Source organism: Streptomyces sp. NPDC048637 (assembly GCF_040650675.1).
Classification (GTDB): domain Bacteria; phylum Actinomycetota; class Actinomycetes; order Streptomycetales; family Streptomycetaceae; genus Streptomyces.
The window spans coordinates 1-57,122 of the sequence record NZ_JBEZHQ010000027.1 but is presented as its reverse complement, the minus strand read 5'-3'; the positions used below and the strand labels follow the sequence as shown (position 1 = coordinate 57,122).

General features: G+C 71.8%; 48 protein-coding genes, 4 pseudogenes and 1 riboswitch (1 of these 53 running past the window's edge). Of the genes and pseudogenes, 29 read left to right on the top strand and 23 right to left on the bottom strand.

What is annotated here, in order from left to right:
* Window positions 1-246, top strand: partial view of a hypothetical protein gene (locus AB0C46_RS28320; RefSeq protein WP_362831211.1) — the 3' end only. The gene continues 507 nt to the left of window position 1, outside the view; 246 of the gene's 753 nt are visible here — the last part of the coding sequence; its start codon lies beyond the left edge, outside the window; it ends in the stop codon at window positions 244-246.
* 189 nt (window positions 247-435) lie between these two features.
* Window positions 436-1,611 (top strand): sialidase family protein, encoded by a 1,176-nt coding sequence (locus tag AB0C46_RS28315; protein WP_362831210.1) that lies wholly within the window; start codon window positions 436-438, stop codon window positions 1,609-1,611.
* A gap of 37 nt (window positions 1,612-1,648) precedes the next feature.
* Here the strand turns inward: AB0C46_RS28315 and AB0C46_RS28310 are convergent, their stop codons facing one another.
* A complete protein-coding gene (locus AB0C46_RS28310; protein ID WP_362831208.1) occupies window positions 1,649-2,107 on the bottom strand; it encodes an STAS domain-containing protein in 459 nt (152 codons plus the stop codon).
* 308 nt (window positions 2,108-2,415) lie between these two features.
* Here AB0C46_RS28310 and AB0C46_RS28305 point away from each other — a divergent pair, with 308 nt between their 5' ends.
* From AB0C46_RS28305 to AB0C46_RS28285, 5 genes and pseudogenes are all read left to right on the top strand, one after another.
* Window positions 2,416-3,177, top strand: coding sequence for a DeoR/GlpR family DNA-binding transcription regulator (locus AB0C46_RS28305; RefSeq protein ID WP_362831207.1), 762 nt, complete (start codon window positions 2,416-2,418; stop codon window positions 3,175-3,177).
* A gap of 251 nt (window positions 3,178-3,428) precedes the next feature.
* Window positions 3,429-4,760: pseudogene (locus tag AB0C46_RS28300) on the top strand (sugar ABC transporter substrate-binding protein).
* Entirely contained in the window at window positions 4,741-5,724 is a 984-nt protein-coding gene (locus AB0C46_RS28295; protein WP_362831206.1) for a sugar ABC transporter permease, read from the top strand. Before AB0C46_RS28300 ends, AB0C46_RS28295 begins: the two are co-directional and overlap by 20 nt.
* Window positions 5,721-6,596, top strand: a complete 876-nt coding sequence (locus AB0C46_RS28290; RefSeq protein ID WP_362831205.1) for a carbohydrate ABC transporter permease — start codon at window positions 5,721-5,723, stop codon at window positions 6,594-6,596. The genes AB0C46_RS28295 and AB0C46_RS28290 overlap by 4 nt, the downstream gene beginning before the upstream one ends.
* Window positions 6,593-7,585 carry a zinc-dependent alcohol dehydrogenase family protein gene (locus tag AB0C46_RS28285; protein WP_362831204.1) on the top strand — a complete coding sequence of 331 codons (993 nt, stop codon included), beginning with the start codon at window positions 6,593-6,595 and terminating at the stop codon, window positions 7,583-7,585. The genes AB0C46_RS28290 and AB0C46_RS28285 overlap by 4 nt, the downstream gene beginning before the upstream one ends.
* 70 nt (window positions 7,586-7,655) lie before the next feature.
* On the opposite strand, the gene AB0C46_RS28280 is transcribed toward AB0C46_RS28285, so the two are convergent.
* The 5 genes from AB0C46_RS28280 to AB0C46_RS28260 all read right to left on the bottom strand — a co-directional run bounded on the left by AB0C46_RS28280 (window position 7,656) and on the right by AB0C46_RS28260 (window position 13,332).
* Window positions 7,656-8,669 (bottom strand): winged helix-turn-helix domain-containing protein, encoded by a 1,014-nt coding sequence (locus tag AB0C46_RS28280; RefSeq protein ID WP_362831203.1) that lies wholly within the window; start codon window positions 8,667-8,669, stop codon window positions 7,656-7,658.
* Window positions 8,670-8,834: 165 nt separating this feature from the next.
* Window positions 8,835-9,308, bottom strand: coding sequence for an NUDIX domain-containing protein (locus AB0C46_RS28275; RefSeq protein ID WP_362831202.1), 474 nt, complete (start codon window positions 9,306-9,308; stop codon window positions 8,835-8,837).
* 5 nt (window positions 9,309-9,313) lie between these two features.
* A complete protein-coding gene (locus AB0C46_RS28270; RefSeq protein WP_362831201.1) occupies window positions 9,314-10,861 on the bottom strand; it encodes an ATP-dependent DNA ligase in 1,548 nt (515 codons plus the stop codon).
* 76 nt (window positions 10,862-10,937) lie between these two features.
* Entirely contained in the window at window positions 10,938-12,335 is a 1,398-nt protein-coding gene (locus AB0C46_RS28265) for an FAD-binding oxidoreductase (RefSeq protein WP_362831200.1), read from the bottom strand.
* A gap of 10 nt (window positions 12,336-12,345) precedes the next feature.
* Window positions 12,346-13,332: an antibiotic biosynthesis monooxygenase gene (locus AB0C46_RS28260; protein ID WP_362831199.1), complete on the bottom strand. Its 987-nt coding sequence runs from the start codon at window positions 13,330-13,332 to the stop codon at window positions 12,346-12,348.
* Between the two features lie 75 nt (window positions 13,333-13,407).
* On the opposite strand from AB0C46_RS28260, the gene AB0C46_RS28255 reads away from it, so the two are divergent.
* Entirely contained in the window at window positions 13,408-13,995 is a 588-nt protein-coding gene (locus tag AB0C46_RS28255; RefSeq protein ID WP_362831198.1) for a nucleoside deaminase, read from the top strand.
* 124 nt (window positions 13,996-14,119) lie between these two features.
* On the opposite strand, the gene AB0C46_RS28250 is transcribed toward AB0C46_RS28255, so the two are convergent.
* The gene (locus AB0C46_RS28250; protein ID WP_362831197.1) at window positions 14,120-15,217 is read right to left on the bottom strand and encodes a hypothetical protein; all 1,098 of its coding nucleotides are present in this window, start codon (window positions 15,215-15,217) and stop codon (window positions 14,120-14,122) included.
* 235 nt (window positions 15,218-15,452) lie between these two features.
* Between AB0C46_RS28250 and AB0C46_RS28245 the strand changes: the two genes are divergently transcribed.
* Complete coding sequence (locus AB0C46_RS28245; RefSeq protein ID WP_362831196.1) at window positions 15,453-16,172, top strand: histone deacetylase; 720 nt, start codon at window positions 15,453-15,455, stop codon at window positions 16,170-16,172.
* A 195-nt stretch (window positions 16,173-16,367) separates the two neighbouring features.
* Here the strand turns inward: AB0C46_RS28245 and AB0C46_RS28240 are convergent, their stop codons facing one another.
* Window positions 16,368-17,192: an HAD-IIA family hydrolase gene (locus tag AB0C46_RS28240; protein ID WP_362831194.1), complete on the bottom strand. Its 825-nt coding sequence runs from the start codon at window positions 17,190-17,192 to the stop codon at window positions 16,368-16,370.
* Between the two features lie 146 nt (window positions 17,193-17,338).
* Between AB0C46_RS28240 and AB0C46_RS28235 the strand changes: the two genes are divergently transcribed.
* Window positions 17,339-18,655: a phosphoribosyltransferase family protein gene (locus tag AB0C46_RS28235; protein WP_362831192.1), complete on the top strand. Its 1,317-nt coding sequence runs from the start codon at window positions 17,339-17,341 to the stop codon at window positions 18,653-18,655.
* 117 nt (window positions 18,656-18,772) lie between these two features.
* Here the strand turns inward: AB0C46_RS28235 and AB0C46_RS28230 are convergent, their stop codons facing one another.
* Window positions 18,773-19,096, bottom strand: coding sequence for a putative quinol monooxygenase (locus AB0C46_RS28230; protein ID WP_362831191.1), 324 nt, complete (start codon window positions 19,094-19,096; stop codon window positions 18,773-18,775).
* Between the two features lie 42 nt (window positions 19,097-19,138).
* Window positions 19,139-19,963 (bottom strand): hypothetical protein, encoded by an 825-nt coding sequence (locus AB0C46_RS28225; RefSeq protein WP_362831190.1) that lies wholly within the window; start codon window positions 19,961-19,963, stop codon window positions 19,139-19,141.
* Window positions 19,964-20,157: 194 nt separating this feature from the next.
* On the opposite strand from AB0C46_RS28225, the gene AB0C46_RS28220 reads away from it, so the two are divergent.
* On the top strand, window positions 20,158-21,366 hold the full coding sequence (locus tag AB0C46_RS28220) for a serine hydrolase domain-containing protein (protein ID WP_362831189.1): 1,209 nt from the start codon (window positions 20,158-20,160) through the stop codon (window positions 21,364-21,366).
* A 351-nt stretch (window positions 21,367-21,717) separates the two neighbouring features.
* Here AB0C46_RS28220 and AB0C46_RS28215 read toward each other — a convergent pair whose 3' ends face one another.
* The 4 genes and pseudogenes from AB0C46_RS28215 to AB0C46_RS28200 form a co-directional block, all read right to left on the bottom strand.
* Window positions 21,718-22,926: a 4-hydroxybenzoate 3-monooxygenase gene (locus AB0C46_RS28215; protein WP_362831188.1), complete on the bottom strand. Its 1,209-nt coding sequence runs from the start codon at window positions 22,924-22,926 to the stop codon at window positions 21,718-21,720.
* A 268-nt stretch (window positions 22,927-23,194) separates the two neighbouring features.
* Entirely contained in the window at window positions 23,195-23,878 is a 684-nt protein-coding gene (locus tag AB0C46_RS28210; protein ID WP_362831187.1) for a class F sortase, read from the bottom strand.
* Window positions 23,875-24,699 (bottom strand): hypothetical protein, encoded by an 825-nt coding sequence (locus tag AB0C46_RS28205; RefSeq protein ID WP_362831185.1) that lies wholly within the window; start codon window positions 24,697-24,699, stop codon window positions 23,875-23,877. Before AB0C46_RS28205 ends, AB0C46_RS28210 begins: the two co-directional genes overlap by 4 nt.
* 739 nt (window positions 24,700-25,438) lie before the next feature.
* A pseudogene (locus tag AB0C46_RS28200) lies at window positions 25,439-25,699 on the bottom strand (helix-turn-helix transcriptional regulator); the annotation flags it as partial.
* 127 nt (window positions 25,700-25,826) lie between these two features.
* Here AB0C46_RS28200 and AB0C46_RS28195 point away from each other — a divergent pair.
* The 3 genes from AB0C46_RS28195 to AB0C46_RS28185 all read left to right on the top strand — a co-directional run bounded on the left by AB0C46_RS28195 (window position 25,827) and on the right by AB0C46_RS28185 (window position 30,398).
* Complete coding sequence (locus tag AB0C46_RS28195) at window positions 25,827-25,949, top strand: hypothetical protein (protein WP_362831184.1); 123 nt, start codon at window positions 25,827-25,829, stop codon at window positions 25,947-25,949.
* A 29-nt stretch (window positions 25,950-25,978) separates the two neighbouring features.
* Window positions 25,979-26,680, top strand: coding sequence for a DUF4232 domain-containing protein (locus AB0C46_RS28190; protein ID WP_362831183.1), 702 nt, complete (start codon window positions 25,979-25,981; stop codon window positions 26,678-26,680).
* Between the two features lie 652 nt (window positions 26,681-27,332).
* Window positions 27,333-30,398 carry a BTAD domain-containing putative transcriptional regulator gene (locus tag AB0C46_RS28185; RefSeq protein ID WP_362831307.1) on the top strand — a complete coding sequence of 1,022 codons (3,066 nt, stop codon included), beginning with the start codon at window positions 27,333-27,335 and terminating at the stop codon, window positions 30,396-30,398.
* A gap of 112 nt (window positions 30,399-30,510) precedes the next feature.
* On the opposite strand, the gene AB0C46_RS28180 is transcribed toward AB0C46_RS28185, so the two are convergent.
* From AB0C46_RS28180 to AB0C46_RS28165, 4 genes are all read right to left on the bottom strand, one after another.
* Window positions 30,511-31,092 (bottom strand): flavin reductase family protein, encoded by a 582-nt coding sequence (locus AB0C46_RS28180; protein ID WP_362831182.1) that lies wholly within the window; start codon window positions 31,090-31,092, stop codon window positions 30,511-30,513.
* A gap of 76 nt (window positions 31,093-31,168) precedes the next feature.
* Entirely contained in the window at window positions 31,169-32,356 is a 1,188-nt protein-coding gene (locus AB0C46_RS28175) for a serine hydroxymethyltransferase (protein WP_362831180.1), read from the bottom strand.
* 46 nt (window positions 32,357-32,402) lie between these two features.
* Window positions 32,403-32,858 carry a nuclear transport factor 2 family protein gene (locus AB0C46_RS28170; protein WP_362831179.1) on the bottom strand — a complete coding sequence of 152 codons (456 nt, stop codon included), beginning with the start codon at window positions 32,856-32,858 and terminating at the stop codon, window positions 32,403-32,405.
* A gap of 152 nt (window positions 32,859-33,010) precedes the next feature.
* Window positions 33,011-34,006, bottom strand: a complete 996-nt coding sequence (locus AB0C46_RS28165) for an aldo/keto reductase (RefSeq protein WP_362831177.1) — start codon at window positions 34,004-34,006, stop codon at window positions 33,011-33,013.
* 413 nt (window positions 34,007-34,419) lie between these two features.
* On the opposite strand from AB0C46_RS28165, the gene AB0C46_RS28160 reads away from it, so the two are divergent.
* From AB0C46_RS28160 to argJ, 5 genes are all read left to right on the top strand, one after another.
* A complete protein-coding gene (locus AB0C46_RS28160) occupies window positions 34,420-36,135 on the top strand; it encodes a thiamine pyrophosphate-binding protein (protein WP_362831175.1) in 1,716 nt (571 codons plus the stop codon).
* Between the two features lies 1 nt (window position 36,136).
* Entirely contained in the window at window positions 36,137-37,663 is a 1,527-nt protein-coding gene (locus AB0C46_RS28155) for an asparagine synthase-related protein (RefSeq protein WP_362831174.1), read from the top strand.
* Between the two features lie 41 nt (window positions 37,664-37,704).
* On the top strand, window positions 37,705-38,649 hold the full coding sequence (gene speB / locus AB0C46_RS28150) for an agmatinase (RefSeq protein ID WP_362831172.1): 945 nt from the start codon (window positions 37,705-37,707) through the stop codon (window positions 38,647-38,649).
* Window positions 38,650-38,663: 14 nt separating this feature from the next.
* Complete coding sequence (gene cs1 / locus AB0C46_RS28145) at window positions 38,664-39,638, top strand: clavaminate synthase Cs1 (protein ID WP_362831171.1); 975 nt, start codon at window positions 38,664-38,666, stop codon at window positions 39,636-39,638.
* A gap of 150 nt (window positions 39,639-39,788) precedes the next feature.
* Window positions 39,789-40,970, top strand: coding sequence for a bifunctional glutamate N-acetyltransferase/amino-acid acetyltransferase ArgJ (gene argJ, locus AB0C46_RS28140; protein WP_362831169.1), 1,182 nt, complete (start codon window positions 39,789-39,791; stop codon window positions 40,968-40,970).
* Between the two features lie 70 nt (window positions 40,971-41,040).
* Here the strand turns inward: argJ and AB0C46_RS28135 are convergent, their stop codons facing one another.
* Window positions 41,041-42,045, bottom strand: a complete 1,005-nt coding sequence (locus AB0C46_RS28135) for an alpha/beta fold hydrolase (RefSeq protein ID WP_362831168.1) — start codon at window positions 42,043-42,045, stop codon at window positions 41,041-41,043.
* A gap of 106 nt (window positions 42,046-42,151) precedes the next feature.
* Complete coding sequence (locus AB0C46_RS28130) at window positions 42,152-43,336, bottom strand: LLM class flavin-dependent oxidoreductase (RefSeq protein ID WP_362831166.1); 1,185 nt, start codon at window positions 43,334-43,336, stop codon at window positions 42,152-42,154.
* A 226-nt stretch (window positions 43,337-43,562) separates the two neighbouring features.
* On the opposite strand from AB0C46_RS28130, the gene AB0C46_RS28125 reads away from it, so the two are divergent.
* The 3 genes from AB0C46_RS28125 (at window position 43,563) to AB0C46_RS28115 (ending at window position 47,642) form a co-directional block, all read left to right on the top strand.
* On the top strand, window positions 43,563-44,927 hold the full coding sequence (locus AB0C46_RS28125) for an aspartate aminotransferase family protein (RefSeq protein ID WP_362831164.1): 1,365 nt from the start codon (window positions 43,563-43,565) through the stop codon (window positions 44,925-44,927).
* Between the two features lie 208 nt (window positions 44,928-45,135).
* On the top strand, window positions 45,136-46,404 hold the full coding sequence (locus AB0C46_RS28120; protein WP_362831162.1) for an ATP-grasp domain-containing protein: 1,269 nt from the start codon (window positions 45,136-45,138) through the stop codon (window positions 46,402-46,404).
* A gap of 32 nt (window positions 46,405-46,436) precedes the next feature.
* A complete protein-coding gene (locus AB0C46_RS28115; protein WP_362831160.1) occupies window positions 46,437-47,642 on the top strand; it encodes an MFS transporter in 1,206 nt (401 codons plus the stop codon).
* Window positions 47,643-47,729: 87 nt separating this feature from the next.
* Here AB0C46_RS28115 and AB0C46_RS28110 read toward each other — a convergent pair whose 3' ends face one another.
* Window positions 47,730-48,536 carry a serine protease gene (locus tag AB0C46_RS28110; RefSeq protein WP_362831158.1) on the bottom strand — a complete coding sequence of 269 codons (807 nt, stop codon included), beginning with the start codon at window positions 48,534-48,536 and terminating at the stop codon, window positions 47,730-47,732.
* 21 nt (window positions 48,537-48,557) lie between these two features.
* Window positions 48,558-49,358 (bottom strand): serine protease, encoded by an 801-nt coding sequence (locus AB0C46_RS28105; RefSeq protein WP_362831156.1) that lies wholly within the window; start codon window positions 49,356-49,358, stop codon window positions 48,558-48,560.
* A 335-nt stretch (window positions 49,359-49,693) separates the two neighbouring features.
* On the opposite strand from AB0C46_RS28105, the gene AB0C46_RS28100 reads away from it, so the two are divergent.
* The 4 genes from AB0C46_RS28100 (at window position 49,694) to AB0C46_RS28085 (ending at window position 53,956) form a co-directional block, all read left to right on the top strand.
* Window positions 49,694-50,434 carry a hypothetical protein gene (locus AB0C46_RS28100; protein ID WP_362831154.1) on the top strand — a complete coding sequence of 247 codons (741 nt, stop codon included), beginning with the start codon at window positions 49,694-49,696 and terminating at the stop codon, window positions 50,432-50,434.
* A 352-nt stretch (window positions 50,435-50,786) separates the two neighbouring features.
* Window positions 50,787-50,968, top strand: a riboswitch (cobalamin riboswitch).
* Between the two features lie 41 nt (window positions 50,969-51,009).
* Window positions 51,010-52,029, top strand: coding sequence for an ABC transporter substrate-binding protein (locus AB0C46_RS28095; RefSeq protein WP_362831305.1), 1,020 nt, complete (start codon window positions 51,010-51,012; stop codon window positions 52,027-52,029).
* A complete protein-coding gene (locus tag AB0C46_RS28090) occupies window positions 52,026-53,141 on the top strand; it encodes an iron ABC transporter permease (protein WP_362831153.1) in 1,116 nt (371 codons plus the stop codon). Before AB0C46_RS28095 ends, AB0C46_RS28090 begins: the two co-directional genes overlap by 4 nt.
* On the top strand, window positions 53,138-53,956 hold the full coding sequence (locus tag AB0C46_RS28085; RefSeq protein ID WP_362831152.1) for an ABC transporter ATP-binding protein: 819 nt from the start codon (window positions 53,138-53,140) through the stop codon (window positions 53,954-53,956). Before AB0C46_RS28090 ends, AB0C46_RS28085 begins: the two co-directional genes overlap by 4 nt.
* Before the next feature lie 75 nt (window positions 53,957-54,031).
* Here AB0C46_RS28085 and AB0C46_RS28080 read toward each other — a convergent pair whose 3' ends face one another.
* Window positions 54,032-54,733 carry a (2Fe-2S)-binding protein gene (locus tag AB0C46_RS28080; RefSeq protein WP_362831150.1) on the bottom strand — a complete coding sequence of 234 codons (702 nt, stop codon included), beginning with the start codon at window positions 54,731-54,733 and terminating at the stop codon, window positions 54,032-54,034.
* A gap of 273 nt (window positions 54,734-55,006) precedes the next feature.
* Between AB0C46_RS28080 and AB0C46_RS28075 the strand changes: the two are divergent.
* The 3 genes and pseudogenes from AB0C46_RS28075 to AB0C46_RS28065 form a co-directional block, all read left to right on the top strand.
* Window positions 55,007-55,962: pseudogene (locus AB0C46_RS28075) on the top strand (ABC transporter ATP-binding protein).
* A gap of 94 nt (window positions 55,963-56,056) precedes the next feature.
* The gene (locus AB0C46_RS28070) at window positions 56,057-56,773 is read left to right on the top strand and encodes an ABC transporter permease (RefSeq protein WP_362831149.1); all 717 of its coding nucleotides are present in this window, start codon (window positions 56,057-56,059) and stop codon (window positions 56,771-56,773) included.
* Between the two features lie 112 nt (window positions 56,774-56,885).
* Window positions 56,886-57,026, top strand: a pseudogene (locus AB0C46_RS28065) (LuxR C-terminal-related transcriptional regulator); the annotation flags it as partial.
* Between the last annotated feature and the right edge of the window lie 96 nt (window positions 57,027-57,122).

Below are 57,122 nucleotides of genomic sequence, written 5' to 3'. Positions count from 1 at the left end.
GAGCAGGCCGCCCACGCGCCGGACGAGGACCGCCGCTCGGTGGCCGCGTTCGACGAGAAGCAGCTGCTGCCGGACGCGGCCCGGCACAACCTCCTCGTCCAGTGGCACAGCGGGCTCGCGCCGACCCTGCCGACCGCGCTGGAGAATGTGATCAACCGCCTCGTCGTGGACGGCGACGACGAGGATTTCGGCGCGATCCCCCGCCCCTCGCCCACGCTCGTCCGGGACCTCGGCCGGGCCGAATAGCCTCCCGCCGCGCACCCCACGTCCACCTGCCCACCTGCCTCTTCGCCGGTTCATCACTCCCCTCCCCCGCCTGAATTGACGGGGTGTCACCCGGACCTTAGATTCGCAGAACGTCCGAGGTCCGTGGCTTGGCGCCGCCCGCCGCGCCCCGTGCCGTGCCCCGTGCCGTGCCCCGTCCTGGAGGTACCGGTGAGAGCCGCCCGTCCCGTCACACTGGCCACGCTGCTGTCCGTCGGCGCCGGCCTGCTGACCGCCCCCGCGGCACCCGCCGTCCCCCCGCACCGCGCCGCCGGCCGGCCGTCCCTGTTCGAGTCCACCGATCTGGCGGTGTCCGGTCAGGGGGCGCACACCTATCGCATCCCGGCGCTGGCCACGCTGCCGGACGGCACCCTCGTCGCGGCCTACGACCGGCGCAACGACAGCGCGGCGGATCTGCCGGGCAATGTGGATGTGATGGTGCGCCGCAGCACCGATCAGGGGCGCACCTGGAGCGCCGCGCAGGCGGCCGTGGACTACGACGGCGGGGTGGGCGCGGGCGATCCGAGCCTGCTCGTCGACCGCACGACCGGCCGGGTCTTCCTCTTCCACGCCTACGCGCCCAAGGGGGTCGGCTTCGGCAGCGCGGGCACGGGCAACGCCCACGACAGCACCACCGTGCTGCACACCGATTACCGCTACTCCGACGACGACGGCCGCAGCTGGCGCAGCCGGCGGATCACCCATGACCTCAAGGACCCCTCCTGGCGCGGCATCTTCGCCTCGTCCGGCACCGGCAACCAGCTCGCCGGCGGACGCCTGCTGCAGCAGTACGCGTTCCGCAAGGCCGACGGCAGCATGTGGGCGGCCAGCGCGTACAGCGACGACCATGGCGCGAGCTGGCGCATGGGGACGCCGGTGGGGCCGCTGATGGACGAGAACAAGACCGTCGAGCTGGCCGATGGCCGCGTCATGCTCAACAGCCGCACCAGCAGCACCACCCGGCGGCTGGTCGCACACTCACGGGACGGCGGGCTGACGTACGGCGTCCCGGTCGCGGACGACGAGCTGATCGATCCGGCCAACAATGCCTCGATCCTGCGCTACGACCCGACGGCACCGCCGCACCGGGCGCGGGCGCACTGGCTGCTGTTCAGCAATACGGCGAGCACCGGCGCCCGCGAGAACCTCACGGTGCGGGCGTCCTGCGACGACGGCCAGAGCTGGCCCATCGCCCGGTCCGTCGCACCGGGTCCGGCGGCCTACTCGACGCTGACCCGGTTGAAGGACAGGACCTTCGGACTGCTCTACGAATCCGGACCGTACCGGAAGATCACTTTTGCCCGGTTCGATGACGCCTGGCTGGGCGTGAACTGTCCGGCCGGCTGACCGCAGGCCTCAGGGCGCAGGCCTCAGGCCTCAGGCCTCAGGAGTCATCCTTTTCCTCGGACTTCCCCCCGGCCTTTTCCTCGGCCTTTGCCTCGGACGGGTCCTCCACCGAGGGCGGCCACGCCGGGCGGCTGGCGTCGGGGACCGCGGTCAGCGCATGGCCGACGGTGGGGTAGCAGGAGAAGACGCCGAGGGACTGGGTGCCGATCAGCAGCCGCAGCATGCGTACGCCGAGCGAGGCCAGCAGGAGCCTGCCCTCCAGGCGCCGGCAGAGCCATTCCAGGGCGAGCAGGCAGCTCAGCCCCCGTGAGTCACAGAAGCGCAGCGCGGTCAGATCGAGCACCAGAAAGCGGTGGCCGGCCGACACCACCGACCGTGCCTCGGCGAGAAAGGCCTGCTCCGTGCGGAGGTCCAGCTCTCCGCTCACCCGCAGCACCGCGCACTCTTCCGCCTGCACGATCGCAGTGACCGCCAACGACCGCATCTCCGAGCTCATGCCGTCCAGACTAAGCGCCGCCGCCGACTGCACCACCGCGGTGTCCCGCCGGGGCGCAACGGGCCGCCCCGGACACCGCCCCGGCCCGCCGCGTCCGTACGGGCCCTCCCCACGTGCCGTACGGGCACCCGTTCGTGCATACGGCCAAGCTGACAGCGCCCTGAAGCGGGCAGAAACGGTCAGGTTTTTTGCTGTTACGGGCAGCCTTTCGCGCCGCCCCGGTTGCTATAAACCTGATGCGGGCGGAAACGGGCAGCCCCGTGACCGAACGCAGACCGGAAACACCCAGAAGTCGGCAGGAGTGCGCCATGAGGGCCGAGGAACGCCAACATCGCATCCTCGCGCTCGCCCGGCAGTCCGGCCGGGTCGAGGTCGCCGAGGCCGCGTCGGAATTCGGGGTCGCCCGCGAGACCGTCCGGCGCGATCTGAGCGAGCTGGAGCGCCGGGGCCTGGTCCGGCGTACGCACGGCGCGGCGTATCCGGTCGAGAGCGCCGGGTTCGAGACCACGCTGGCCCGGCGGGAGACCCAGCAGGTGGACGAGAAGCGCAGGATCGCGGCGGCCGCCGCGGCGCTGGCCGGCGAGGCCGAGACGGTGTTCGTCGACGAGGGCTACACCCCTGAGCTGGTCGCCACGCTGCTGCCCACCGACCGGCCGCTGACCGTGCTCACCGCTTCGCTGCGGACCGCCTCGCTGGTCGCGGCGTCCGAATCGACCACCGTCCTGCTGGCCGGCGGCCGGGTCCGCTCCGGGACCCAGGCGACGGTGGGGTCCTGGGCCCGGGACATGCTCGCCCGCTTCGTGATCGACCTGGCGTTCCTGGGGGCGAACGGCGTCTCCCGGGAGCACGGCCTGACCACCCCGGATCCGGCGGTCGCCGAGGTGAAGGAGCAGGCCGTCCGCTCCTCGCGGCGGCGGGTGCTGGTCGGGGTGCACAGCAAGTTCGGCGCCAGCAGCTTCTGCCGGTTCGCCGAGGTACGTGACTTCGACACGATCGTCACCGACGCGGGGCTGTCCGCGCCGGAGGCGCATCGCTACTCGCTCCTGGGGCCGCAGGTGCTCCGGGTCTGACCGCGGCCGGGGCCGCCGGACGACCGGCCCCGCACCGCGGCACCACATCCCCCACAGCTGACCGCCGAAGGCCGGGCCCGCACCGCCGGCCGTCGGACGGCTCCCGGTCGTACCCGCGAAACGGCGCCGTACGCCCTGGAACCGCCGCTTGTGCGGCATTCGCCGGACATGCATGCCCCCTTGTCCCCAGAAAGGTACGAGCCGTGAGAGCACGATCCCCCGGACCAGGCCGCGGCGGCCGCTCCCTAGGGCTGACCGCCCTCGCCGTGGCCCTGACCCTGTCCACCGCCGGCTGTTACCGCGGCGCCGGCGACGCGGGCAACAGCGGCAGGAACACCATCAATGTCCTGATGGTCAACAATCCGCAGATGGTGGATCTGCAGCGGCTCACCGCCGAGCACTTCACCCAGGAGACCGGCATCAAGGTCAACTTCACCGTGCTGCCGGAGGACGATCTGCGCGACAAGATGAGCCAGGACTTCTCCAGCCAGGCCGGGCAGTACGACGTGGCGAGTGTCAGCAACTACGAGACGCCCATCTACGCCCGCAACGGCTGGCTGACCGAGCTGGGCACCCGTGCCGCCAAGGACCGCGCCTTCGACCAGGGCGACATCCTCGCCCCGGTCCGCTCCTCCCTCACCGCCGCCGACGGCAAGATCTATGCGGAGCCCTTCTACGGCGAGTCCTCGTTCCTGATGTACCGCAAGGACCTCCTCAAGGAAGCCGGGCTGACCATGCCCGCACGGCCCACCTGGCACCAAGTGGCCGCCCTGGCAGCCAAGTTGGACGGCTTCCGCAAGGGCATGAAGGGGATCTGTCTGCGCGGCCAGCCCGGCTGGGGCCAGCTGGCGGCCCCGCTGACCACCGTCGTCAACACCTTCGGCGGCACCTGGTTCACCAAGGACTGGCAGCCGAAGGTCGACAGCCCCGAGTTCACCCGGGCCACCCGGTTCTATGTCGATCTGGTCCGCAGGCACGGCGAGGCGGGCGCCCCGCAGGCCGGCTACACCGAGTGCCTCAACGACATGCAGCAGGGCAAGGTCGCCATGTGGTACGACGCGACGGCCGGGGCCGGTTCGCTGGAGAGCGCCGACTCCAAGGTCGCGGGCAAGGTCGGCTACGCACCGGCGCCGGTGGAGCGGACCCGTGACGCGGGCTGGCTCTACACCTGAGCGTGGGGCGTACAGAAGGCCAGTACGCACCAGGACGCGGCATGGAAGTTCATCCGCTGGGCTTCGGGCAAGGGCTATGAACGGCTGGTGGGCCGCGAGCTGGGCTGGTCGAGGGTGCCCGGTGGCAAGCGGGCCTCCCTCTACCGCGATCCGGCCTACGTCAAGGCGTCCGGGGCGTTCGCCGGACCGACCGAGCGGGCGATCAGCTCGGCCCGGCCGGGCGACCCCGGCGTACAGCAGCGCCCGGCCCCCGGCATCCAGTTCGTCGGCATCCCCGAGTTCGCCGACCTGGGCACCAAGGTCTCCCACGAGGTCAGTTCGGCCATCGCCGGGAAGCAGAGCGTGTCCGAGGCCCTCAGGAAGAGCCGGCGACCGGCGCAGGAGGTGTCCGATGCCTATACGGACCACTGAGCAGGCTCCCGGGGCCGAGGCGGTCGCCGTGCCCCGCGGCGGCAGCCCCGCGGCCCGCGCCCGCCGCACCGAGCGGGCGAAGAACTGGGCCCGCCGCGCCCCTCTTCTCCCCGCGCTGGTCTTCCTCGTCATCGTCACCCAACTCCCGTTCGTGGCGACCGTGGTGATCTCCTTCACCCGCTGGAACGCGCTGGCACCCGAGCACCGCGGCTTCGCCGCCCTCGACAACTACCGGGCCGTCTTCACCGATCCGGCGATGCGCGCCTCGGTGGGCACGACGGTGCTGCTGACCGTGACCGTGGTGCTGGTCAGCCTGCTGCTCGGGCTGGGTCTGGCGCTGCTCCTCGACCGTGGTTTCCGCGGCCGCGGGATCGTCCGCACCCTGCTCATCACGCCGTTCCTGGTCGTCCCGGTCGCCTCCGCACTGTTGTGGAAGCACGCGCTGTACAACGCCTCGTACGGGCTGCTCAACGGCTCACTGACGTGGATCTGGCGGCTGTTCGGCAGCGATGACCCGCCGCAGCCGGACTGGATGACCGACTCGCCGCTGGCCGCGGTGGAGGTGTCGCTGATCTGGCAGTGGACACCGTTCATGATGCTGATCCTGCTGGCCGGGCTACAGAGCCGGGCGACGGACGCCGTCGAGGCGGCCCGGATGGACGGCGCCTCCGCCTTCGACATCTTCCGCTATCTGACCCTGCCGCATCTGCGCCGCTACCTCGAACTGGCCGCGCTGCTGGGCACGGTGTACGTCGTGCAGAACTTCGACGCGGTGTTCACCATCACCTCCGGCGGACTCGGCACGGCCAACCTTCCGTACACCATCTACCAGACCTTCTACCAGGCCCATGACTACGGACGGGCGTCCGCGCAGGGCGTCGTCGTGGTGCTGTGTTCGCTGCTGGTGGCGACCTTCGCGCTGCGCACCGTCTCGTCCCTGCTGCGCGAGGAGGTCACCCGATGAACCGCGCCCCCCTGGCCCCGCGCCGCCCCGGCTCCCCCGCCGCACGGCGCCGGCGCCGCACCGGCAGCATGCTGGGCCTGGCGGCCTGGCTGTGCGGGATCGGCTTCTTCCTGCCCGTCGCCTGGATGGTGCTGACGTCCTTCCACAGCGAGACGGACGCGGCGACCAACCCGCCGAGCGTCGGCGCCGGGCTGAGTCTGCACGGCTACCGCGAGTTCTTCGGCGCGGGCAGCGGAGTCAGCCCCTGGCCGCCGCTGATCAACTCGCTGACCGCCTCCGTCGTCGCCACTGTGCTGGTGCTGCTGCTGGCGGTGCCCGCCGCCTACGCCCTCGCCATCAAGCCGGTACGCAAATGGAGCGATGTCCTCTTCTTCTTCCTGTCCACGAAGATGCTGCCGCTGGTGGCCGGGCTGCTGCCGATCTACCTCGTCGCGCAGAACACCGGGATGCTGGACAGCATCTGGCTGCTGGTCCTCCTCTACACCTCGATGAACCTGCCGATCGCGGTGTGGATGATGCGCTCGTTCCTCGCCGAGGTCCCGGTGGAGATGCTGGAGGCCGCGTCGATCGACGGCGCGGGGCTGACCACCACGCTGACCCGGATCGTGGCACCGGTCGCCATGCCGGGGATCGCGGCCACGGCCCTGATCTCCTTCATCTTCAGCTGGAACGAGCTGTTGTTCGCCCGGGTCCTGACGGGCATCGTGGCCGGTACCTCGCCGGTGTTCCTGACCGGACTCGTGACCAGCCAGGGCCTGTTCCTGGCCAAGGTGTGCGCCGCCGCCACCGTCATCTCCCTCCCGGTGATCGTCGCCGGATTCGCCGCCCAGGACAAACTCGTCCAGGGCCTGTCGCTTGGAGCCGTGAAATGAAAGCCGCAGTGATCAGCGCCCCCGGCACGGTCGAGGTCACCACCGTCGAGGACCCGGCGCCCGGCCCCCGCGAGGTCGTGGTCTCCGTCGCCGCCTGCGGGCTGTGCGGCACCGATCTGCACATCCTCCAGGGCGAGTTCGCCCCCACCCTGCCCGTCGTTCCGGGCCATGAGTTCGCCGGGACGGTCGTGGCGACCGGCAGCGCCGTCACCGAACTCGCCGAGGGCGACCGGGTGGCCGTCGACCCCTCGCTCTACTGCTTCGAGTGCCACTACTGCCGCATCGGCCGCAACAACCTCTGTGAGCGCTGGGCCGCCATCGGGGTGACCACGGCGGGCGGCGCCGCCGAGTTCGCCGTCGCCCCCGTCGGGAACTGCGTCAAGCTGCCCGATCACATCCGTACCGAGGACGCGGCCCTGATCGAGCCGCTGTCCTGCGCCGTGCGCGGCTACGACATCCTGCGCTCCCAGCAGTTGGGCACCCGGGTCCTCATCTACGGCTCGGGCACGATGGGCCTGATGATGCTCGAACTCGCCAAGCGCACCGGGGCGGCCGGGGTCGATGTCGTCGACATCAACCCGCAGCGGCTGGCCACCGCCCGCACCCTGGGCTGCAGCAGCGCGGCCGGTTCCGCCGACGAACTGGACCGCCCGCGCGGCTGGGACGTGGTCATCGACGCCACCGGCAACGAGCACGCCATCCAGGACGCCCTGGGGCGGGTCGGCAAGGGCGGCACCTACCTCCAGTTCGGCGTCGCCGACTACGCCGCCCGCGCCACCATCGAGCCCTACCGCATCTACAACCAGGAGATCACCATCACCGGCTCGATGGCCGTTCTGCACAGCTATGAACGCGCCGCGGAACTCTTCGCGGCGGGCGCCCTGGACCCGGAGGTCTTCATCAGCGACCGGCTCCCGCTGGACCACTATGCGGAGGCGCTGGGCCGCTTCCGGGCGGGCGAAGGCCGGAAGATCCTGGTACGGCCGTGAGCCGGGCCCGGGGCTGATCCGCAAGGCAGGCCCTGTGGCGGTCCGGCAGTGGGTGACTCGTCCCCGGCGCTCAGTTCGGCAGGCGTACGGGGGCGAGCTCACCGTGCAGCAGCGCCGTGCCGAGCGGGGTGAGGGCATGGATGACCGAGCCGCCGTCGCGCCGGCTGCGGGCCAGGTTGGCCTCCCGCAGCGCGCTCACATGCTCGCTGGCCGAGGGGGCGGAGACCCGTAAGCGGCGGGCCAGTTCACCCGTGGTAGCCGGCGCGTCGAGCGCGGCGAGGATACGGGCCCGGGTGCGGCCGAGGAGGGTGGACAGCGCCTGCGGATGACAGCTGCGGGTGGTGGCCGGTGCCCAGGCCGTGGAGTGTTCCACGGGGTAGACCAGGACCGGCGGCAGGCCGGGGTCGGCGAGGGCGATGGGCCGGCGCCAGCAGAAGTGCGAGGGGATCAGCCGCAGCCCCCGCCCGCCCAGCCGCAGATCGCGGTCCTGGGGATAGTCGACGTACAGCACCGGCGGCTCCCAACGGAGCGCGGGGCGGAGGCTGTTGAGCATCCCGTCGACGCCGCCCCGGCAGAGGGCGCGGGCGCGGGCGCCGCGGTCGGAGTCGACCGTGGCGGCCGCCTCCGTCCAGTCGGGGGCGATCACCGCGCGGTGCACCTCCTGGAGCGCGCGGGCCAGCTCGTCGAGCGGCTCCCGGCTCCCGGCGGCCAGCGCGGCGGTCCAGCGCGGGAGCCGGTCCGGCAGCGCGGCCCGCGCGGATTCCGCGGTCAGCCGGACCGGGGAGGTGTCCCGCAGCGCCGCCAGCCCGGCGGCCAGCCCGTCGCGGGACGCGTCGGGAGTGAGGAAGTCCGGGAAGTAGCGGGCCTCGGCCGGGGCCAGTGCGCTGATCAGCCGGGCGGCGCGGGTCAGTCCCCGGGCGTCCAGTTCGCGGCGGGCCCGGGCGCGCCAGGCGCCGTACACCGGTACCCCGCGCGCCGCCGGTGCGACATGGTGCAGGGCGAGCACCGTCTCCCACAGGGGATCGGGTGCGTCGGCTATCTGTACCCGCGCGATATCCCGGTCTTCGAAGTGAATACGCAACATGCGGCCCCCGCGGCATGCTCATGACCCCGTTGCCAGGGCCCCCGTTCGGGACCGGGTCGGACGGCCCCGCCGCCAGACTGCCGGTGCGAAACGGGGGTGTCCAGGGCGAGTTGTGGCGTGTGGCCTGCGCGGGTGGTGAAGCCGGGGAGTGCGCGGCGCCCGCGGTCAGTCCCCGGTCGCGAGCCGTTCCGCCAGCCGCTCCAGGAACACCCGCTGGCCCGCCACCAGCCGCGTTCGCGCCTCCTGCGGGCCGAACCAGGCCACCCGGTCGATCTCGGGGAACGTGCCGACCACCCCGGATCCGGGCGGCCACTCCCTCTCGAAGGTGCCGGGCACGACCCGCTCCGGATCGAGATCGCTCTCGACGGCCCAGACCGTCACCACCTTGCCGCTCGACTGGCGGGCCTCGCCCAGCGGGAGACAGCGCCCCTCGGGAGGCGGGATGCCCAGCTCCTCCTCGAACTCCCGCCGGGCCGCGTCCCAGGCTTCCTCCGGTGGTACGTACTCGCCCTTGGGCACGGACCACGCCCCCGCGTCCCGCCGTTCCCACAACGGCCCGCCCATGTGCGCCAGCAGCACCTCGACACCGTGCGCCGTGCCCCGGTACAGCAGCAGTCCGGCACTGCGTTTCCCGGCCATGGCGGCTACGACGCCCCGCCGTCGTGCGCGGTGAGCACGGTCTCGACGGTGTCCGCCTCGGCCGCCGTCTTGTCCTGCCGGTAGCGCACCACCCGTGCGAAGCGCAGGGTCACGCCCGCCGGGTAGCGCGAGGAGGTCTGCAGCCCGTCGTAGGCGATCTCGACGACGAGTTCCGGACGCACCGTCACGACATGGCCGTTGTCCGCCACCGCGAGTTCCTGCAGCCGCTCGGTCTGCCAGCCGAGGGTGGCGTCGGTGAGGCCCTTGAACGTCTTGCCCAGCATCACGAAGCCGCCGTCCGGTGCCCGCGCCCCGAGGTGGAGGTTGGACAGCTTCCCGGTGCGCCGGCCGTGTCCCCACTCCGCGGCCAGCACCACCAGGTCCAGGGTGTGCACGGGCTTGACCTTCAGCCAGGCGGCGCCGCGGCGGCCCGCGCTGTAGGGGGCGTCCAGTGCCTTGACCACGACGCCCTCATGGCCCCGGCGCAGGGTGTCGGCCCAGAACTCCTCGGCGGCCGCGCGGGCGGCGGCGTCGGCCGGGTCGCGGACCACCTGGCGGCGCACCCGCAGCGGCTCGGGGACCAGCCGGGCCAGCTCCGCATGCCGCTGCTCGCCGGGGAGTTCCAGCAGGTCGCGGCCGTCGACCGACAGTACGTCGAAGAAGACCGGGGACAGCGGCAGCGCGGCCCGCGCCGCGGAGACGTCCACCCGCGAGCCGAACCGTCCCGCGACCCGCTGGAACGGCACCGGCCGGCCCGCGCCGTCCAGGGCGATCACCTCGCCGTCGAGGATGAAGCGGGTGGCCGGCAGGTCCCGGGCGGCCGCGGTGACCTCGGGGAGCCGGTCGGTGACCTCGTCCAGGGTGCGGGTGTGGATGCGGACGTCCGGCCCGTCGCGGTGCACCTGGACGCGGATGCCGTCGAGCTTCTCCTCCACGGCACAGGCGCCGAGCCGGTCGACCGCCTCGGCCACCGACTTGGCGCTGTGCGCCAGCATCGGCCCGACGGGCCGGCCGACGGTGAGCCGGAACTCCGCGAGCGCCGGCGGCCCCTCGGCGAGCAGCGCCCGCGCCACGTCCGGCAGCGATCCCGCCAGCATCACGGCCCGCCGGACGTCCGCCGCGGGCACCCCGGTCGCGGCGGCGAGTCCTTCGGCCGCGATGGCGTCCAGCGCGCCCTGCCGCACCTCGCCGGTGAGCAGACCGGTCAGGAACCGCTGCTCCTCCGCCGTCGCCGCGGCCAGCAGCTCCCGGACGAGTGCGCGCCGCTCGGCCTGCGCCCCGGACCCGGAGACCCGGGCCAGGCCGGTCAGTGCCGTGTCCACGTCCCGTACGGTCAACGTGGCGCGGTCCGCGGCCGGCACCGGCTCGCGCAGCACGCTCCAGCCGATCCCGATCCGCCCCTGGGGCAGCCGTCCGGCGAGATACGGGATGACCACCGGCACGTCCTCCGGCGCCGCGGCCCGGAACAGCCCGGCCAGCAGCGCGATCTTCCGCGAACGCGCCGAGGTCGCGGCGACCTCCCCCGACACCTGTGCGAGATGCGCCAGCAGCATAGGGCCATGGTGCCCCCGCGGCGCCGTCCCCGCTTCCCCGGGCGGCGGGGGCCCGCGCCCGTCCCGGTGCCCCGTCTCACGGGGCGAGGTAGGAGTGGAAGAGGTTTTCCGGGTCCCACTGGGCCTTGATCTCCTGCAGGCGGTCCCAGGTGGCGGGGGCGTAGGAGCGCCGGGCCCGTGCGGGATCGGCCTCCAGGTCCGTCTCGGCGATGTAGTGGCAGCCGTCGCCCCCGGGGTCCGCGGCGGCCATGGCGTCCCGCAGCCAGCGCGCATTGTCCAGGTCCCCGGCCGGGTCGTCCCAGATCGCGTAACACACGAGGTAGGAGTTGCCGAGCGGGGCGAAAGCCATGTTCCGCAGCAGCGCGGGGTCCTGGGAGACCGGCTGCACGGGCGAGAGCACCAGGGACTTCCCGGAGGGGGCGTGGGCGACCGCCTCGGCGATCCGGGTCAGCTGGGTGGAGTAGCTCTCCGGTGACCACAGAGTGTCCGCCGCATACCGGTGTGCGGGCGGCCAGATCGCCGCCGCGCCCTCGTGCAGGGCGGCGAAGGACACCGGAGCGGGCGGCCGCCGGGTGACGGCGCAGGCGCCGAAGGGGCAGTCGGCGAACGGCTCCAGCGCCTGCCGGGCGTCCCGGTCCGTCGCGGTGAACGCGGTGGCGGCGACCGTGATCCGGGGTCCCCGCGGAATGCCGGCCGCCGGTGGACCGGAGGACGCGAGGACGAAGGCCGTTTCGACGTACGGCGGGAGGCGGCGCGCGAGCGGCTCCGCCCACTTCGTGACCCGGGTGACCTCGGCCAGCGGGAAGGTGAGGCCGGTCGTCATGATCGAGGCAGGGTGGGGGTGCAGGGCGAGGCGGAAGCCGGTGACGGCCGCGCAGAACCCCGGCCCGGCGCCCCGGGCGGCCCAGAAGAGATCGGGGTACTCGGTGTCGCTGCAGGTGACCGTCCGCCCTTCGGCGGTGACGGCCCGGATCTCCCGTACGTCGGCGCAGGAGGCGCCCCAGGCGCGGGAGTTCCAGCCGAGGCCGCCGCTGAGCAGAAATCCGCCGACCGCCACGGTGGGGCAGTGGCCGACGGGGAAGGCCAGGTCCTGCGGGGTGAGGGCCGCGACCAGGTCCTGACCGGTGGCGCCGGGCCCCACCGTGGCGGTCGCCGGGCCGGTGCCGTGCGCGGGTGTGCTGCCGCACTGCCGGAGCCCGGAGAGGTCGAGCAGCAGGCCCCCGTCGCGCAGTGGTGAGCCGGACCAGTTGTGCCCGCCGGAGCGCATCGAGACCCGCAGGCCCTGGGCGCGGGCACCGGTGAGGGCGTGCACCACGTCCGCTTCCGTGGCGGCCCGCACCAGGGCCTCGGGGAACCGCCGGGGCGTGACCTCGTTCCACACCGCGCCGGTCCGGGCGTCCTCGTAGCCGGGGTCACCCCGCCGGATCAGCGGGCCCTCGATGTCCGCCGCAACTGCCGTTGCCCGTGGGCGCATTGCGGCCTCCTCACCAGATCTGGCCAGTGATCATGCCGAAGACGCCGATGAACACCGCATAGCAGAACACCACCAGCGCCATCCCCAGCACCTGCACCCGGCGGGTGCGGACACGGGCGGGCACCAGCCAGAAGGCGAGCACCCTGTTCACCGTCGGCATCAGCAGCCAGGTCAGCGCGCTGACGCTCAGCACATTGGAGAGGAACAAGCCGATGTACTCCCGGACTTCGAGCTTCTCCAGTCCGTATCCCACGGTCAGGTTGAGCACCATCACCGTCGGATAGAGGGCCAGCAGAACGGTCATGGCCTGTTTCCAGTTGGGCGGCGCGCTCTGGTCCGTGCCGTGGTCGAACCGGAACCACCCGCTGAACGACGAACCGACCTTGCGCACGTCGTAGGAGGTGAAGTATTTGCTCCCCTCCTCCAACAGCTTCTTGCGTACGTCGGATTCGAGCCAGTCATCGAGGTGCGCACGCGAATCGAACCGGAAGACGACGACCCAGTTCTCCTGCACGCCCGCCACCGGCGCGAACAGTTCGGACCCCATGAAGCCCGGTGCCTTCTCCTGCTCCCTGAGCGTCTTCTCCTGCCAGTGCTGAAAGCCCGCTTCGCGGCCCGGCTTCACCTCGTGGGAGATCACGGCCGTGACCACCTCCGGAGCCGGCTGGGCGGGACTGCCGCCCTGGAGCACCTCCTGCGTCGGGGGGCCCTCGAAGAGTCCGTGCGCTTCGTGCAGCAACTCCTGCCGCCGGTCCGAATCCAGCCATGCGGTCAGATAATCCATGGCGGAAAAGCGGAATACGGCCACCCATTCATTGGCCTCACCGGCGCCGGGCGGATAAACCTCGGCACCCACAAAACCCTCGAATTCGCGGGCCGCCTCATTCGTTCTGTCCTGCCAGCGCTGGTACTCGCCGGCCCGGCCCTCGCGCACCTTCAGCGAGGTCACGACGGTGGCGTTGACGGCCGTGGAATCACGGCTTGCACGGGCACTCACATCGAGTAGCCTAGTACATAAGGGAATTATGGGGCAAATTGGGCATTTGTTCAGTCCATTCCCGCAGAGGAACCGATGCCGATCGGAGAGTCCGTGATGGAAGACAAAGAACTCCTCGCAGAGGCCGTACGGCTGGCCACGGAATCCGTGGAGAACGGCTGGGGCGGCCCGTTCGGCGCGGTGCTCACGCGCAACGGGGACATCCTCGCCCGTGGGCAGAACCGCGTTCTGCTGACCGGCGACCCCACCGCCCACGCCGAGATGGAGACGATCCGCAAAGCCATCCAGATCCTCAACCCTGAGGCTCCGTCAATCGCCGTGGAGCATCAGAACGAGAGCACGCTGGAGTACGTCCCCCGGCCCGAAGGGTCACCGGACCCGGTGGCGGAACGCGCCCGTATGCTGCAGGGCTGCTCGATCTACATCAGCGGCGCCCCCTGCCCGATGTGCATGAGCGCCATCTACTGGTCGCGGATCGACGCGGTGTACTACAGCTGCGACCTGGCGGACACCGCGCGGATCGGCTTCGATGACACGTTCCAGTACGAGGACTTCAAGAGGCCTCTCGACGAGCGACGGATCAAGATCGCACAGATCTACCCCGAGATGGGCGCCCATGCCTATGCGGCATGGACCGACCGGCCGGACAAGCACCCGTACTGACAACCCCGTACTGACAACGGGTCACCGGCCGCCGCGAGGGCGGGCAGACCGATGTCCGTCGCGCGGCGGGCCGCCGGCCCCGACCTGCACCTGAGCCGTCAGGATCTGAAACGTTCCGGACGGCTCACTCGTACATCACGTACTCCGGCTGCGGCCGGAGGGCCAGTACCTCCTTCGGCGTCATGAGGCGACTGCCCTCGGCGTCCTCCTCGTAGAAGAGCTTGAAGCCGGTGTGCAGGCCATCGGGCAGGTCGTCGACCAGCTTGCGCCAGGTTCCGCGCTTCAGGCCGGGCGAGCCGATGCCGTCGGCGCTCTTGATCAGCGCCACGCCGGGCTGGGGACGCAGTGCCGACTGCTCGCTCACCACGGACGTGGCGACCTGATGGAAGACCAGCGGCTTCTGCGGCAGATCGTGCGCCTCGACCAGCCCGGACAGATAGCGGGCGACCTCGGTCAGCTCATGGCCGTCGGTGTGCCCGTAGGTGTCGCCTGGCACCTCGCCCGGGCGCATCTCCCATTCCGGGTCGAGGGCGATCCCCACGTCCGGGTGGACGAGCCAGTCGCGCAGCGCCTTGACCTCGTCGAGCACCCGGGCACGGCCCGGCTGGATGTTCAGCAGCAGCAGCCCGCGCCGGGTGCGCGCCAGCCGGTGGAAGCGGCGGATGGTGTGGTCGGGCGTCCGTGAGCGGTACCTGCCGTCCGCACCGGCCGTGGAGTTGGCGACCGTCGCCAGGAGTTCGAGTACCGGCAGCGGTTCACGCCCCGCGGCGTAGGAGTGCGCCACCTTCTCCGCCTCGGCGGCCCGCCGCCCGGGGTCACCGGTCCCGAGCCTGCCGAGCGCCGCGGCGCCCGGCAGGCCACAGAACCCGACCAGCCGGTACCGCGGGAACAATTCCCTTCCGCCGCGCGGGAGTTCGGGACGGCGGCGCTTCGTCGGGCGGCCCGAGGGCGCGGAGCCGGACGGGCCCGGGGTGCCGGTCCCGGCCGACGGAGACCCCGGCCCGCCGGGCGGTGAGGCCCTGGACGCGGAGCCGGCACGCGAGGACGTGCCCGCGCAGGCGGTGAGCAGTCCGAGCCCGGCCGCTGTCGTGGCCGCGAGCATCTGACGCCGGCTCGCGTGCGGCGCCACCGTGGGACGGCGGCCCGCCACCCCGGCCGTGCGTATCTCTGCGTCGGTTCGCCCTGGCACCTCGTCCGCCACACTGTCTCCGTCGTCCGCCACACTGTCTCCGTCCCCCGGCATCCGGCCGGCGGCCGGACACCGGTTGTCGTGCGGACCGGTCCGGTCCGGTCCGTGCAGTGCGCATCTCCAGACCCTCCGCGGCAAAACCCATGGTGGTAACGATCAAGCCAGGTTGACCCAGGCCGCTCGCCCGTACGTCATCGCCCCGCCCGGCCGCCCGCCGGCGGCCCTGCCGAGCGCCCCGGCGGCGGGCCGGTCCGCGTAGCGTGAGAGCGTGATCAGGCCCCGACGCCTCGAAGCCCTGGACGACGCTCCCGAAGCCGTCCGGCACCGCACCCCCGTCCACCGGCTGTGGTACGCCGCTTACGGCTCCAACATGCATCTCGACCGGCTCACCGCCTACCTGGCCGGCGGCCGGCCGGCCGGTGGACTGCGCAGCTACCCGGGCTGCCGGGACCCCCGCGGCCCCGCACGTACGGCACCGATCATGCTGCCGGGACTGCTCTACTTCGCCACCGAATCGCAGGTGTGGACCGGCGGCAGGGCCTTCTACGACCCCGGCGCCGCACCGTACGGCCACGGGGACAGTCGGCCGGGAATCGACGAACTGCCCGCCCGCGGCTATCTGCTGACGCTCTCCCAGTTCTCCGATATCGCCGCTCAGGAGATGTACCGGGAGCCCGGCGAGGATCTCGATCTGACGGAGGCCGTCACCCGTGGCCGGTCCCGGCTCGGCCCCGGCCGGTACGAGACGCTGGTGTGCGCCGGACTGCTGGACGGTTACCCGGTGCTGACCTGCACCGCCCCGTGGAGCAGCCAGGACGTCGCCGTGAACCCGCCCTCCGCGGCCTATCTGCGGCATATCGCGGCCGGCATCGTCGCCTCCCACGGGTGGAGCGCCCGCCAGGCCGCCGGATATCTCGCCGGCTGCCCGGGAGCCGACGGACACTGGACGGCGACGCAGATCGCGGCGCTCCTCACCGCCCCGCCCTGACCGTCCGCCCCGCTCCCGGCACACCGTCCGCACCGCGTACCGGCCGCCGCCGCGCCCGCCCCGGGGACACGGGAGCGCCTCGGACGCCAGGACCGACCTCGCACGCCCTGGGACCCGGACCTTCGGGCCCCGGCGTCGTCCTGCTCCACTACCGGCGCCCCGGAGCCGCTGCCGCAGGGTGATCTCCACCCCGGCTCACGGGGCGGGCCGCTCCCGCGGGCCGGGCAGACCGAGCAGTCCCGGCAGCTCGGCGAAGGAGTCGAGTACCCGGTCCGGGGTGCCGCCGGCCGCGCGATGGGTCTCCGGGAGATATTTGCCGGTCTTGACGAGCACCCCGGTGAGCCCGTGGCGCTGCGCCGCCAGCACATCGGACTCGATGTCGTCGCCCACCATCAGCGTTTCCGACGCCGAGGCGCCGAGGTGCGCCAGGGCGGTGGCGAAGAACGCTTCGGCGGGTTTGCCGGTGACCACCGCCTCGGCCCCGGCGGCCCGTTCCAGGCCCGGCAGGAAGGCTCCGGTGTCGAGGTCGAGCCCGTCCGCCGTACGCCAGTAGAGATTGCGGTGCATGGCGACCAGCCGGGCACCGCGCTGCAGATGGCGAAAGGCGGTGTTGAGGGCCGCATAGCTGAATTCGTCGCCCGCACCGCCGAAAACCACCACATCCGGCGCCCCCCGGCCCTCTTCGCCGGCCCCCTCCCCGATGACCTCCACCCCCTCCAGATCCGCCCGGACCTCCCCACTGTTGATCAGCAGACAGCGCGCGTCCGGATGGTGTTCGCGCAGGTAGGCGGCGGTGGCGGCGGGTGCGGTCAGAATGTCGTCGGCGCCGACGGGGAATCCCTCCCTGGCCAGCCGCCCGGCGATCACGGCGCGGGTCCGCGAGGTGGTGTTGGTGACCAGCAGCAGCGGGAGTCCGGCGGCGCGCAGCCGCTCCATGGCCGCGACCGCGCCGGGCAGCGCCTTCCAGGACACGGTGAGCACACCGTCGATATCGATCAGGACCGCTCCGATTCCTTTCATACGCCGACGGTAACCACGGCCGGCCGTGGCCGGGCGGACGGCCGGGCCGGTCCACCGCCCGACTTGCGAAGTAGCCGTGGATGGGGTTATTTCGAAGTGAGGTGTGAACGCAGCTTCCGTTCTCCCCTGGCTAGGGGGTGCACACTGTGCTGTTCACTGACCGCGCGGATGCGGGGCACCGTCTCGCCGAAGCGCTACGGCACCTGGAGGGGGAAGAGCCCGTCGTGCTGGGCCTGCCCCGTGGCGGGGTCCCGGTGGCCTTCCAAGTGGCGCGGGCGCTCAAAGCCCCGCTCGATGTGATCGTGGTCCGCAAACTGGGCGTCCCCTACCAGCGCGAGCTGGGATTCGGCGCCATCGGCGAGGGCGGCGTGCGGGTGATCAGCGACGACATCGTCCGCCGGGGCCGGCTCGAACAGGCGGATCTGGCCTCCGTGGAGCATGCCGAGGCGGCGGAACTCGCCCGGCAGGCGGAGCGTTTCCGTGCCGGGCGGCCGCGGCTCTCCCTCGAAGGCCGGACGGCGGTCGTGGTGGACGACGGGATCGCGACCGGCGCCACCGCGGCGGCCGCGTGCCAGGTGGTACGCGCCCAGGGCGCGGCCCGTGTGGTGCTCGCCGTACCCGTGGCGCCTCCGGACGCGGCCGAGCGGCTGCGCAGCACGACCGATGAATTCGTCTGTCTCTCCACCCCGTTCGCCTTCTCCGCCGTCGGCGAGTGGTACCAGGACTTCTCCCAGACCCCCGACGACGAAGTCGTCGCGCTGCTGGCCCAGGCCGCGGCCGGTCCAGAGCCGGAAGGCTCCGCGCCGGACGCGCAGACCGCGGCGGGCGAGGATGTCGAGAAGGAGGTGGCGATCGACGCCGCCGGGGTCCGGCTGACCGGGGACCTCAGCCTGCCGGCAGGCGCCCGGGCGGTGGTGATGTTCGCGCACGGCTCGGGCAGCAGCCGCCACAGCCCACGCAACCGGCTGGTCGCGGCGGCCCTGAACGAGGCGGGTCTGGGCACCCTGCTCTTCGATCTGCTCACCCCGGCCGAGGAAGCCCACCGGGCGAACGTCTTCGACATCGCCACCCTCGCCGAGCGGCTCACGGACGCCACCGGCTGGCTGCGCGACCGCACCGCCGTACCGGTCGGCTACTTCGGCGCGAGCACCGGCGCCGCGGCGGCGCTGTGGGCCGCCGCTTCCCCCGGCGCGGACGTCGGTGCCGTGGTCTCCCGCGGTGGCCGCCCCGACCTCGCCGGACCGCTGCTCCCCGGGGTACGGGCGCCGACTCTGCTCATCGTCGGCGGCAACGACAGCCTGGTCATCGACCTCAACCGGGAGGCCGAGGCGGCGCTGCGCTGCGATACCCGCCTCGACATCATTCCCGGCGCCACCCATCTCTTCGAGGAGCACGGCGCGCTCCAGCAGGTCGCCGACCTCGCCCGGGACTGGTTCATCAGCCACTTGGTGAAGGAGTCGTAGCGGGCCTTGAGCGAGCCCGCTGCGGCCCGTCAGCCGATGGCCTTCCGGTCGATCGCCTCAGATGACCTCGTCGATCACCTCAGATGACCTCTCAGCCGACGGCCTCAGCCGACGCTCTCAGTCGATGGTGATCTCACCCATCGCGCTCCAGCCGTCCGCGCCCTCGATGGTGGTGCTCACAATGTCGGGGGTGCGGCGCAGCAGCGGGCGCATCTGCTCGATCCCGGCGCGGAAGTGGTCGGAATTGACATGCGCTTCGGCGGCGTCGTCCTTGAATGCCTCGACCAGGACATAGGTGTTCGGGTCCTCGATACTGCGGGACCATTCGAACCACAGGTTGCCGGGCTCGGCGCGGGTGGCCTCGGTGAAGGCGGTGACGTGCTGCGGCCACTCTTCGGCGTACTCGGGCTTCACGGGAAACTTGACGACGATAAAGATCATCCGCCAATTCTAGATCACCTGGCACCCGGTGCCGTCAACCCCTCACCCCGAGGCGTCCGGTTCGGCCTCTTTGGGACGGCTCAGCGATTTGACGATTACCACCCCGAGCACGATCAGCGCCACCCCCAGCCACACCGGCCCGGCACCGAAGGCGAGCACCAGGATGCCCACCGGCGTCAGATAGCCCGCCAGCGGGATGAGAAAGCTGCTCACCGGGGGTTCGGGCGGGCCGGGAAGGTTCCGTTCGCGCAGCGACCGCGCCCGCACGACGTCCGGGTACCACTCCGTGAACTGCAAGGCCGCGACGATGGCCGCGATCTGGATGATCCAGCCCGTCCAGAGGTTATGGGAATTGTGCAGCACGAGGTCGCCATACGCTCCCGCTATCGCCGCCACACCGAATGCGGCACCCCACGCACCCGTGATGTAGTAATTGGTCCGCAGAAATCTGGGCTCGTTCCAGAATTCCCGGGGCACCTGTTCCCGGGCGTACTGCAGGGTGAACGGCACCCGGCACGCCATGGACCCGAGGGCGATCGCCATCAGCGCGATGTTCGCGACCTCCCCCGCATAGTTCTCCAGCCAGCGGTGTGCGCCCGGGGAGGCGAAGAGGCCGATGACCGCCATCACCGCGAAGAACACCACATCGCAGATCTCAAGGATTTTGAAGGAGCTCCCGGGACGGCGTATGCGGCCCATGATGACGAGCGCCACGGCGAGCGCCAGGGCTATTCCGACCGCCAGCTCGAAGCGGCCCGGCCCGACGAGGACCGACATCGCGATCCACGGCGACATGCCGATGACGGGGCTGTCGAGAAACTGCGACAGCCGGCCACCGGCAGCGGTATCCGTCGTGCCGGGTGACATGGCAACAGCCCCTCCTGGGAGGCGAAACTCCCTTCCACGCTAAACCGCCGCCCGGGCTCCCTCTACTCGGGCTTGTCGGGGCGCGCATCCGGCGAGGACCCGGGCACGTATCAGGGGCGGGTCAGGGTCGCGTCAGGGACGGATCGGGGAGAGCCCTGACGCCGGCGCGGCGCGTACCCGCGAAGCTGTTCGGTATGAGCCTTTCTTCCTTGTCCCGCAGGGCAGTTGTGGGGGCCGCACTGTCCGGTGCGGTGGTCGCCGCGACGGCGGGCCCGGCCCGTGCCGCATCCCGTCCGGCCCCGTCGTCGGGCGGCGGTCCGGCCCGCCCGGTCCCGTCCGCTGCTGCCCCCGTCCCTCCGCTGAATGTGCCCGCGCTCCGGGCCGCCCTCTCCGACCTGGAGCACCCGCAGCTGACCGCGGCCCAGCTGCGGGTGAGCGGTTCGGCCGGGCGGTGGTACGGCAGCGCGGGCGTCGCCGACCGGGAAACCGGCCGCGGGGTCCATGAGCGGGACACCTTCCGGATCGGCAGCATCACCAAGGTGTTCGTGGCGACGGTGGTGCTGCAGCTCGCCGCCGAGCGCCGGCTGTCACCGGAGCTGCCGGTGCAGCGTCTGCTGCCCGGTCTGCTGCCGGCGGCTTTCCCGCCGATCACGGTGTTACAGCTGCTGAACCACACCAGCGGACTCCCCGACGAGCAGGCCCCGCCCTACGACCCGTCCTGCCCGGAGGCCATCGCCCGGCACCGCTACGACCGGTGGACGCCCGAACAGCTCGTGGCGCGGGTGTCGCACGGCCCCATGAAGTTCACCCCCGGCACCGCGCAGGAGTACCGGGGCATCAATCACGTCCTGCTGGCGCTGCTGATCGAACGGCTGACGGGGTGCCGCTACGGCGAGGCGATCGGCCGCCGCATTCTGCGCCCGCTGGGTCTGCGGCACACCAGCGTGCCCGGCAACGACCCGCGGATTCACGGGCCGCATGTGCACGGCTATCTGAAGATGACGGACGGATCCCTGCTGGACATCACCGAGTTCCACCAGTCGGCCGCCTGGGGAGAGGGCGAGATGATCTCCCACACCGGCGATCTGGACCGCTTCCTGACCGCCCTGTTCTCGGGCGAACTCCTGCCGCCCCATGAGCTGGAGCGGATGTTCACCCTGCCGCCGGACGAGGTGCGCATGCTGGACGGCAGCCCGGCGCGCTATGCCGCGGGCCTGCAGACCGTCACGATGAACGGCATCACACTGTGGGGCAAGACCGGTGAGCGCTACGGCTATTCCTCGGCCATGGTCGCCACCCGTGACCAACAGCGCCGCGCGGTCTTCTCGTTCAACCCGACCCGGCGCGACGCCACCCAGGCGCAGGTCTCCCAGCGGATGACCGAGGCCCTGACGAAGGCGTGAGCCGGGGCGTCATACCGCTGTGGGCTCCGCGCGTCCGCGGAAGCACGGACGCGGGGAGCCCACAGAAACCCCATCGGCGAGGTCGGTCGCAGCCTTCGCTCAGGACTGGGGCCGCTTGCCGTGGTTGGCACCGTTCTTGCGACGGGCCTTCTTCTTACGACGGCGCTTCGATGACATACGTCTGTCTCCTTCCTCAGTGACTCAGCGATGCTTTTCGCCGAATTTCTACCACTTCTCAACGGTATCTCGCCCGGCGATCACGAAGCCGCGTACCCAGGCCTGCGGGGGCCCACCCCCTCCCGGTTTGTGAATCACCCCACGGAAGTGCCGCCCACCCGGTCCCGCACGAGGTCACAGATCGGCTTCCTCGCCCAGGTACAGCGCGGCGAACGCCTTCGCGGCGGACTCGGACCCCAGCAGCCGCCGCAGCCGCGCACGGGCCGTGCCCGCCCGGAAGCGGTCGCCGGACGAGGCGCCGTGCAGCACGTACGACAACCACTCCGAGAACTCCAGGTACTGCCAGACCCGCCGCAGACACGCCTCCGAATATCCGGCGAGACCACTGTCGTCGCCCTCGTAGTGGGCGATCAGCGCGTCGCCGAGCAGCAGCGCGTCATTGAGCGCGAGGTTCATGCCCTTCGCGGCGATCGGCGCGACCAGATGTGCCGCATCACCCGCCAGGTGGAGGCGGCCGAACGTCATCGGCTCCACCACGTAGTTGTGCATGTCCAGGACCACCTTCTCGATCAGTTGTCCTTCGGTCAGCGGCGGGGCACCGTCGGCGGCGAGCCGGTGGCGCAGTTCGTCCCACACCCGCGTATGCGACCAGTCCTCGGCCTCCGCACCGGGCGCGACCTGGAGGTAATAGCGGGTGACCTGGGGGCTGCGGGCCATCTGGGCGCCGAATCCGCGCTCGTGGATGCCGAAGACCACCCCGTCCGCGGACGGCGGCGCCTCGGCGAGGAGGGCGAGCCAGGCGACGCCGTCATCATGGCGGGTGAGGGCCGCCCGGCCGGCGGGGACGGCCGCCCGGGTCACTCCGCGTGCGCCGTCGCAGCCCGCGATGAAGTCGCAGGCGATACGGTGCCGGGCGCCGGTCACCGGATCGGTGTACGACACCGCCGGCCGGGCGCTGTCGATGTCGTGCAGTGCCACCTCACGTACCCCGAAGCGGACGTCGCCGCCCGCCCGGTCCGCGTACGACGCCACCAGGTCGGTGACCAACAGGGGCTGCGGATAGACGAAGTGACGGCGCCCCGACAGCTCCGCGGTCCGTATTGTGTGCCGCTCCCCGTCGAAGCGGAACTCGAACTCGCCCTGCGTCTCGGCCCGTTCGAGCAGCCGGTCGGCCAGCCCGCGCCGGGCCAGCGCGCGCACCGCCCACTCCTCCAGGAACCCGGCGCGCGGCCGCTGCTCGATGAACTCCCTGCTCTCCGTCTCCAGCAGCACACAGTCGACTCCGGCGGTGCGCAGCAGATTCGCCACGGTGAGCCCGGCGGGGCCGGCGCCGACGATGGCGACGCGGGTGCGTGTGACGGGGAGAGGGGTGGTGGAGGACACGTGACGAAGGTCCCTTCGGGGCGCGAAGAAAGATCGCAGGCAGTATGGCGGTTGCCCCGTGCGGGCCGACCGGCGCCCCGGCGCCGACGGATCACGGACGGCGGGCCGCCGCCGTCCGGAGGCGCGGGCCCGCCCTCCCCCTGGGCGACGACGCGGCCCTGATCACGCTCACCTGCTCACCCGCTCGCCCTGCGGCCGGTGGCACCGGCGAGCGGCCCGGTCGCCCGTGCGAGGGCGCCGGACCGCCGGCCGGTATGCGCGCATCCGGTTACGCGACGCCCGTGAGGCTGGCGAACACCACCACGTTGTCGGGGTAGTAGTGCTGACCCTCGTCGTACTCACCGCCGCAGGTGATCAGGCGGAGGCCGGCGTGATCGAGGTTCTTGTACACCTCGAGCGTGGGGAACTTGTTCTTCGGGTACTGGGCGATGCGGTCGACGGTGAACTTCGCCGTCTTCCCGTCCTGCCGGGCCACTTCGATGGTGTCACCGCGCTTCAGCGACGACAGCTTGTGGAACACCGAGGGCTTGCCGTTCCAGGAGACATGGCCGGCGATCACCGCCGGTCCCTCGGAGCCGGGTGTCGGCCCCGGCCGGTACCAGCCCGCCTTGTCGGGATCGCGGGGGGTCTCCATGGTCCCGTTCTTCTTCTGTCCCAGTGTCTCCAGCGAGGAGGAGACATTGAGCGACGGGATGGAGAGCCGTTGCGGAACCGACTTCGGCATGCTGGCGGCGGCCTGCTTCCCGGAGCCGCCGCCCGGCGCCCCGCCGTCGGACGACTGCCCGCCGCCGCCCGGCTGCTGCCCGGCGGGGAGCGACCCGGCCGGCGCCGCGTCCTGCCCTCCGCACCCGGCGAGGAGCACGGCCGACAGCGCCGCGGCGAGGGCGTAGCCGGTGGCGCGGTGGCCCCGGCGGCGTACGGTGATCATGGTGTCCTCGCTCCGGCGGCTCACGCGGCGGCCCCGTTGTCCCCGGTCTGTCCGGCGGCGAGCACGCTCTTCCGCCGCCGCGCGAAGACCAGCGCGCCGGCCGCCGCCACGAGGGCACCCCCGCCGGCGCCCATCACCGCGGCCGGAACCCCGTTCTCCTCGGCGGGCCCGGTGCCGGTCTCGACCCCGCCGACCGGAATGGAACCCACCGCGGCGCCCAGGACCTCACCGCAGTTGGTGGGAGCGGTGGCCTCCTGGGGGAGCTTGGGATCGAGTTCGCTCTTGCCCGCCCCCTCGAAGTCGTACTTCTTGTTGTCGTTGCGGTCGATGCCGTGCTGCACGATGTGCAGGTCCTTGATGTGGTCGACCACGTCCTGGGAGACGGCGAGGGTGCGCTCGTAGGAGACCTTGCCCTGCGCGTTCGCCACGGGCATGCGGTCGACGGCGAGACCGCTCGCCATGTCCGTGGGTCCCTTGGTGGTGAGCGAGATGTGGATGTCGCCGTAATCGACCGTGGCCTCGGTGTTGTTGAGGACGCCGTCGCCGTTCGTGTCGTCGCTCGCGTCCGGGCAGTGGAAGTCATGGCCGTCGGTGGAGCCGTGGAGGTGCTGGGCGGAGGGCTGTCCGGGCACGAGTCCCTCGGACTCGATCTTCACGGTCAGCCGGTTGCCCTGGAGGCTGAGCATCGCCGTGCCCTTGGAACCGGAGTCGTTCAGTTGCGCCAGGTTGATCTGGAACGCTCCGGTGCCCTGGGCGACGGCCTGGGACGAGGCGCCCACGGTGAGGGCCAGGGCGGCGGGGAGAGCGACGAGTACGGCGAGGCGGCTGGTGCGCTTGGCTATCACGATCGTTCCTTTTCCGGCGGCCTCCACGGAGGAGGGGGACCGCACGTCGTCCGGGTTCGACAGCAACACCTCGGTGAGGTGTCGAGCGTGATTCGGAGCCGCAACGGGGGCGGATTGGTGGCCGGTTGAAAAAATTTCCGAGCGGTCTTCTTGCGGCCCTGGACGCCTCGGCACCCGCCCCTGACCTGTCCGCTTCCCCCGGCTCCCGCAAGCCCGGTCGCTCCCCCACCTCAGACGTATGACAGCGGCCACCGCTCGTCGATAGCCAGGACGGCCCGGTCCGCGGTCCGATACGGGCGCCAGCCCGGATCGCCGGTCGCGGCGAAGCGGACCCAGGCCCGGTGTGGCACGCTCCGAGGGCGCCGCCGAACGCAGCCGGCCGCCAACGGAACAGGTAGGCATGGGTACCGGCCGCCGATCGAGCGGCATGGGCGTCCGCGAGCTTCCTGCTTCCCTCGGTGAAGACGTCGGTGATGAGGGATGTCCCAGAAGACGCTCACCCCGGCGTCCTGCCTGCCCAGGACCGTGCCTGCGGAGGTCTTCACATGTACGCGGTGGTGCATGGGAGCGCTACTCCTCCCCCTGTGCGAGGCGGCCGGGGTGACGGTCCGCCCAGCGGGTGATCGCGAAGGCGCTACCGCGGAATCCACCACCGCGGCCGAAGCGTCCGCTGCGTGGGCGGCCGGTGCCCGTTCGGCGGCTGCGGTGGACGAGGTGGCCCCGGGGACAGGGCGCGGCTTCGTCTGCGGGCCTCGTCGGCGAGGATCCAGCGCCGGTGCAGTTCCACCAGTTCGTCCGCGGTCGCCCCGCACCGCCTGGCGAGCCGGTCGGCGGGTGCGAAGTCCTTCGGAACGGCATCGCCGTTGCGGTACCGGTGCAGCGTGGACACACTCATGTGCAGCTGCCCGGCGAGGACGCCATAGCTGCGTCCGGAGCGCTCCCTCAGCAGGCGCAGCAGGCCCGCGAACGCCGCTGTCTCCGTCCCCGCCCTGCTCCCCAGTTCGCTCCGCCGTTCCAGGACGGCATTCCAGGGAGTGGTCGTTTCCCCAGGTCAGCACCCATTTCCGCATTCCGGCTTCTCTCATTGCCCCGGATCTGTTGGCACCCGGGCACCCACCACGCACGCTGTGAGCAGCACCACCGAGACGGGAGACCCCATGCGAACCCGCTGGTGCACCAGCGATGTTGTCGCCATCGCCGTGCTGATCATCTGTGCCGCGGTGCTGGTCGCACTGATCAACCACCGCTGAAACCACGTGCAAGGAGAACCAGAACCACCATGCGCACCATCCGATCCCGTACCGCAGCCGCCGCCACCGCCGCCGTTCTCGCGGGCCTGTCCCTGTCCGCCTGCCAGAGCTCCGGTGCGGTGTCCGGCACCCCGGCCGAGGCACGCACGGAAGCCGGCCCCACCCCGAGCGGCGAGGCCGGCGGAACCGGCAAGGGACACGGCGAAGGCCCGGGCACCGGCCAGGGCGCCGCCGGCGGTCAGAGCGGAGGCACCGGCAAGGCCGGAGGCAAGACCGGAGGCAAGAACCAGGGCGCCGGGGACGGTTCGTCGGCCACCTGTACGGGAGAGAACACCAAGGCCGTGGTCAGCAAGGTCGCGCGCCCCATCAATCACGTGCTCCTCACGATCACCAACACGGGATCACGCTCCTGCGATGCCTACTCGGCGCCCCTCCTGGGCTTCGACGACGAACAGTCGACGACCCGCATCATGGAGGACAGCAAGCCGCAGTCCGTCGTGACCGTCGCCCCGGGCGAATCTGCGTACGCTTCGATCCTGCTCAGCGGCGAGGGCGGCGGTGACTCCGGTGGCCGCACCGCCCGGAACCTCACGGTGCACTTCGCTCCGCGGAGCGGCTCCGGTTCGGTGGGCGCCCCCCTCAAGCTCACCCTGCCCGCGGGCACGCACAAGGACGACAAAGCCGCCGTCACCTACTGGCAGAGCTCGGCGTCCGACGCGCTGACGTACTGACGTACTGACGTACTGATCAGCAACTGACCAGCTGCTGACCGGCAATTTGACCGGCAACTGACCACGATCCGGGTCGGCCCTCCCCCGTCCGGAACCGTCCGGCACCGTCGGGTCCGCCGCCCGCGTCCGGGCGGTCGGCGGGTCGGCCGGCCGTGGCGGCCCCCTACCTCGCGCCGGCCGTGCGGGTAGCCACTCCACTCAGAAAGCAACAATTCCGTTTGAGAATGAACCAAAAAACATGCGTAGGCCATCATTTACAGCATGAAGAGCTACAGCCGTCGTCATGCCCGCCGCCTGCGAGGGCATGACGCCTCCCGTGGAGCGCTGAGCACAGCCCACGTGACACGGGGAGTTGCCGGGCCACGCGGCCTCTCCTCGTCGACCGGCACCACAAGGACCCCACCCGACACCTTCCCTTCCTTCGCGCACCCCCGGGACCGCCTCTTGGTGGGTACTCCCCCTGCTCCCACCCGGAGTTCGGAACCCGGAAAGCGCTGAGACCTCGCCGAGCGCAGGCCTCGGACACATAACTGACACTCCGTCAACTTACTTTCGCGTTCATGTTCTTCCGTCATTTCTCCAGTCGGGATGCACGATGAAAGATGATGCACGTACCTCCGGCCTTCGATTCGACATCCTGGGCCCCTTGAGTGTGAGTTCCGGTGAGAGAACCGTGGACCTCGGTGCGCCGAGACAGCGTGCTCTGCTCGCCCTGCTGTTAATCCACGTGGGCAACGTGGTGTCGCTGCCCACGATCATCAAGGCCATCTGGGGTACCAGCCCACCTAGTCAGGTCACGGGGACGCTGCAGGCCTACGTCTCCCGGCTCCGGAAGCTGCTGCACCGCCACGACCGCACCATCCGGCTCGTCCACCACCTCCAGGGATATCTGCTCGAAGCCGATGCGCGGCTGGTCGACGCCGCGGTCTTCGAGACGAAGATCAGGGAATGCCGGGAACTGCTCAAGGCCGGTGATCTCGACGCCGCTCGCTCGACGGCATGGGCCGCGCTGGAGCTGTGGAAGGGCACTCCCCTGGGCGAGTTGTACGGCTACGAGTTCGCGGTGGCGGAAGCCGACCGCCTGGAACATGTCCGCCTCCGGGCACTTGAGGTGTGGGCCCAGGCATGCCTCGGTCTGGGCGCCTACGAGGAGGTGACGGTCCGGCTCGGTGAGGAACTCCGCCGCAATCCCGGACTGGAGCGGCTGGGCGGGCAGTTGATGACGGCCCAGTACCACTCCGGTCAGTCGGCGGAGGCGCTGCTGACCTATGAGCGGATGCGCCATGCGGTGGCGGAGGACCTGGGAGCCGATCTCAGCCGGGAACTGCAGGCACTGCACGGAAAGATCCTGCGGCAGGAGCTCGCGGCCGCACCGGTCCCGGAGCCGGCGGACCGGACCGCGCTCGCGCCGGCCTCCGCCGCGGCACCCGTGCCACCGGAAGCGGAGAAACCGGAGCCGCCCGTGTCCCCGCCGCCGGGTGACCGGTTCGGCGGCCGTCAGGCGGAGATGCAGCGGCTGAAGCGCTTACTGGCCGGCGCCGGCAGCGGTCATGGCCATGTGGTGCTGGTCTACGGCGAGCAGGGCATCGGCAAGACGTGGCTGCTGCAGCAGGCCGAGCGCTGTCTGGCCGCCACCGAGTTCCGGGTGGTGCGCTCACACTGCGTCGGGAGCCTGCCGGACCCCGGCTACTGGACATGGGAACACATCGTGCGCCAGCTGGAGTCGGGGAGCGGAGCGGGCGGGAACGTCGCCGTGGACGTCGTCGCGCAGGCCGACTGGCTGCCCGAGCAGCATCTCACCCACCAGATGCGGATCTGCCAGGCCGTGCTCGCCGCTGCGGAACGGACTCCGGTGGTCCTTCTTCTGGAGGATCTGCACCTCGCCCACGTCCCCGTACTGGAAGTGCTCCAACTGCTGGTCAAGCAGATCGGCCAGGCCCGGGTCATGGTGGTGGCCACCCTCCGCGACCACGAGCTGGCGAAGGAGCCGGCGGTCCGCCGCGCCGTGGGCCGCATCCTCCAGGAAGGCAACACCAGCATGCTCCGGCTGGAGGGACTCGCCGAGGAGCAGAGCCGGGAGTTGATCGCCTCGGCCTCGGGAGCGGCGCCCTCGCCCGGCGAGGCCCAGCAGCTCCAGCGCGCCTCCGGCGGCAATCCCTTCCTTCTGCTCAGCGCGGTCTGCGCACAGTCCGGCGGGGAGCGGCGGGAGCGGTCTTCGGTCCCCTTCGAGGTGCGCGAGGTGCTGCACGAGCGGCTGAGCGAATGTTCCTCGGACACGCTCGATGTGCTCACCCTCTGCGCCGTGATGGGCATGGATGTGCACCGTCCCCTGCTCGCGGACCTGCTGTCCACGCTCGGGCTGCCGCAGACCCTGATCGACGACGCGGTGCAGACCGGTCTGCTGCGCCACGACCGGTCCGTCGACGGCCGGCTCTCCTTCGCCCATGGTCTGACGCGTGACTTCCTGCTGGACGGCACCCAGCCGGTCACCCGCGCCCGGTGGCACCACCGGGTGGCCACCATCCTGTCGGTGCGGTCCCGGCCGGGTGACGACGCCGCGGAGATCCGCCGCCACTGCCTGGCGGCCGCCCGGCTCCTGGGGGCTCGCGCGGGCGTGCGGCCGCTGCTGGCCCTGGCCGACCGGGAGCAGGCCCGCTTCTCCCATGCGGCCGCGCTGCACTGGCTGGAGGCCGCGGCGTCGGTCGTCGCGGCGCTGCCCGGGGACGAGCCGACCTCGGCCGTGGAACTGCAGCTGCGCAAGCGGATGATGTGGCTGCAGGCCCTGATGGAAGGCTACGGCTCGGCCCGGGTCGAGAAGATCCTCTGGCATGCCCAGAAACTGGAGCGGGCCTTCGACGGCACCCAGCCCACCGGACTGCTGCACGCTCAGGCGATGCGCGCGATCACGGCGGGCCAGTACCCGGAGGCAGCGGAGATCGGCGGTCTGCTCTACGAGCTGGCCGACCACGGCGGCGGCCCGGAGGCCCGGTCAGCGGCCTGTTACGTGGGCGGGGTCACCCTGTATGTGAGCGGCCGTCTGGACGAGGCGCTCGCCGCGCTCGCACAGGGCGTCGAGATCATCGACACCCTCTTGGTAGCCCCCCGTGTGCCGTTACGGCCGAGCGCGCTGCTGAGGGACCAGCGCATCGACTACCGGGCCTACCTGGCGCTCGGTCACTGCCTCAACGGCGACCGGGTCCAGACCCGGCGCTACCGGTCGGAGCTCCTGCACCTCACCCAGTCCGACCGCTACGACCGGCCGTGGGACCGGGCCTTCGCCCGGTATGTCGACGCCCTCATCGCCGTCACCGAGCACGACGTACAGGGTGCCTGGCTGGCCGGCCGGGCGGGACTGGACCTCGCCGCCCGCTGCCAGCTCCCGTTCTGGCACCGCATGCTCGCCGTCCCGCTCGGCTGGGCCGAGGTGCACCAGGGGATGCACGAACAGGGCCTGGCCCGGATGCGGAAGGCGCTGGAGGACGCGGCCCGGCACCGGACCGTGCTGCGCCGCACCCTGCACCTCGGGTTGCTCGCCGACGCGCTGCACCGTGCGGGTGCCCACGACGAGGCCCGGCGGACGAGCGCCGCCGCCGTCAAGGAGATCGAGGAGCGCGGCGAGTACTTCTGTTACCGGCCGCAGTGGCCATTCGCCGCGCTGCTCCGGGAGCACGACACCGGCATCACGGCCGCGCAGCACGTCGATCACGAGCGTCATTGACGGCTGCCGGCCGGAGCCCAACCCTGACCTCCGCTGCCGCCGCGCCGTCCGACGGGCCGGGGCACCGCTTGTGCCGGTACGGTGCCCCGGCAGCGCGAGCGGCAGCGGAGGTTCAATCGGGGTGGGCGGGCCGTCCGGACCGGGCGGCACCGGCGTCCTCGGCGCAGTGGCCGTAGTCGCCGCGCAGAAAGACCAGGGGCGGACCGGGCCGCCGGACGCCGAGGTCGCGGACCGCGCCGGTGACGAACCAGTGGTCGCCCGCCTCCACCTCGCCCGCCACCTCACAGTCGAACCAGGCGAGCGCGTCGAGCAGGACCGGGGATCCGGTGGCGGTTTCCTGGTGGGGCACCTCCCAGCGGTGGGGGTCGGCGGCGGCGAAGCGGCGGCAGACCTGTTCCTGGTCCGCACCGAGCACATTGACGCAGAACCGGCCCGCCGCCCGGATCCGCGGCCAGGTGGTCGACGACTTCGAGGGGAGGAAACCCACCAGCGCCGGGTGCAGCGACACCGAGGTGAAGGTGCCCACCACCATGGCGGGTGGCGGCTCCCCGGGTGCCGGTCGCGGCCCGGTGACAAGGACCACCCCGGTGGGGTAATGGCCGGCCACCCGGCGCAGCTGCCCGGCCGTCACGGGCGCCGGGCCGCTCTGCGGGGTACCGCTCTGCAGGGAACCGTGCGGCACGGAAAGGGACATACGGGTCTCCTTCGCTCCTGCCGGGGACGGCCGCGGGACGGTCCGCGGCACCTCCCCGTCCCGGCTCAGCCGGCCGTCACCGCGGCGGAACCTCGGCATACGCCACGCCGGGGAAGGCGCGGGCCAGTTCGGTGACGTCCGCGGCGACCTTGCCGGAGTCCTCGTTGCGCAGCAGCAGCCGGGCCAGCAGCTCGGCCACCCGCGCCATGTCGTCCTCCTTCATCCCCCAGCGGGTCAGCTCCTGGGTGCCGAGGCGGAGGCCGGAACGCCGGCTGCTGGGCAGTACCACCGTCGTGGTGCGGATGTCGGTGCGGGTGAGCAGCCGGCCCCACGCGTGCGGAGAGTTGCCCTCGGGCGGGTGCACCCAGACCTGGTGGGTGTCGGTGTGGCCGAACTCCTCGCCGGCCACGTCGAAGCCGTGCCCGGCCAGCTCACCGGCCAGCCGACGGGCGTTGGCGATGATCTGCTGTGCGTACTCCACCCGGTGCGGCAGCAGCTCCTCCAGGGTGATCGCCAGGCTGCCGACCGTCGCCGAGTGGGAGCTGGACGCCGTGAAGGGGATCCGTGCGGCCATCTTCTCCGCGAGGGAGTCGCTGTTGGTGACCAGCAGACCCTTCTGCGGGCCGGGCAGCGTCTTGTGCGTACTGCCGGAGATACTGTCGAAGCCGCCGTCGAGGACCAGGGTCTGGGGGGCCGCGGGCAGCAGGCCGAGCAGGTGCGAGGCGTCCAGGCAGAGGAGCGCCTCGGGAGCGGCGGCCCGCAGCGCCCGGGCGTCGGGGAAGCGCAGCGCCGTGGAGGCGTCCAGGTAGATGACGTCGACCGGGCGCTCCGCGATCCGCGCTGCCAGCGCGGCATGGTCGATCTCCAGGCGCTGCCGGTCGAAGGGGAGGTAGTCCACCTGGTAGCCGAAGCCCTCGCAGATGGTGACGGTGGCGTAGTGGCCGCCGTCGTCGGGGGCCAGCACCATCACCCGGCCGCCGGGCGGGGCCACCGCGGTGAGCACGGTGTGCATGGTGTGCAGCCCGGAGAGGAACGGTACGAAGGCGTGCCGGGCGCCGTAGAACTCCTTGGTGAGGTCCACGCAGTAGTCGTAGACGCCCTTGAGGCCGGTGACGTCGCCGTAGACCGCGACCGGCGTCTCCGAGTACGGGTAGCGGTTGACCGCGTCGGTGGCGAGGGCGGCGGCGGCCCGCGGTGAGAGCCGGTTCTCGATCGGGAAGAGGTTGAGGCTGGGCCTTCGCTGCAAGGCGGCCAGGACGTCCATCAGTGCTCCTTGGCAGGGGAATCGGCGGGAGGCCGGGGGTGCGGCGTCACAGCCACGGGTAGCGGGCGGTGTCCTTGCCCGCGTAGTCGGGGTCCAGATAGATGAAGGCGCGCTGGATGAGGGAGTCGCGCACCTCGAAGACTCCGCACCACCGTCCGGCGCCCCACTCGGGCACGCCCGCCCGCCAGGGGCCGTCACGGTGCTCGCCGTGCGTGGTGCCCTCGACCGCGAGCAGGTCCGTGCCGGTGGCGATCCAGTTGAGGGACCACAGATGGTGCGTGGCCGCCTGGACGGTGCTGCCGAGGTCGGCCAGCATCCGGGCGATGTCCGCCTTTCCGCGGGCCAGCCCCCACTTCGGGAAGAAGAAGGCGGCGTCCTCGGCGAAGAAGTCCAGCACGGCGGTCCCGTCGCTGCCGACCCCGCCGTTGTCGAATGCCTTGAGATATGCGGTGATGACGGCCTTGCGCTGCTCGTCCGTCATGCCGCCCGGTGCCACGGGCATGAACGACCTCCAGATGTGCCGGGATTCTGCGGAAGGGGCGCCGCACACAGGGGACGGCGGCGTCATTGCGGCTGTCCGGCAGGCGGTCTCCACCGTCGCAGGGCGGCCTTGGCGTCGGCTTGACGTCTCGCTGCGGCCCGGCTTGCGAGGAGTCAGTTGCCGGTCATGGCGAGCAGCGCGGGTGCGTAGCGCTCCCCCAGCACCGGGACGGCGAGCGCCTCCGCCACCGCCGCCAGGCCGTCCTCGTCCAGCCGGACCGCGGCCGCGGCGAGGTTCTCGGTCAGGTGGGCCGGGTCGCTGGTGCCCGGGATGGGGACGACGTCGGGGCCGTGGTGGTGGAGCCAGGCCAGGGCGAGCTGGGCCAGGGTCAGGCCGTGCCGCGCGGCGACCGGACGCAGCCGGTCCAGCAGCGTCCGGTTGTGTGCCAGACCGCCGGCGCTGAACCTCGGCTGGCCGCGGCGGAAGTCCTCGGCGGCCAGGTCGTCGGTGGTGCGGATGCCTCCGGTCAGAAAGCCGCGGCCCAGCGGGGCGTACGCGACGATGCCGATGCCCAGCGCGCGGCAGGCCGGCACCACCTCGGCCTCGATGTCCCGGGACCACAGGCTCCATTCGCTCTGCACCGCGGTCACCGGGTGCACCGCGTCCGCCCGGCGCAGGGTGGCCGCGGAGGGCTCGGAGAGCCCGAAATGGCGGACCTTGCCCGCACGCACCAGCTCGGCCACCGCGCCCGCGGTCTCCTCCACCGGGACCGCCGGGTCGGTCCAGTGCTGGTAGTACAGGTCGAGGTGGTCCACGCCGAGGCGGCGCAGGGAGCGTTCGCAGGCCTCGCGCACATAGGACGGCTCGCCGCACAGCCCCTGGAACGCGCCGTCGGCGGAGCGCACCATGCCGAACTTGCTGGCGATCACGACCTCGTCCCGGCGTCCCGCGACGGCCCGGCCGAGCAGCTCCTCGCCCGCGCCCAGACCCTGGACGTCGGCGGTGTCCAGCAGGGTGACCCCGGCGTCCAGCGCGGCGCGGATGGTGGCGATCGACCGGGCCGGATCCGGGTGGCCGTAGAAGGCCGTGGTCGGCAGACAGCCCAACCCCTGGGCACTGACGTGCAGATCACGCAGTACGCGGACGGGTGGGCGCGGGGATGCAGACATGGCGGAACCTCCAGTGCGGACGCCGCTGGGGCAGGGCGGGCAGCGGGAAAGGGAGAGCTGACGGAGCTCGGGGAGGGGCACGGCCGGCTGCGGAGGAGGCCGCAGCGCGCGGACGGACAGGACGCGTTACCTGCCCTGGCGGTCCGCCGCGGAAGCCGGCCCGCAGCACCGTAGCCGCCGGCACCCCGCGGCCACAACGCCCTCCTTTTCAAGCGCTTGACAATGCGCTGGCGTCCCGCGTGCACCGGACCGCAATGCGCGGCGGATGTCCGCAAGGGGAACGTCCACAGCTGTGCAAGGCCCGCTCCGCATGGTGAGCACGGCGCTCCGACCGGCCCATGCCGTCGGTGCACCGGACCGTGCGGCCGATCCGCCCGGTGTCGTCGCAGTCCCCCCACTTATGAGGAGCTGTCATGTCCCGTGTGTCCACCACCCCCGGTAACAATCCGACGACCGCGCACGCCCTGCTCCAGCGCCTGCGGGACCACGGGGTGCAGACCGTTTTCGGTGTGGTCGGCCGGGAGGCCGCGTCCATCCTCTTCGACGAGGTGGAGGGCATCGACTTTGTCCTGACCCGGCACGAGTTCACCGCCGGGGTCGCCGCCGACGTACTGGCCCGGATCAGCGGCCGGCCGCAGGCCTGCTGGGCCACGCTGGGCCCCGGCATGACGAACCTGTCCACCGGTGTTGCCACCTCGATCCTGGACCGCTCGCCGGTCATCGCGCTCGCCGCCCAGTCCGAGTCGTACGACATCTTCCCCAACGACACCCACCAGTGCCTGGACTCGGTCGCCGTGATGCGTCCGATGACCAAGTACGCGGTGGAGCTGCAGCGCCCCGATGACATCACCGACCTCGTGGACTCCGCGGTCGCCGCCGCGACCACCGAGCCGGTCGGCCCCAGCTTCCTCTCGCTCCCGGTCGATCTGCTCGCCGGCGAGGTCGACACCACGCTGGACCGTCCGGCGGTGAGCGCCCCCGGCAAGCCGGTCGGCGCGGTGCAGGACGGCTGGCAGGCCAAGGCGGAGCAGTCCGCCGAGCTGCTCGCGGCCGCCGAGCACCCGGTGCTGGTCGTCGGCGCAGCGGCGATCCGGTCCGGTGCGGTACCGGCCATCCGCGCCCTGGCCGAGCGCCTGAACATCCCGGTCATCACCACCTACATCGCCAAGGGCGTGCTGCCGCACGGCCACCGGCTCAACTACGGTGCGGTCACCGGCTACATGGACGGGATCCTCTCCTTCCCGGCGCTGGAGACCCTGTTCGGCCCCGCGGACCTGATCCTCACCCTCGGCTACGACTACGCCGAGGACCTGCGGCCGTCGATGTGGCAGCGCGGCGGTGCGAAGCAGACCGTCCGGGTCTCGCCGACGGTCAACCCCGTCCCGCGGGTCTACCGGCCCGACGTGGACGTGGTCACCGATGTGCTGGCCTTCGTCGAGCACCTGGAGGCCCACACGGACCAGGTGACGCCGAAGACCCCGCACGACATCGCCCCGCTCCGCGCGCGGATCGCCGAGTTCCTCTCCGACCCCGAGCGCCATGCGGACGGTATGCGGGTCCACCAGGTGATGGACTGCATGAACACGGTGATGGCCGAGAGCGCCGAGCCGGGCGAGGGCACCATCGTCTCCGACATCGGCTTCTTCCGGCACTACGGGGTGCTCTTCGCCCGCGCCGACCAGCCGTTCGGCTTCCTGACCTCGGCGGGCTGCTCCAGCTTCGGCTACGGCATACCCGCCGCGATGGGCGCCCAGCTGGCCCGCCCGGGACAGCCCACCTTCCTCATCGCGGGCGACGGCGGCTTCCACTCGAACAGCTCGGACCTGGAGACCATCGCCCGGCTCAACCTGCCCATCGTCACCGTGGTGGTCAACAACGACACCAACGGGCTGATCGAGCTGTACCAGAACATCGGCCACCACCGCTCCCACGACCCGGCGGTGAAGTTCACCGGCGTCGACTTCACCGAGCTGGCCCGGGCCAACGGTGTGGAGGCGGTGCGGGCCGGCAGCCGCGAGGAGCTGCTCGCCGCGCTGCGCAAGGGTGCCGGTCTCGGACGGCCGTTCCTCATCGAGGTCCCGGTGAACTACGACTTCCAGGCCGGCGGCTTCGCGGCCCTGAGCATCTGACATGGACCGGACCCTGCCCGCCGCCACCGGTTTCCTGGCCGCCGTCCAGCAGGACGGGGGCCGGGCCCCGGCCCCGGTCTTCGCCTCGCTGGGCTCCTGCGACCTGGAGCGGGAGGAACGGCACGGCCACACACTGCACACCGGTCTGCTGCACAGCGGTGCGCCGGAGGCCGCCCGGGCGTACGGACCGGGCTGCGCGGTGGTGTTCGCCGGCGAGCTCTACAACCAGGCCGAGCTGCGGTCGCTGCTGCCGCCCGGCGCCGAGCCGGACGGGGACGCCCAGCTCGTCCGCGCGCTCTTCGGCACCTACGACCTGCATGCGTTCCGGCTGCTCAACGGCCGCTTCGCCGCGCTGGTGCAGGGCGAGGGGCGAGTGCTGCTCGCCACCGACCACGCGGGCTCGGTGCCGCTGTACGTGACGGCCGCGCCGGGCCGGGTGCTGGCAGCCACCGAGGCCAAGGCGCTGCGTACCGCCCCCACCGGGCTTCCGCTGCCCGCCGCCCGCCCGGTCCGCCGCCTGCCCGGGGTCCACCAGGTCCCGGCCGGCACCGTGCTGGAGGTCGCCCTCGGCTCGGGAACCTGCACCGCCCACCGCACCTGGGCACCGCCGCTCTCCCGCCGGATCCTGCCGGAGGACGAGGCGGTGGCGGCCGTCCGCCAGGCCCTGGACCACGCGGTCCGGGTCCGCCTGGGCCCGGCGGTGCCACTGGTGGTGCTCTCCGGCGGTATCGACTCCTCCAGCGTCGCGGCGCTGGCCGCCCACCAGGCGGCCGGCCCGATCGACACCGTCTCGATGGGCACGGACGAGGCCGATGAGTTCCCGCAGGCCCGGGTCGTCGCCACACACCTCGGCACGGCGCACCGCGAACTCACCATCCCCACCTCCGACCTGCTGCGCCACCTCCCGCACACGGTCCGGGCGGCGGAGTCCCTGGACCCCGACATCATCGAGTACCTGCTCCCGCTGACCGCCCTGTACCTGCGGCTGGACGGCACCGGGCGGCGCATCCTCACCGGCTACGGCGCCGACATCCCCCTGGGCGGCATGCACCGCGAGGACCGGCTGCCCGCCCTGGACACCGCGCTCGCCCACGACATGGAGACCTTCGACGGCCTCAACGAGATGTCCCCGGTGCTCTCCGGCATCGGCGGCCACTGGTCCACCCACCCTTACTGGGACCGCGAGGTGCTGGACGTCCTGGTCACCCTGGAGGCGGGGCTGAAGCGCCGCTACGGCCAGGACAAGTGGGTGCTGCGGGCCGCCATGGGCGATGTGCTGCCACAGGAGACCGTGCTGCGCCCCAAGCTCGGGGTGCACGAGGGATCCGGCACCACCTCGTCGTTCAGCCGGCTGCTCACCGGCGCCGGGGTCCCCGAGGGGCGGGTGCACCACGCCAAGCGCCTGGTCGTCCAGGAGCTGTTCGACCAGGTGGTGGTGGCCGGGCGGCACCCGGACGAGGTGGCCACCGAGGAGGCGGTGCAGCTGGTCGTCGACCAGCTGGAGCGCCGCACCCAGCCCATTTCGTGACGATCCATCACCTCGCGCACAAACGAAGGAGCAACCAGGGCGTGGAACGCATCGACACCACCGTCTCCCCCCGCTACGCGCAGCTACCCACCTTCATGCGCCTGCCGCACGATCCCGCCCCCCGCGGCCGGGACGTCGTGGTGATCGGCGCCCCGTACGACGGCGGCACCAGCTACCGGCCGGGGGCCCGCTTCGGCCCCCGCGCCATCCGCAGCGAATCCGGGCTCATCCACGGCGTCGGCATCGACCGCGGACCGGGCACCTTCGACCTGATCAGCTGCGTCGACGCCGGCGATATCGATCTGACCCCGTTCAACATGCACATCGCGATGGAGACCGCGCAGCGGCGGCTGAACGAACTGCTCGCCGACAACGCCGCGTTCCTCATGCTCGGTGGCGACCACTCGCTGACCCTCGCCGCGCTGCGGGCCGTCTCCGCGAAGCACGGACCGCTGGCCGTGCTCCACCTGGATGCCCACAGCGACACCAACCCCGCCTTCTACGGCGGCGAATACCACCACGGCACGCCCTTCCGTCACGCCATCGAGGAGAAGCTGGTCGATCCGCAGCGGATGGTGCAGATCGGCATCCGGGGGCACAACCCGCAGCCGGACTCGCTGGACTACGCCCGCGGGCACGGCGTGCACATCGTCACCGCCGACACCTTCGCCGACCTCGGCAACGACGCCGCCACCCGGCTGGTGCGGGACATCGTCGGCGACGCGCCCCTCTATGTGTCGGTGGACATCGACGTCGTGGACCCGGCCTTCGCCCCGGGCACCGGGACGCCGGCCCCCGGCGGCCCCAGCTCCCGGGAGGTCCTGGCGCTGCTGCGCGGCATCGGGGACCTGCGGCCGGTCGGATTCGACGTCATGGAGGTGTCGCCGCTCTACGACCACGGCGGCATCACGTCCGTCCTGGCCACCGAAATCGGCGCGGAGCTGCTGTACCAGTACGCCCGCGCACACGTCCAAGAGCACTCCTAGGAAAGGAAATCCCCGTGACAGTCGTGGACTGCACCGCTTTCGCCGGTGAGCTGCGCGCCCTCGCCGCGCGGCTGCCGCAGACGCCCCGCGCGGACCTGGCCGCCTTCCTGGAATCCGCGCAGACGGGCGCCACCGCGCTCCCCGGCGCTTTGGCGACCGCGCTGGACACCTTCAACGCCGAGGGCAACCAGGACGGCTATCTGATGCTGCGCGGCCTCCCGGTGGAGGACGAGGCCGCCCTGCCGCCCACCCCGACCACCACCCCGGCTCCCACGGACCGCCCGCTGCTGACCATGGAGGCGATGCTCGGCCTCGTCGGCCGCCGCCTGGGCCTGCACACCGGCTACCAGGAGCTGCGCGCGGGCACCGTCTACCACGACGTGTACCCCTCCCCCGACGCCCACTACCTGTCGTCGGAGACCTCCGAGACGCTGCTGGAATTCCACACGGAGATGGCGTACCACGTCCTTCAGCCCAACTACGTGATGCTGGCCTGCACCCGGGCCGACCACGAGCGCACGGCGGCCACCCTGGTCGCCTCGGTCCGCAAGGCACTGCCGCTGCTCTCTGCCGAGGTGCGCGAGCGGCTCTTCGGACGGAAGATGCCGTGCTGTGTGGATGTGTCGTTCCGTGGCGGGGTGCCGGACCCGGGGGCCATCGCCCAGGTCACCCCCCTGTACGGAAACCCCGAGGATCCCTTCATCGGCTATGACCGTGAGCTGCTCGCCCCCGACGTCCCGGAGGACGTGGCGGCGGTCGCCGCGCTGTCGAAGGCGCTCGACGAGGTCACCGAGGCGGTGTACCTGACGCCCGGTGATGTGCTGATCGTCGACAACTTCCGCACCACGCACGCCCGTACCCCGTTCACCCCCCGCTGGGACGGCCGGGACCGCTGGCTGCACCGCGTCTACATCCGTACCGCCCGCAACGGTCAGCTCTCCGGCGGGGAGCGCGCGGGCGACGTGGTCTCCTTCACCCCGCGCGGCTGAGCACACCACCGCACCGGAGCCGGGCGCGCGGGGGAGGACACCACTCCCCCGCCGCTCGGCTCCGTTCCGCACAGCGGCAGCGGAACATGGTATGGATCAGCAGGACGGCCCAGCGCCGCCCCCACTTCGGCACCCGGGAGACGAACAGGCATGACGGACAGCGAAACCTACGAACCGCGGGGATTCGCGGTGCACACCGCCCCCGTGGGCCTCGGGGACGACGGGCGGGACGACTTCACCGTCCTGCTCTCCACCGCACCCGCCACGGTGAGCGCGGTCTTCACCCGCTCCCGCTTCGCGGGGCCCAGCGTGGTGCTCAGCCGTGCCGCCGCCGCGGACCACCGCGCCCGGGGCGTGGTGGTGCTCGCCCGCAACGCCAATGTCGCCACCGGCGCGGAGGGCGAGCGCAACGCCCGCGAGGTGCGGGCCGCGGTGGCCCAGGCCGCCGGGCTGCCCGAGGAGGAGCTGCTGATCGCCTCCACCGGCGTCATCGGCCGCCAGTACCCGATGCCGGCCCTCCGCGACCATCTGAAGACCCTGACGGTGCCGTTGCCCGACGGCGGCTTCGACCGGGCGGCCCGGGCCATCATGACCACCGACACCCGGCCCAAGCAGGCGGGCCGGCGGATCGGCGACGCCGTCGTGGTCGGTATCGCCAAGGGCGTCGGGATGATGGAGCCCGACATGGCCACCCTGCTCACCTTCTTCGCCACCGACGCGCGGCTGGACCCGGCGGAGCAGGACCGGATCTTCCGCCGGGTGATGGACCGTACGTTCAACGCCGTCAGCATCGACACCGACACCTCCACCAGCGACACCGCGGCGCTGTTCGCCAACGGCCTGGCGGGCGAGGTGGATCCGGCGGCCTTCGAGGAGGCCCTGTACGAGGTGGCGCTGACGCTGGTGAAGGAGGTCGCCCGGGACGGCGAGGGCGCCGGCAAGCTGATCGAGGTACAGGTCAGCGGCGCCCGGGACGACGCGCAGGCCAAGCGGGTCGGCAAGGCCGTGGTCAACTCTCCGCTGGTCAAGACCGCGGTGCACGGCGGGGACCCCAACTGGGGCCGGGTCGCCATGGCGATCGGCAAGTGCTCCGACGACACCGACATCGAGCAGGAACGGGTGGTCATCCGCTTCGGCGAGGTGGCCGTCTATCCGCCCGGCCGGGCGGGCGCGGGGAGCGAGGAGGAGGTGCGGGCCGCGGTCGCCGCCGAGCTGGCCGGCAGCGAGGTGGTCATCGGCATCGAACTCGGCATCGCGGACGGCGCGTTCACCGTGTACGGCTGCGACCTGACCGAGGGCTACATCCGGCTGAACGCCGACTACTCGACCTGACCGCCGCACGACACGAGCGGACGCGGACGGTACCCGGGGTACCGTCCGCGTCCGCTCGTGCGGCCGGGCGTCAGCCGCCGCAGGCCGGTGCCGTCGCGGGGCGGCGGGCCAGCAGCCGGCGCAGCGCACCGCCGACGAACTCCCGGTCGGCGGCGTCCGCCCCGGTCCCCGCGAGATGCCCCCACACCCCCGGAATCACCGCCAGCTCGGCGCGCGGCAGCGCCCGCGCCACCCGTTCCTCGTCCGCGGCGGCGAAGCACTGGTCCAGGGCGCCGGGCAGCAGCGTCGCCTCGGCCGTGACCGAGGCCAGCGCCGCTTCCGCGCTGCCGCCGGCCCCGGGCGTCGCGCCGACATCGGCGCTCTCCCAGGTGCGCACCATGGCCAGCAGGTCAGCGGTGGCCGGGCCGGCGGCGAAGAACTCCTCCCAGAACCCGGTGAGGTAGTCCTCCCGGGTGGCGAAACCCAGCTCCTGGTACGTCTGCCGGGCCCAGAAGGGGTGCGAGGTCCCCCATCCGGCGAAGACCCGGCCGGCGGCCCGCCGCCCCCGCTCGGCGCCGCCGTCGGCGTTCAGCGCGGCGGCCAGCCCGGCGAGGAAGACCTGGTTGTGCTCGCTGGTCACGGGAGAGCCGCAGACCGGCGCGATCCTGCGCACCATCCGCGGGTGCGACACCGCCCACTGGTAGGTGTGCGCCGCGCCCATCGACCAGCCGGTGACCAGGGCCAGTTCCCGGACGCCCAACTGCTCGGTGAGCAGCCGGTGCTGGGCGGCGACGTTGTCCTGCGGGGTGATCAGCGGGAAGCCCGCCCCCGAGGGGTGGTTGCTGGGCGAGCTGGAGATCCCGCTGCCGAACAGCCCCACGGTGATGACGCAGTACCGGCGGGTGTCCAGCGGCCGGCCGTCCCCGATCAGCCAGTCGTAGCCGGTGTGGTCGCCGCCGAAGAACGACGGGCACAGCACGGCGTTGGCGCCGTCCGCGTCCAGTGTGCCGTGCACGGCGTAGCCGACCTCGGCAGCGGTGAGGGTCTCCCCGCTGAGCAGCGGCAGAGCGTCGAGCTCGAAGATGCGGTGCGCCACCGCGGTCCTCCTTGTGGTCCGGTGCGGCCGGCGGTTCGCGGAGCAGTCACCGAGCGCCGGGGGCTGCCCCGCACCGGCCGCCGGGACGGGATGAACTGCGCGTGCCTCAGAGCCAGTTGGGTGCGATCTCGGTGGCCCACAGCTCCAGGCTGCGCATCTGCACGTCGTGCGGGATGAGCCCGGAGTACTGGCACTGCAGCAGGTACTCCGGGTCGTGCTGCGTCACCAGCTTCTCGATCTTTCGGTTGATGTCGTCCGGCGTGCCGACCCACTCCAGGCCCCGGTCGACCAGCGTCCCGTAGTCCGCCCCGATCGGCCCGGTCTCCCCTTCGTTGCGCAGCGCCTCGGTGAAGCCCATGGGGCCGAACCAGTTCTCGAAGATGAAACCGCCGCCGCGGGCCGCCCAGTGGTGGGCCTCATCGGCGTCCCGGGACACCAGGACGTCCTTCATGACGCCCACCCGCTCTCCGCGCCGCAGCGTGCCGTGCCCCGCCGCCTCGGCCTCCTCCTGGTAGAGGTCCATCAGACGGCGGACGACCCGGTCGTCGGTGTTCATCAGGATCGGCACCACGCCCTCCCGGGCACAGAACCGGAAGGTGTCCGCGCTGAAGCTGAACGGCTGGAACACCGGCGGGTGGGGCCGCTGGTACGGCTTGGGGGCGATGCCCACCTCCTGGACCACCCCGTCGTCGTCCAGCCCGCGGCCGTACCGGCGCACCGCCTCGTAGGGGAACTCCAGGTCCTTGGCCGGGATCGTCCACCGCTCGCCGGAGTGCGAGAAGGTCTCGGTCGTCCACGCCTTCTTGAGGATCTCCCAGTGCTCCTCGAAGAGCGCGCGATTGCGCCGGTCGCTCTCGCCGGCGTCGGAGAGCGTGCTGCCCACGCCGTACACCTGGCCCATGATCTCGGCCCAGCGCTTCTGGAACCCCCGCGCGATACCGACGAAGGTCCGGCCGCGGGTCATGTGGTCGAGCATCGCCAGGTCTTCGGCGAGCCGCAGCGGATTGTGGAAGGGCAGGACGTTGGCCATCTGTCCGACCCGGATGTGCTTGGTCTGCATGCCCAGATACAGACCCAGCATGACCGGGTTGTTGGACACCTCGAAGCCCTCGACATGAAAGTGGTGCTCGGTGAAGGACAGGCCCCAGTAACCGAGTTCGTCGGCCGCCTGCGCCTGGCGGGTGAGCTGCCAGAGCATGTTCTGGTAGTTCTGCGGGTTGACGCCCGACATGCCGCGCAGGATCTGGGCATGGCTGCCGACCGTGGGCAGATAGAAAAGGATGGACTTCACCGTGGTCCTCTCGGTTCGCAGCGCCGTCACATGACTGTGTGCTGTAGGCGGCTCGACCGTCCCACCGGGCTCTTGACATCCATTTGATGCGGCGCCTGTCGGATGCCCCGGTCCGGCGGGCCCGGGCGGGGCCGGACGCCGGCCGGGCGCAGCGGGACGTCCAGCGGGTGGCAAGCCGTGACGGGGAGCCTGGGGACGCGCCATCGCCGTCCCGAAGGAGTCCGCCTTGACCTCAGCCCTCTCCGACGCGTCCGGAACGTCCGGCGCCGAACTCGCCGCCACGGACCGCGCCACACTGATCCACCCCACGCTGCCCGCGCACCGCACCGACCGGACCGTGCTGGTCTCCGGCTCCGGCAGCCGGGTCCGCGACTCCCACGGCCGGGAGTATCTCGACGCCTCCGCCGTGCTCGGGGTGAGCCAGGTGGGCCATGGCCGCCAGGAGCTGGCGCAGGCCGCGGCCGAGCAGATGACCCGCCTCGACTACTTCCACACCTGGGGCCCCCTCAGTAACGACCGTGCGGTGGAGCTGGCCGCACGGCTGGCCGGACTGAGCCCGGAGCCACTGCGCCGGGTGTACTTCACCAGCGGCGGCGCGGAGGGCAATGAGATCGCGCTGCGGATGGCCCGCCTCTACCACCACCGGCGCGGCGAGCCGCAGCGGACCTGGATCCTCTCCCGCCGGATGGCCTACCACGGCATCGGCTACGGCAGCGGCGGAGTCTCCGGATTCCCCGTCTACCACGACGGGTTCGGGCCCTCCCTTCCGGACGTCCACTTCCTGACCCCGCCGCATCCGTACCGCCAGGAGCTGTTCAACGGCGCCGAGGTGACCGACTTCTGCCTGGCCGAACTGCGCGACACCATCGAGCGGATCGGCCCGGAGCGGATCGCCGCGATGATCGGCGAGCCGGTCATGGGCGGCGTCGGCGCGGTGATTCCGCCCGCCGACTACTGGCCGCGGGTCGCCGAACTGCTGCGCTCCTACGGCATCCTGCTGATCTCCGACGAGGTGATCACGGCCTACGGGCGCCTCGGGCACTGGTTCGCGGCGGATCACTTCGGCGTGGTCCCCGACATCATGGTCACTGCCAAGGGCCTCACCTCCGGGTATGTGCCGCACGGCGCCGTCCTGACGACCGACGAGGTCGCGTCCGAAGTGACCGGCGACCACGGCTTCCCCGTCGGCTACACCTACACCGGGCATCCGACGGCCTGTGCCGTGGCGCTGGCCAATCTGGACATCATCGAGCGCGAGGGACTGGCGGCCAACGCCGCCGCGGTCGGCGAGCACCTGGGGCGGCGGCTGGCGGAGCTGACCGAACTGCCGGTTGTCGGCGAGGTGCGGCAGCTCGGGCTGATGCTGGGGGTGGAGCTGGTGTCCGACCGGGACAGCCGCCGGCCGCTGACGGGCGGCACCCTCGCCGTGGCGGACGCGCTGCGGGAGCAGGCCGGGATCCTGCTGCGCACCAACCCGAACGCGCTGGTGATCAACCCGCCGCTGGTCTTCAGCCGTGCGGAAGCGGACGAACTCGTGGACGGGCTGCGGTCCGTGCTCAGCCGGACCGGCCCGGACGGGCAGGTGCACTGACCGTACCGGTCCCGCCGCGGTCGCACCCGTCCCCCCGGCGGCCCCGGCGGTCGCACCCGTCCGGCGGCCCCGGTGTGTGGCGGGACGTCAAACGGTTCTGCAAGCGGGTGCCAAGGGCCGCGGGGCAGTCTGGCCGGGCCGTGCCGGGCGGCGGACGTCCGCGCCCCCACGAGCCCGGTCCACTTGCATCCGCACACCCGGAGACCCCATGCCACAGCGCCCGAAAGTCGTCCTCGTCGGCCAGTTGTCCACCTTTCCCTGGGTGTTCGACTCCGCTGAGCGCGCCGGTATCGACCTGGTGCTCGTTCCCAGAGGAGACGACTCCGTGGAGTCCGCCCGGCGCGCGAAGTCGGTGGTCGAGGTCCTGCCGCTGGACATCGACGGGGACCCGGAGTCGGCGCTGTCCACGATCGTCGAGCGCTTCCGGCGCGACCCGTTCGACGGGATCATGGCGGGCAACGAGAAGGTGGTGCCTTTCGTGGCCCGTGCCGCCCGGATGCTGGGACTCCCCGGCCTGCCCGAGGAGGTGGCGGCGGTGGTCCGGGACAAGCACAGCATGCGGCGGCTGCTGCGTGAGGCGGGACTGGGGACGCCCGGCTTCGTCAGCCTGGACCGCCCGGACCGCTGGGCGGACGCCCTGACCCTGCGCTTCCCGGTGGTGGTCAAGCCGGCGAACGGCTACTCCAGCCTCGGCGTGGTCCGCGTGGACGACAAGGACCAGCTGGTGCCGGCCGTCGCCCGGACGTGGGAGCTGTGCGAGACCGAACTGCGGCAGGCCGGCAGGCCGGACGACGAGGTCGCCGTGCTGGTCGAGGAGTACCTGGACGGCCCGGAGGTCGCCGCCGAGTCCCTCGTCCACCACGGCAGGGTGCGGGTCTGCGCCATCGAGTGGAAGGGGGAGATGACCGGGCCCTACTTCGAGGAGACCACGGTACGCGCGCCCGCCCGACTGCCCGCGGACGTACTGGCCGCGATCGAGGAGGAGGTGGTCGGCGCGCACCACGCCTTCGGTGTCACCGAAGGCGCCACGCACACGGAGCTGCGGCTGGTCGGTGGCGTGCGGCCGGTCCTGCTGGAGATGGCCGCGCGCATCGGCGGCGCGGGCGTCAACCACTACCTGACGCACATCGCCGGGGGGATCGACCTGGCTGCCGAGGCGCTGCGCATCCACCTGGGCCAGGAGCCGGTCTGCTGGAGCCAGGAGCCGGTGCCGACCGGTCACGCGGCGGCCTACTCGGTGCCGGTCGGCAAGGGCGGACGGATCGTCCGGGTGCGCGGGCTGGACGCCGTACGCGCCGACCCCCGGGTGGACCACGTGGTGCAGACCGTCAGCCCCGGTGACCTGCTCCGCCCCTACCCGGACTGGGCCGGGTACCCGGCCATCGTGCTGTCCCACCACGAGTCGGACGCCGCCACCGTGGAGTTCCGCGACCACCTCGCGCGGACCCTGCACGTCGAGTACGAGGAGGAGAGCTGAGCACGCAGCAGCCGTACCGCCGGAGGACGCTCATGAAGGGGCTCCGCACCTCCCTGAGCGGGCTGCCGCGCCCGTTCTGGTGGCTCTGGGGCGAGACCCTCATCACCTCCGCGGGCGGGTTCGTGCTGCCCTTCCTGGCGATCTACCTGACCAGCGTGCGCGGGTACTCGGTCGCCTTCGCCAGTGTGGCCCTGACCGTGTTCGGGGTCGGCAGCGGAATCGCCTCGCTGGTCGGCGGTGTGCTGGCGGACCGTCTCGGCCGGCGGTCGGTCCTGCTGGCGAGCGAGGTGCTGGCCGTGGTCGGCATGCTGGCACTCGGCACGGCGCGCACCCAGGCCATGGTGCTGGTCGGCACGCTCGTGGTGGGGGTGGGGCTGAACGCCACCCGGCCGGCGCGGGCGGCGGCCGTTGCGGACCTGGTGGCCGGGGAGGACCGGAACCGGGCCTTCTCGCTGCTCTACTGGGGCACCAACCTGGGGTCCTCCGTCGCCGCGGTCAGCGCCGGGATCGCCGCCGAGCACGGCTTCTTCCTGCTGTTCGCGGTCAATGCGGTCGCCAACCTGGCCGCGGGAGCCGTGGTCTACCGCTGCGTCCCGGAGACCCGCCCGGAGCCGACCGGGCCGCGCCCCGGCACCACGGCCCTGCCGGCCGGGGCCGTCTACCGCGACCGGCCGTTCCTGGTGCTGCTCGGTTCGGTGCTGCTGCTGGGGATACTGTTCCAGCAGCCGCTGGTCGCCCTGCCGCTGACGATGACGGCCGACGGGCTCTCCCCGGCCTCCTACGGACTGGCCATGATGATGAACGGCCTGGTCATCGCGGTCTTCCAGATACCGCTGACCCGCCTCGCGGGGCGTCTGCGCCCCGAGTTCGCGCTGGCCGCGGCCAGCGCGCTCACCGGTATCGGCCTGGGCTGCACCGCCGCCGTCCACTCCGTGCCGGGGTACGCGGCGACCGTGGTGCTGTGGAGCCTGGGTGAGATCGTGATCTGGCCGACCTGCATGACCTTGGTCGCCGCCCTGGCGCCACCCCACCAACAGGGCGCCTACCAGGGCTGGTTCCTTTCCGTGTGGAGCGTCTCCGTGGCCCTGGCACCGCTGCTCAGCTCACAGCTGATCGGGGCCTTCGACGGCACCACCGCGGTCTGGGCGGCCTGCCTGGCCCTGGCCCTCCTGGCTGCCGCCGCCCACCTCCTCCTCGCCCGGCTCCGCCGGCCGGACTTGACGAGGGGAACCGGCTGATCTTGTCGGCATTTCCGGGGCGCGTGCGTTTCTCCGGAGGAGGCGGGGCGGCCGGCTGACCGGCCGCCCCGCCTCACGACGCGTCCCTCACCGCAGTTGCCGGGTGATCTCCTGGGAAAAGGCCGCGACCCGGGTGTAGACGCCGGGCGTGGGGGTGGCGGCATTGCTCTTGGCCAGCCAGCTGACGATCCCGATCAGCTTGCCGCCGGCGACGAGCGGGCCTCCGCTGTCGCCTTCGGCATGGTGGGCGCCGGTGACCGCGTTGTTGGCACAGACGTGCATCGTGGGGCCGAAGTCGCCCCCGGGATTGAGCCGTTGGCATGTCCGGTCGGGCAGGACCCGCAGGTGCGCCGACCGGAGCACGTTCGCCTGGCGGTCCTCGTTGTCCAGCAGGCCCCAGCCGTAGACCCGGGCGCCGGTGCCCGGGCGGTACAGACCGAGGTCGGCAGCCGTGGCCACGGGCAGCGGGGTGTACTTCGGGGGCATGGGCCTATCGAGCGTGAGGACGGCGACATCGTTCTCCAGGTGGCGGCCGAAGCGCGGATGGATCCAGGCCTTGGTCACCTTGCGCATCCGGCCCTCGTGGTGGCGCAGGTCGGTACGGCCGGCGACCACCCCCAGATCGGTGGGGGCCTCGTCAACGACGCAGTGCGCGGCGGTGACGACTTTCGTCGGAGTGACCAGGGTGCCGCCGCAGAATTGCCCCGAACGCGGATAGGTGTCGGTCTGCCGCCACAGGTTGACCGTGACGGTCCATGGTGCCGCTGCCGTGCCGGCTTTCTGTCCGCCGATGACGGCCTGGGCGGTGGGGGCCGGCAGCACGGCGAAGCCGGCGCCGACGAGCAGCGTGAGACATGCCAGGGCCGACCGGCGCAGGTACCTGTGTCGTGTCATCTGAATACTCCCTGCTTCCCGTTATCCGGCGATCCGGCTCTGGAGGAGCGGGTAGTAGGCGGCCGACTTCACGGCGACGCCCGGGTAGAGGCGGCTGGTGCAGCTGCCGCCGCCGCTGATGACGCCGACGAGCCGCCCCTTCACCACGACCGGTCCTCCGCTGTCCCCGCTGCATGCGCTGACTCCGCCCGCCGGGTAGCCGATGCACATCGTGTAGGCCTTGTTGTACCTGCGGGTGCCGTACGCCGTGATGCACTGCTCGTCGCCCCTGTTGGGGATCAGCGCGGTCTGCAGCGGCGGCACCCGGCGGTCGTCGTCGCGGCCCGTCGTGGAGCCCCATCCCAGGACCCTGTTGGGCGTGCCTTCCTCGTACAGCTTCTGCTGTGCCGGGGTGGCGAGCGGCAGGGTCCGGTACGGCATGGGGGCGTTGAGGGTGAGGACGGCGAGGTCGTGCGCGTACGTGGCGCCGTTTCCTTCGGTGTCGGCCTTGGGATGGATCCACAGCTTCGCCACCTTGCGGACGGTGCCCTTGCGGGTGTCCCGCAGGTCTTCCCGCCCGCCCACCACACGAACGCCCTCGATGGTGGCCGGGCTCACGCAGTGGGACGCGGTCAGCACCTTGCGCGGCGCGACCAGCGTGCCCGCGCACTCCGCTTCCTTCACGTCCTGCGACGTCAGAGCGACCGTCCAGGGATATTTCTTGATCTCGGCGCGGTCTCCCCCGACGACCGCGGCGGCGGGCGGGGTGGCTGACACCACCAGCGCCGCCCCCGCCAGGACCGCGCCCGCCACGATGCCGTGGCGCCTTCTCGCTTTGCTCATGGAGCCTCCATTGGCGATCGAACAAAGTCGCCCATGGAGAGGCTGTGGAGGGCAGCGCGGTTGCCTGACACGGCGGACGGGCCACGCATGGCGAGAACTGCCCGCCGGACAACGGCCGTTGACCGATCAAGGGCCGCCGACGAACAAGATCACATGGGCGTGCCCGTCGAGTGCCACCCCGCACCCCACTCCCCCGCACCGCACTCCCCTGCACCGCATGACTCTTGCTGTGTAAGATAGTGCGCCATGGAGGAGGCATCCGCTCCACGCGCCCAGTGGCTCAGCTGCGTGCTGGGCATGTGCCGATCCCCAGTCACCCACACCGCGGAGAAACCATGACGCCGACTGTCGAAACCGTGATCCCCCAGGCCATGGCGACATGGCGCCGCCTCGGGGTCGATGAGGACACAGCCGCCGAGATGGCCGAGGATCTGGCCGCCGACCTGACCGCCGCAGCACACGACGGCCGGGACGCCGGTGCGGTCATCGGGGACGACGTGGACGCGCTCGCCACCTCCTGGGCGGTCGAGCGCGGACTGCCGCCCCTGCACTGGCGCGTGAAGGAAACCGCGGTCGCCGCGGCCGGAGGAGCCTTCGTGCCGGCCATCCTCGCGCTGGTGTTCTGCTTCCTGTCGTGGGATCACACCTTCGACCCCTGCGCGAGCTGGGCCGAACCTGGCGGAGGGACGCCGGGCACCTGCCGCAGCACCCTCGAATCCCCCTGGATGTGGGCCGGCTGGGCCGGCTGGGCCGGCTGCGCGCTCCTCGCCTTCTTCATGATCCGGCGCACCGTGAGCGTGACGCTCCAGCACCATCTCGCCCCCGCGCGCGAGGCGACCCTGCGGGCCCTGCCCAAGGCCCTGCCCGTCATCATCGTGGCAGGGGCCCTGGTGGGCGGGGGGATCGGCCTGCTGGGCGAGCCCGTACTGGGGTATTTCGCCATCCTGGCCCTGCCGGTCGCGCTGGTCGGCATGCTCGGCACCGTCGCAGCGGGAGCTGCCCTGCTCCGGCACCGGACCTGCCCGACGAAGGAATTCCCGGCGCAGCAGCCAAGGCCCGGACGCCGCCACCTTTGACTCGTCGGTGTTGAAGAAGCTGCTGACGGACGGGTGGCCCGCACGGTCGGCATGGACGAGCCGGCCGTCCCTCCGCACGCTGCAACGGCCCCAGATACGGATCTCGGGGTTGGCGCCGAGTTCACTCGTCGGCAGCTCCACAACCGTCGAGAACACGTTGGCCTCCGTGTTCGAGTCCACACCGGTCCACGGCGAAGGGCCGCCGAGATGAGGCGCGGTGATATCGATCGGATTCAGGGCTTGCCGGCCTTCCCGGTGCACGCAGATTCCCCACGCTGCGTTATCGGCAACAACAAGACAACGACCGGGTCACTCTGGCCGTCCGCCTCGCGCCCTTTTGTCCGCGACTCAAGGAAACGTAATATCACCTGGTCATCATCGCGACGGGAGACAGGAAGCCGGTGAGAATCCGGCACGGTCCCGCCACTGTGACCGGGGAGTGGACCCTCGACAACGCCACTGCGCGCAGCGCGGGAAGGCGGGGGGAACGTCGATCCGGGAGTCAGGAAACTGGCCTGTCGCGGGCCCGTTCCGAGGAGCGCGGACTCCCCAGGAGGCTTTACGTGTACGACCGCATGCCCCGTCCCTCTTTCTCTCCCCCGTCTGCTCCGCTCCGCCGCGCCCTGTGCGCCGCCGCTGCGGCCGCCGCCCTGCTGTCCGGCTGTGGCACGACCTCGGGCAGCCCCGGAGACGGGAAGCCCGCCGCCTCCCCGGCGAAGGGCTTCCCGGTCACGATCGACAACTGCGGTACCCGTACGACCTACAAGAGGCCGCCGGCAAGGGCGGTCACCATCCATCAGCACCCGGCCGAGCTGATGCTCGCGCTCGGGCTCAAGGAGCGGATGGCCGGAACGTCCTTCCCTGACTCGGCCGTCCTTCCTCAGCTCAAAAAGGACTTCAACTCCCTGCCGGAGCTGGCGAAGAAGGAACCGTCGTTCGAGACCGTCCTGGAGAAGGAGCCGGACTTCGTCTACGGCGGCTACGGCAGCGCGTTCGCCGAGAACGAGGGCCGCTCCCGCAAGGCGTTCACCGACGCCGGTATCGACACCTACCTCAACCGCGAGTACTGCGGCAAGAAGCAGGTGTCCGTGACGGACATCTACGCCGAGATCCGCACCATCGGCACGATCTTCGGCGTACCGGAGCGGGCCGACAAGCTGGTCGCCGACCTCCAGGGGCGGATCGCCAAGACGGAAAAGGCGGTCAAGGGCGCACCGGCCGTGCCGGTGTTCGTGTACGACAGCGGCGACAAGACGGCGTTCACCCCGGGCGGCAAGAGCCTCGGCACCGAGCTCATCCGGCTCGCCGGCGGACGGAACATGTTCGCGGACCTGGACGACGTCTTCGGTGACGCGTCCTGGGAGCAGGTCGTCGCCCGCAAGCCCGAGGTGATCGCGATCTATGACTACGCGGGCACCGGAAGCGTCGAGCAGAAGAAGAAGTTCCTGCTCTCGCAGCCCGCCCTCGCCGACGTCCCCGCCGTGAAGAACAAGCGGTTCGTCGTGCTGCCGCTGACCGCCACGCTGGTCGGTGTCCGAGCGCCGTACGCGGTCGAGGACCTGGCCCGCGGGCTGCACCCGGAGAGGTTCCGGTGACGGCCCCTGCACAGACCGCTCCCCCCACCACTCCGGTCGCAGGCGGCAGCGGCGGTGCGGACCGGCCGCGCCGATGGTCCTTCGCCGTCGCCCTCGCCGTCCTCGGTGCTCTGCTGCTGCTGTCCGTCACGGCGGGGATGGCCATCGGGTCGGTGCAGGTGCCGCCCGGTGAGGTGTGGGGCATCGTGACGCACGCGCTGGGCGCCGACTGGTCGGAGCCGGTCTGGTCCAAGGCGCGCGAGACGATCGTGCTGGAGGTACGGGCACCACGGGTGCTGCTCGGGGCGGTGACGGGTGCGGGGCTCGCTGTGGTGGGCGCCGCCATGCAGGCGCTGGTGCGCAACCCGCTGGCGGAGCCGTATCTGCTGGGGGTTTCCTCGGGTGCGTCCCTGGGCGCCGTCATGGTGATCGTCTTCGGGGTGACCCTGTTCGGGCCGGTGTCGCTGTCGGCCGCCGCGTTCGCCGGGGCGCTGCTGACGCTCCTCCTCGTGTACTCGACGGCCCGCGCGGGCGGGCGCATCACGTCCGCGCGGCTGGTGCTTTCGGGGGTGGCGGTCGCGGCCGTCCTCACCGCGGTGATGGACCTGTTGCTGCTGACCACCGACCGGGGCAACGAGGCGCGAGCGGTCCTCGCCTGGACCCTGGGGGGTCTCGGCGGCGCGCAGTGGGACACGCTGTGGCTGCCGGGCGCGGCGCTGCTGCTGGGCATCGTCGTCCTGCTGGTCCAGGCCCGGTTTCTGAACCTGTTGCTGGCGGGCGAGGAGGCGGCCACGACGATGGGGCTGGACGTGGCCCGGTTCCGGGCCCGGATGTTCGTCCTGCTCTCCCTCGTCACCGGAGTGCTGGTGGCGGCGGCCGGGCCGATCGGCTTCGTCGGGCTGATGCTGCCGCACATCGTGCGGCTGTTCGTGGGCGGTGACCACCGCCGTGTGCTGCCGACGGCCGCGCTGGCCGGAGCGGTGTTCCTGATCTGGGCCGACGTCGCGGCACGGACGGTCGCCGCCCCGATGGAGATCCCCGCCGGCGTACTGACGGCCCTGTGCGGCGGGCCGTTCTTCCTGTGGCTGATGCGCCGGGACGCCCGGCGGAGCACCGACCGAGGAGTGGGATGACCGCGACCGAACTCGCCGTGGAGAGCGTCACTCTCACCGCCGGCGCACACCACCTGGTGCGTGCTGTCTCGCTGACGGCCCGGCCGGGTGAGGTGGTCGGGCTGGTCGGCCCCAACGGCAGTGGCAAGTCCAGCCTCCTGCGCGCCGTCTACCGCGTCCTGCGCCCCGACGCCGGGTGCATACGCGTGGACGGCGCCGACGCCTGGTCACTGCCGGTGCGCCGGCTGGCCCGCACGCTGGCCGCAGTGGTCCAGGAGTCGGGTGCGGACTTCGACCTGACCGTGCGGGAGGTCGTCGCGATGGGCCGCACACCGCACAAACGGCTGCTCGACGGCGACACCGCCGAGGACGCCCGGCTCATCGCGTCGGCCCTGGAATCGGTGGACGCCGCCGGCCTGGCGGACCGGCCCTTCGACCGGCTCTCCGGGGGTGAGCGCCAGCGGGCGCTCATCGCCCGCGCCCTGGCCCAGCAGCCCTCCCTGCTCGTCCTCGACGAACCGACCAACCACCTGGACATCCGGCATCAGTTGGAGGTGCTCGGCATCCTGCGGCAACTCCCCGCCACGGTCCTGGTGGCCCTGCACGACCTGAACCTCGCCGCGTACTACTGCGACCACCTCTACGTCCTGCGCGACGGCGAGGTGACCGCCTCGGGGCCGCCCGCCTCGGTACTGACCCCCGAGCTGCTGGCCGAGGTGTACGGCGTAGCGGCCGAGGTCGTCGTCCACGCGCGCACGGGAGCACCCCAGGTGACCTTCCTCCCGGGGAAGCCCGTTCAGCCGGCCATGGCGGGGGCGGAGCACTCCGGCCCGTGATCCTGGCGTGCACTCGTGACGCCGACCGCGGTTCAGCGGGCGGTGGTGTCGAGGTGACAGGTCCGGACGGAGTGATCAGGCAGGTGCCTTCTCGCGGTTGAGGACGCACTCGTCGCAGTAACCGACGCCCGGGACTCGGTAGTAGAGGCAGCAATTGCGGCGACGGTAGGCGAGGGGGTGGACCGTGAGGGTGCCCGCGCTCTTGAGGGGCTCCCGTTCCAGCAGGGCAGTGACGAGCGGGAGCGGCGGGTGCGGGGCATCCGGGGCGCGGGCGTCCAGCGTGTGTACGGCTCCCACGAGCGTGGCGGCGGCGTTGCCCCGTAGCACCTGTGGGGAGAGTCTGAAGTGCCGCCGCATCGCCTCGTCCAGCGGCAGCAGGTTGCGTACGACGACGCTCTCGTACAGGGCGTCGGGCACCTCATCACCACGGGCCGCCGCGACCCGCTCGGGCAGCCACAGGTCGATCGGGCCGGACTGGGCCGCGCGCCACCACAGCCGCTCGGGCGCGAGGTCGGGTACCTCACCGGTCAGCGCGGTGACGGCCAGGGCGACCGACCACAGCCGGGCCGCCGTTCCGATGTGGAGGGTCGAGGCCGCCACCCGCCGCTGATCGGTGCCCAGCCGCAGGCCCACGGCCTCGACGGCCCCCTCCAGCACCGCCTGCTCCCCGTACAGGTCCGTGAGCGGCAAGAAGTCCGCGGCGTCGGTCCGCGGTCCGCAGGACACGGCGAAGTAGCGACCGACGGCGGAGACCTGAGCGAGTGTGTCGGTGGTCATCAGCTGAATACTGCCCGGGCCGGTGCGTGGAGGGAAGCGCGGGGTGTGCCTGGTGGCGGCCGCTTGCCCGGGCGGTGCCGGGGGCTGCCCTTTCCGGCGCATTGCCACCGGGTGCGGACCCCGGCCTCCGGCTACGCCTCACGTAGGAGGGATCCGGCGTTGCCTGATACCAGCGGGCGATCGGGGGAGGCGCTTTCGACGGACGCACCGGGGAAGTGGCGCCTCTTAGCGTGAGGTTGTCCCGCCAGGGGGCGTCGCGAAAGGAATGCAAGCATGATCGAAGTAACGGGTCTGTCCAAACGCTATGGCGACAAGGTGGCCGTGGACGACCTGAGTTTCCGGGTCCACCCTGGACGGGTAACGGGCTTTCTCGGCCCCAACGGCGCGGGGAAATCCACCACTCTGCGGATGATCGTCGGCCTGGACCGGCCGACCTCCGGTACCGCGACGGTGTGCGGCCGCCCCTACCGCGACCTCGCCCGTCCGCTGCGTACGGTCGGTGCCCTGCTGGAGGCCAAGGCCGTGCACAGCGGCCGCACCGCCCGGGAGCATCTGCGCGGGCTCGCCGCCTCCAACCACCTGCCACGACAGCGGGTCGACGAGGTGCTGGCGATGGTCGGCCTGACCGGGACGGCGCGACGGCGGGTGGGCGGCTTCTCCCTCGGTATGGGCCAGCGCCTGGGCATCGCGGCCGCACTGCTGGGCGATCCGGAGATCGTCATCCTGGACGAGCCCGTCAACGGCCTGGACCCCGAGGGGATCCAGTGGGTGCGCGAGCTGATGCGCGGTATGGCCGACGAGGGCCGTACCGTCCTGGTCTCCTCCCATCTGATGAGCGAGATGCAGGACACCGCGGACCATCTGATCGTCATCGGCCGCGGCCGGCTGGCGGCCGACAGCTCGATGACCGAGTTCCTCGGGCGCAGTGCCCACAACGGCGTGGTGGTCCGCACCCCGCATGCCGCGCAGCTCGTTCCGCTGCTGCGACGCGAGGGGGGCGCCGTGGAGCCCCACCCGCACCGGGCCGGCGAACGGGCAGGCGAACGGGCCGAGGACGCTCCCTTGGTGGTCAAGGGGCTGGACGCCCGGCGGATCGGTGAGCTGGCCGGGCAGAACGGGCTGTGGCTCCATGAGCTGGCCCCCAGCGGGTCTCCTTGCAGGAGGCCTTCATGGAACTCACCGCAGATGCCGTCGAATACCGCGTGAAGCACGGAGAGCGAGTCGCATGAACAGGGTGACGACACAGACCCCGGCCGCCTCGCCCGCCGCGGCGGGGAACGGCCCGAGCGCCTGGCCGCAGTTCACCGGTGCGGTGGCCTTCGAGTGGATCAAGATCCGGTCGACCGGTCGACGTGGTGGACCTGGCTGGCGGCCGGCTTCGTCACGATCGGAGCGGGTCTGCTGGGGGCCGGCAACGCGGCGCCGGGCGAACCCGCCGGGGCGGTGGTGGGCAAGACCCTCGGGGGGATCGCGCTCGGGCAGATCGTGGTCTGCCTCTTCGGGGTCCTGACCGCCACCTCCGAGTACGGCACCGGCTCGATCCGCAGCACCTTCACCGCCCTGCCCCGCCGCCCCCGGCTGCTGGTGGCCAAGGCCCTGGTCGTCCTCGCCGTCTCCACGGTGCTCGGGACGCTCATCCTCGTCAGCACGCTCCTGGCCGGGTCCCTCATGCTGGCGCCGGGCGTCGCCGAACCGTCCCTCGCCGATGCATCGGTACTGCGCGCGGTGCTGGGCGGCGGCTGCTACCTGGGACTCCTGGGCGTGTTCTCGCTCGCGCTGGGGCTGGTGCTGCGGGCCACGGCGGGCGGGATCACCGCGGCCACCAGCATCACCTTCATCCTCCCCAACATGCTGGCGCTGGTGGGCGAGACCGGCGAGGTCCTGAACAAGTGGTGGCCGACGGTCGCGGGCGCGCAGATCCTGCAGCTGATGCCCACCCACGGCGACCTGGCGCCCCTCCCGGGGTTCGGCTACTTCGCGCTGATCACGGTGATCACGTTCGCCGGCGCGGTGGCCCTGACCGAGCGGCGGGACGCCTGACCCTCCCACCCCGCCGGCCGCGGACCTGCCCATCCCCCCAGGGCAGGGCCACGGCCGGCGGCCTCCCCCGGGCGGCGCGGCCACCGAGGTCGCCGCTGCCCCGCCCCGAGTTCACGCCGAGATCGGCGCCGGTCTGCACATGGGCGAGTCCACGGTGAAGACCCATGTCAGCCGGCTGCTGGCGAAACTGCAGTGCGCCAACCGCGTCCAGGCCGCCATCCTCGCCCACGACGGCGGCTTCCTCGACGCCTAGATGTACTGACCGGAGACGTTGATTGAGAGCAGGCCGTTCTGATCGGTCACGTGGCTGGGGTCGAGTGTCTTTCAGCCAGGTCTCTGGCGAGCCGGC

Bases quoted from the DNA above. Each gene is read 5' to 3' on its own strand.
- AB0C46_RS28220 (WP_362831189.1), top strand. From the start codon at position 20,158: ATGAGCCTTTCTTCCTTGTCCCGCAGGGCAGTTGTGGGGGCCGCACTG.
- AB0C46_RS28270 (WP_362831201.1), bottom strand. From the start codon at position 10,861: ATGCTGCTGGCGCATCTCGCACAGGTGTCGGGGGAGGTCGCCGCGACC.
- AB0C46_RS28305 (WP_362831207.1), top strand. From the start codon at position 2,416: ATGAGGGCCGAGGAACGCCAACATCGCATCCTCGCGCTCGCCCGGCAG.
- AB0C46_RS28080 (WP_362831150.1), bottom strand. From the start codon at position 54,733: ATGACCACCGACACACTCGCTCAGGTCTCCGCCGTCGGTCGCTACTTC.
- AB0C46_RS28120 (WP_362831162.1), top strand. From the start codon at position 45,136: ATGCCACAGCGCCCGAAAGTCGTCCTCGTCGGCCAGTTGTCCACCTTT.
- AB0C46_RS28275 (WP_362831202.1), bottom strand. From the start codon at position 9,308: ATGGCCGGGAAACGCAGTGCCGGACTGCTGCTGTACCGGGGCACGGCG.
- AB0C46_RS28155 (WP_362831174.1), top strand. From the start codon at position 36,137: ATGGACCGGACCCTGCCCGCCGCCACCGGTTTCCTGGCCGCCGTCCAG.
- AB0C46_RS28115 (WP_362831160.1), top strand. From the start codon at position 46,437: ATGAAGGGGCTCCGCACCTCCCTGAGCGGGCTGCCGCGCCCGTTCTGG.
- AB0C46_RS28290 (WP_362831205.1), top strand. From the start codon at position 5,721: ATGAACCGCGCCCCCCTGGCCCCGCGCCGCCCCGGCTCCCCCGCCGCA.
- AB0C46_RS28230 (WP_362831191.1), bottom strand. From the start codon at position 19,096: ATGATCTTTATCGTCGTCAAGTTTCCCGTGAAGCCCGAGTACGCCGAA.
- AB0C46_RS28175 (WP_362831180.1), bottom strand. From the start codon at position 32,356: ATGGACGTCCTGGCCGCCTTGCAGCGAAGGCCCAGCCTCAACCTCTTC.
- AB0C46_RS28085 (WP_362831152.1), top strand. From the start codon at position 53,138: ATGACCGCGACCGAACTCGCCGTGGAGAGCGTCACTCTCACCGCCGGC.
- AB0C46_RS28265 (WP_362831200.1), bottom strand. From the start codon at position 12,335: ATGCGCCCACGGGCAACGGCAGTTGCGGCGGACATCGAGGGCCCGCTG.
- AB0C46_RS28170 (WP_362831179.1), bottom strand. From the start codon at position 32,858: ATGCCCGTGGCACCGGGCGGCATGACGGACGAGCAGCGCAAGGCCGTC.
- AB0C46_RS28310 (WP_362831208.1), bottom strand. From the start codon at position 2,107: ATGAGCTCGGAGATGCGGTCGTTGGCGGTCACTGCGATCGTGCAGGCG.
- AB0C46_RS28160 (WP_362831175.1), top strand. From the start codon at position 34,420: ATGTCCCGTGTGTCCACCACCCCCGGTAACAATCCGACGACCGCGCAC.
- AB0C46_RS28165 (WP_362831177.1), bottom strand. From the start codon at position 34,006: ATGTCTGCATCCCCGCGCCCACCCGTCCGCGTACTGCGTGATCTGCAC.
- AB0C46_RS28280 (WP_362831203.1), bottom strand. From the start codon at position 8,669: ATGTTGCGTATTCACTTCGAAGACCGGGATATCGCGCGGGTACAGATA.
- AB0C46_RS28110 (WP_362831158.1), bottom strand. From the start codon at position 48,536: ATGACACGACACAGGTACCTGCGCCGGTCGGCCCTGGCATGTCTCACG.
- AB0C46_RS28225 (WP_362831190.1), bottom strand. From the start codon at position 19,963: ATGTCACCCGGCACGACGGATACCGCTGCCGGTGGCCGGCTGTCGCAG.
- AB0C46_RS28100 (WP_362831154.1), top strand. From the start codon at position 49,694: ATGACGCCGACTGTCGAAACCGTGATCCCCCAGGCCATGGCGACATGG.
- AB0C46_RS28190 (WP_362831183.1), top strand. From the start codon at position 25,979: ATGCGCACCATCCGATCCCGTACCGCAGCCGCCGCCACCGCCGCCGTT.
- AB0C46_RS28095 (WP_362831305.1), top strand. From the start codon at position 51,010: ATGCCCCGTCCCTCTTTCTCTCCCCCGTCTGCTCCGCTCCGCCGCGCC.
- AB0C46_RS28105 (WP_362831156.1), bottom strand. From the start codon at position 49,358: ATGAGCAAAGCGAGAAGGCGCCACGGCATCGTGGCGGGCGCGGTCCTG.
- AB0C46_RS28295 (WP_362831206.1), top strand. From the start codon at position 4,741: ATGCCTATACGGACCACTGAGCAGGCTCCCGGGGCCGAGGCGGTCGCC.
- AB0C46_RS28285 (WP_362831204.1), top strand. From the start codon at position 6,593: ATGAAAGCCGCAGTGATCAGCGCCCCCGGCACGGTCGAGGTCACCACC.
- AB0C46_RS28180 (WP_362831182.1), bottom strand. From the start codon at position 31,092: ATGTCCCTTTCCGTGCCGCACGGTTCCCTGCAGAGCGGTACCCCGCAG.
- AB0C46_RS28255 (WP_362831198.1), top strand. From the start codon at position 13,408: ATGCCGATCGGAGAGTCCGTGATGGAAGACAAAGAACTCCTCGCAGAG.
- AB0C46_RS28240 (WP_362831194.1), bottom strand. From the start codon at position 17,192: ATGAAAGGAATCGGAGCGGTCCTGATCGATATCGACGGTGTGCTCACC.
- argJ (WP_362831169.1), top strand. From the start codon at position 39,789: ATGACGGACAGCGAAACCTACGAACCGCGGGGATTCGCGGTGCACACC.